This is a genomic window from Collinsella sp. AM24-1 (assembly GCF_003470325.1).
Taxonomy (GTDB): Bacteria; Actinomycetota; Coriobacteriia; order Coriobacteriales; family Coriobacteriaceae; genus Collinsella.
The window spans coordinates 115,343-173,013 of record NZ_QRHM01000002.1 but is presented as its reverse complement, the minus strand read 5'-3'; the positions used below and the strand labels follow the sequence as shown (position 1 = coordinate 173,013).

The 57,671-nt window shown below is 60.7% G+C and carries 47 protein-coding genes (2 of these 47 running past the window's edge); 19 read left to right on the top strand and 28 right to left on the bottom strand.

Annotated elements, in window-relative coordinates; translation table 11 throughout:
- Nucleotides 1-1,646: the 5' portion of a bifunctional (p)ppGpp synthetase/guanosine-3',5'-bis(diphosphate) 3'-pyrophosphohydrolase gene (locus DW661_RS01545; RefSeq protein WP_089573299.1), read on the bottom strand. Its footprint begins 715 nt before the window's first position; 1,646 of the gene's 2,361 nt are visible here — the first part of the coding sequence; it begins with the start codon at nucleotides 1,644-1,646; its stop codon lies beyond the left edge, outside the window.
- 15 nt (nucleotides 1,647-1,661) lie between these two features.
- Complete coding sequence (recJ, locus tag DW661_RS01540) at nucleotides 1,662-4,949, bottom strand: single-stranded-DNA-specific exonuclease RecJ (RefSeq protein ID WP_118934282.1); 3,288 nt, start codon at nucleotides 4,947-4,949, stop codon at nucleotides 1,662-1,664.
- A gap of 275 nt (nucleotides 4,950-5,224) precedes the next feature.
- Between recJ and DW661_RS01535 the strand changes: the two genes are divergently transcribed.
- Complete coding sequence (locus tag DW661_RS01535) at nucleotides 5,225-6,223, top strand: bile acid:sodium symporter family protein (protein WP_118934280.1); 999 nt, start codon at nucleotides 5,225-5,227, stop codon at nucleotides 6,221-6,223.
- A 30-nt stretch (nucleotides 6,224-6,253) separates the two neighbouring features.
- Here the strand turns inward: DW661_RS01535 and DW661_RS01530 are convergent, their stop codons facing one another.
- From DW661_RS01530 to DW661_RS01500, 7 genes are all read right to left on the bottom strand, one after another.
- Entirely contained in the window at nucleotides 6,254-7,051 is a 798-nt protein-coding gene (locus DW661_RS01530) for a DUF4931 domain-containing protein (RefSeq protein ID WP_118934279.1), read from the bottom strand.
- A gap of 3 nt (nucleotides 7,052-7,054) precedes the next feature.
- Nucleotides 7,055-7,732: a copper homeostasis protein CutC gene (locus DW661_RS01525; RefSeq protein WP_118934277.1), complete on the bottom strand. Its 678-nt coding sequence runs from the start codon at nucleotides 7,730-7,732 to the stop codon at nucleotides 7,055-7,057.
- 325 nt (nucleotides 7,733-8,057) lie between these two features.
- Nucleotides 8,058-8,759 carry an ABC transporter ATP-binding protein gene (locus DW661_RS01520; protein ID WP_035137222.1) on the bottom strand — a complete coding sequence of 234 codons (702 nt, stop codon included), beginning with the start codon at nucleotides 8,757-8,759 and terminating at the stop codon, nucleotides 8,058-8,060.
- 12 nt (nucleotides 8,760-8,771) lie between these two features.
- Entirely contained in the window at nucleotides 8,772-9,632 is an 861-nt protein-coding gene (locus tag DW661_RS01515; protein ID WP_089573307.1) for an ABC transporter ATP-binding protein, read from the bottom strand.
- The gene (locus tag DW661_RS01510) at nucleotides 9,622-10,701 is read right to left on the bottom strand and encodes a branched-chain amino acid ABC transporter permease (protein ID WP_117635469.1); all 1,080 of its coding nucleotides are present in this window, start codon (nucleotides 10,699-10,701) and stop codon (nucleotides 9,622-9,624) included. The genes DW661_RS01515 and DW661_RS01510 overlap by 11 nt, the downstream gene beginning before the upstream one ends.
- Nucleotides 10,702-10,710: 9 nt before the next feature.
- Nucleotides 10,711-11,592 carry a branched-chain amino acid ABC transporter permease gene (locus DW661_RS01505; protein ID WP_117635470.1) on the bottom strand — a complete coding sequence of 294 codons (882 nt, stop codon included), beginning with the start codon at nucleotides 11,590-11,592 and terminating at the stop codon, nucleotides 10,711-10,713.
- 139 nt (nucleotides 11,593-11,731) lie between these two features.
- The gene (locus tag DW661_RS01500) at nucleotides 11,732-12,919 is read right to left on the bottom strand and encodes an ABC transporter substrate-binding protein (RefSeq protein ID WP_117635471.1); all 1,188 of its coding nucleotides are present in this window, start codon (nucleotides 12,917-12,919) and stop codon (nucleotides 11,732-11,734) included.
- A 494-nt stretch (nucleotides 12,920-13,413) separates the two neighbouring features.
- Between DW661_RS01500 and DW661_RS01495 the strand changes: the two genes are divergently transcribed.
- Together DW661_RS01495 and DW661_RS01490 are read left to right on the top strand one after the other, a co-directional pair.
- Nucleotides 13,414-14,757, top strand: coding sequence for a homoserine dehydrogenase (locus DW661_RS01495; RefSeq protein WP_118934275.1), 1,344 nt, complete (start codon nucleotides 13,414-13,416; stop codon nucleotides 14,755-14,757).
- A gap of 220 nt (nucleotides 14,758-14,977) precedes the next feature.
- Nucleotides 14,978-15,727 (top strand): SDR family NAD(P)-dependent oxidoreductase, encoded by a 750-nt coding sequence (locus tag DW661_RS01490; protein ID WP_006234445.1) that lies wholly within the window; start codon nucleotides 14,978-14,980, stop codon nucleotides 15,725-15,727.
- 281 nt (nucleotides 15,728-16,008) lie between these two features.
- On the opposite strand, the gene DW661_RS01485 is transcribed toward DW661_RS01490, so the two are convergent.
- Nucleotides 16,009-17,571 carry a cation:proton antiporter gene (locus DW661_RS01485; RefSeq protein WP_118934273.1) on the bottom strand — a complete coding sequence of 521 codons (1,563 nt, stop codon included), beginning with the start codon at nucleotides 17,569-17,571 and terminating at the stop codon, nucleotides 16,009-16,011.
- A 184-nt stretch (nucleotides 17,572-17,755) separates the two neighbouring features.
- Between DW661_RS01485 and DW661_RS01480 the strand changes: the two genes are divergently transcribed.
- Together DW661_RS01480 and DW661_RS01475 are read left to right on the top strand one after the other, a co-directional pair.
- A complete protein-coding gene (locus DW661_RS01480; protein WP_118934271.1) occupies nucleotides 17,756-21,502 on the top strand; it encodes a phosphoribosylformylglycinamidine synthase in 3,747 nt (1,248 codons plus the stop codon).
- Nucleotides 21,503-21,601: 99 nt separating this feature from the next.
- The gene (locus DW661_RS01475) at nucleotides 21,602-22,537 is read left to right on the top strand and encodes a DMT family transporter (protein WP_118934269.1); all 936 of its coding nucleotides are present in this window, start codon (nucleotides 21,602-21,604) and stop codon (nucleotides 22,535-22,537) included.
- A 100-nt stretch (nucleotides 22,538-22,637) separates the two neighbouring features.
- On the opposite strand, the gene DW661_RS01470 is transcribed toward DW661_RS01475, so the two are convergent.
- The 4 genes from DW661_RS01470 to DW661_RS01455 form a co-directional block, all read right to left on the bottom strand.
- Nucleotides 22,638-23,780: a diguanylate cyclase gene (locus DW661_RS01470; protein ID WP_158568398.1), complete on the bottom strand. Its 1,143-nt coding sequence runs from the start codon at nucleotides 23,778-23,780 to the stop codon at nucleotides 22,638-22,640.
- A gap of 190 nt (nucleotides 23,781-23,970) precedes the next feature.
- Nucleotides 23,971-24,993 carry a 2-keto-3-deoxygluconate permease gene (locus DW661_RS01465; RefSeq protein WP_118934264.1) on the bottom strand — a complete coding sequence of 341 codons (1,023 nt, stop codon included), beginning with the start codon at nucleotides 24,991-24,993 and terminating at the stop codon, nucleotides 23,971-23,973.
- A 150-nt stretch (nucleotides 24,994-25,143) separates the two neighbouring features.
- On the bottom strand, nucleotides 25,144-25,467 hold the full coding sequence (locus DW661_RS01460; RefSeq protein ID WP_118934262.1) for an AzlD domain-containing protein: 324 nt from the start codon (nucleotides 25,465-25,467) through the stop codon (nucleotides 25,144-25,146).
- Nucleotides 25,457-26,113: an AzlC family ABC transporter permease gene (locus tag DW661_RS01455; protein ID WP_158565488.1), complete on the bottom strand. Its 657-nt coding sequence runs from the start codon at nucleotides 26,111-26,113 to the stop codon at nucleotides 25,457-25,459. Before DW661_RS01455 ends, DW661_RS01460 begins: the two co-directional genes overlap by 11 nt.
- Nucleotides 26,114-26,275: 162 nt before the next feature.
- Between DW661_RS01455 and DW661_RS01450 the strand changes: the two genes are divergently transcribed.
- Complete coding sequence (locus tag DW661_RS01450) at nucleotides 26,276-27,088, top strand: HD domain-containing protein (protein WP_117842910.1); 813 nt, start codon at nucleotides 26,276-26,278, stop codon at nucleotides 27,086-27,088.
- On the opposite strand, the gene DW661_RS01445 is transcribed toward DW661_RS01450, so the two are convergent.
- From DW661_RS01445 to DW661_RS01435, 3 genes are read right to left on the bottom strand one after another with little or no spacing between them, the layout of a single operon-like run.
- A complete protein-coding gene (locus tag DW661_RS01445; RefSeq protein WP_117803726.1) occupies nucleotides 27,085-28,290 on the bottom strand; it encodes an electron transfer flavoprotein subunit alpha in 1,206 nt (401 codons plus the stop codon). The genes DW661_RS01450 and DW661_RS01445 overlap by 4 nt on opposite strands.
- The gene (locus DW661_RS01440; protein ID WP_117803727.1) at nucleotides 28,291-29,106 is read right to left on the bottom strand and encodes an electron transfer flavoprotein subunit beta/FixA family protein; all 816 of its coding nucleotides are present in this window, start codon (nucleotides 29,104-29,106) and stop codon (nucleotides 28,291-28,293) included.
- 2 nt (nucleotides 29,107-29,108) lie between these two features.
- Nucleotides 29,109-30,710: an FAD-binding oxidoreductase gene (locus DW661_RS01435; protein ID WP_118934260.1), complete on the bottom strand. Its 1,602-nt coding sequence runs from the start codon at nucleotides 30,708-30,710 to the stop codon at nucleotides 29,109-29,111.
- Nucleotides 30,711-31,055: 345 nt separating this feature from the next.
- Between DW661_RS01435 and DW661_RS01425 the strand changes: the two genes are divergently transcribed.
- The 9 genes from DW661_RS01425 to DW661_RS01385 all read left to right on the top strand — a co-directional run bounded on the left by DW661_RS01425 (nucleotide 31,056) and on the right by DW661_RS01385 (nucleotide 40,794).
- Nucleotides 31,056-31,352 (top strand): hypothetical protein, encoded by a 297-nt coding sequence (locus DW661_RS01425; protein ID WP_089573322.1) that lies wholly within the window; start codon nucleotides 31,056-31,058, stop codon nucleotides 31,350-31,352.
- Nucleotides 31,349-31,858, top strand: a complete 510-nt coding sequence (locus DW661_RS01420; RefSeq protein WP_117629648.1) for a hypothetical protein — start codon at nucleotides 31,349-31,351, stop codon at nucleotides 31,856-31,858. Before DW661_RS01425 ends, DW661_RS01420 begins: the two co-directional genes overlap by 4 nt.
- A 90-nt stretch (nucleotides 31,859-31,948) precedes the next feature.
- On the top strand, nucleotides 31,949-32,548 hold the full coding sequence (locus tag DW661_RS01415) for a hypothetical protein (RefSeq protein WP_089573324.1): 600 nt from the start codon (nucleotides 31,949-31,951) through the stop codon (nucleotides 32,546-32,548).
- Nucleotides 32,549-32,594: 46 nt separating this feature from the next.
- A complete protein-coding gene (locus tag DW661_RS01410; protein WP_147325188.1) occupies nucleotides 32,595-32,810 on the top strand; it encodes a hypothetical protein in 216 nt (71 codons plus the stop codon).
- Nucleotides 32,811-32,828: 18 nt separating this feature from the next.
- The gene (locus tag DW661_RS01405) at nucleotides 32,829-34,259 is read left to right on the top strand and encodes a hypothetical protein (protein ID WP_117645731.1); all 1,431 of its coding nucleotides are present in this window, start codon (nucleotides 32,829-32,831) and stop codon (nucleotides 34,257-34,259) included.
- Between the two features lie 118 nt (nucleotides 34,260-34,377).
- Nucleotides 34,378-35,094, top strand: a complete 717-nt coding sequence (locus DW661_RS01400) for a DUF554 domain-containing protein (protein WP_187361837.1) — start codon at nucleotides 34,378-34,380, stop codon at nucleotides 35,092-35,094.
- An 87-nt stretch (nucleotides 35,095-35,181) separates the two neighbouring features.
- Complete coding sequence (locus tag DW661_RS01395; protein WP_233547430.1) at nucleotides 35,182-36,936, top strand: TerB N-terminal domain-containing protein; 1,755 nt, start codon at nucleotides 35,182-35,184, stop codon at nucleotides 36,934-36,936.
- Nucleotides 36,929-38,233, top strand: coding sequence for an ATP-binding protein (locus DW661_RS01390; RefSeq protein ID WP_118934258.1), 1,305 nt, complete (start codon nucleotides 36,929-36,931; stop codon nucleotides 38,231-38,233). The genes DW661_RS01395 and DW661_RS01390 overlap by 8 nt, the downstream gene beginning before the upstream one ends.
- 116 nt (nucleotides 38,234-38,349) lie before the next feature.
- A complete protein-coding gene (locus DW661_RS01385) occupies nucleotides 38,350-40,794 on the top strand; it encodes a DEAD/DEAH box helicase (protein WP_118934256.1) in 2,445 nt (814 codons plus the stop codon).
- Between the two features lie 27 nt (nucleotides 40,795-40,821).
- Here DW661_RS01385 and DW661_RS01380 read toward each other — a convergent pair whose 3' ends face one another.
- The 4 genes from DW661_RS01380 to DW661_RS01365 form a co-directional block, all read right to left on the bottom strand.
- Nucleotides 40,822-41,700 (bottom strand): spermidine synthase, encoded by an 879-nt coding sequence (locus tag DW661_RS01380; protein ID WP_118934254.1) that lies wholly within the window; start codon nucleotides 41,698-41,700, stop codon nucleotides 40,822-40,824.
- The gene (locus tag DW661_RS01375; protein ID WP_118934252.1) at nucleotides 41,701-43,608 is read right to left on the bottom strand and encodes an elongator complex protein 3; all 1,908 of its coding nucleotides are present in this window, start codon (nucleotides 43,606-43,608) and stop codon (nucleotides 41,701-41,703) included.
- 97 nt (nucleotides 43,609-43,705) lie between these two features.
- Entirely contained in the window at nucleotides 43,706-44,605 is a 900-nt protein-coding gene (locus DW661_RS01370; RefSeq protein ID WP_117647470.1) for a DUF4097 family beta strand repeat-containing protein, read from the bottom strand.
- Entirely contained in the window at nucleotides 44,602-45,315 is a 714-nt protein-coding gene (locus tag DW661_RS01365) for a helix-turn-helix domain-containing protein (protein WP_117640543.1), read from the bottom strand. Before DW661_RS01365 ends, DW661_RS01370 begins: the two co-directional genes overlap by 4 nt.
- A 267-nt stretch (nucleotides 45,316-45,582) precedes the next feature.
- On the opposite strand from DW661_RS01365, the gene DW661_RS01360 reads away from it, so the two are divergent.
- The 3 genes from DW661_RS01360 to DW661_RS01350 all read left to right on the top strand — a co-directional run bounded on the left by DW661_RS01360 (nucleotide 45,583) and on the right by DW661_RS01350 (nucleotide 50,405).
- A complete protein-coding gene (locus DW661_RS01360; RefSeq protein WP_118388411.1) occupies nucleotides 45,583-46,455 on the top strand; it encodes a hypothetical protein in 873 nt (290 codons plus the stop codon).
- Between the two features lie 119 nt (nucleotides 46,456-46,574).
- Nucleotides 46,575-47,414, top strand: coding sequence for a tRNA (guanosine(46)-N(7))-methyltransferase TrmB (locus DW661_RS01355; RefSeq protein WP_118094216.1), 840 nt, complete (start codon nucleotides 46,575-46,577; stop codon nucleotides 47,412-47,414).
- 309 nt (nucleotides 47,415-47,723) lie between these two features.
- Nucleotides 47,724-50,405, top strand: a complete 2,682-nt coding sequence (locus DW661_RS01350) for an RNA helicase (RefSeq protein ID WP_118934250.1) — start codon at nucleotides 47,724-47,726, stop codon at nucleotides 50,403-50,405.
- Nucleotides 50,406-50,484: 79 nt separating this feature from the next.
- On the opposite strand, the gene DW661_RS01345 is transcribed toward DW661_RS01350, so the two are convergent.
- The 6 genes from DW661_RS01345 to DW661_RS01320 form a co-directional block, all read right to left on the bottom strand.
- Nucleotides 50,485-52,242 carry a DUF2130 domain-containing protein gene (locus DW661_RS01345; protein WP_118934249.1) on the bottom strand — a complete coding sequence of 586 codons (1,758 nt, stop codon included), beginning with the start codon at nucleotides 52,240-52,242 and terminating at the stop codon, nucleotides 50,485-50,487.
- Between the two features lie 140 nt (nucleotides 52,243-52,382).
- Complete coding sequence (locus DW661_RS01340) at nucleotides 52,383-52,928, bottom strand: metallophosphoesterase (protein ID WP_233502598.1); 546 nt, start codon at nucleotides 52,926-52,928, stop codon at nucleotides 52,383-52,385.
- A 66-nt stretch (nucleotides 52,929-52,994) separates the two neighbouring features.
- Nucleotides 52,995-53,174: a hypothetical protein gene (locus tag DW661_RS01335; protein WP_117655200.1), complete on the bottom strand. Its 180-nt coding sequence runs from the start codon at nucleotides 53,172-53,174 to the stop codon at nucleotides 52,995-52,997.
- A gap of 18 nt (nucleotides 53,175-53,192) precedes the next feature.
- Nucleotides 53,193-53,519 carry an HIRAN domain-containing protein gene (locus tag DW661_RS01330; RefSeq protein ID WP_117776063.1) on the bottom strand — a complete coding sequence of 109 codons (327 nt, stop codon included), beginning with the start codon at nucleotides 53,517-53,519 and terminating at the stop codon, nucleotides 53,193-53,195.
- 422 nt (nucleotides 53,520-53,941) lie between these two features.
- Nucleotides 53,942-55,321: an aldehyde dehydrogenase gene (locus DW661_RS01325; protein WP_118094213.1), complete on the bottom strand. Its 1,380-nt coding sequence runs from the start codon at nucleotides 55,319-55,321 to the stop codon at nucleotides 53,942-53,944.
- An 8-nt stretch (nucleotides 55,322-55,329) separates the two neighbouring features.
- Complete coding sequence (locus DW661_RS01320) at nucleotides 55,330-56,550, bottom strand: iron-containing alcohol dehydrogenase (protein ID WP_118094212.1); 1,221 nt, start codon at nucleotides 56,548-56,550, stop codon at nucleotides 55,330-55,332.
- Nucleotides 56,551-56,804: 254 nt separating this feature from the next.
- Between DW661_RS01320 and DW661_RS01315 the strand changes: the two genes are divergently transcribed.
- Complete coding sequence (locus tag DW661_RS01315) at nucleotides 56,805-57,368, top strand: ferritin family protein (protein WP_070097113.1); 564 nt, start codon at nucleotides 56,805-56,807, stop codon at nucleotides 57,366-57,368.
- 242 nt (nucleotides 57,369-57,610) lie between these two features.
- Here DW661_RS01315 and DW661_RS01310 read toward each other — a convergent pair whose 3' ends face one another.
- Nucleotides 57,611-57,671, bottom strand: partial view of a hypothetical protein gene (locus DW661_RS01310; protein ID WP_117817290.1) — the 3' end only. Its footprint extends 821 nt past the window's final position; only the last 61 of its 882 coding nucleotides appear in the window; the start codon falls outside the window, past its right edge — the gene reads right to left on this strand; its stop codon occupies nucleotides 57,611-57,613.

Genomic DNA, 57,671 nt, shown 5'->3' with positions numbered 1-57,671 from the left:
GTCGAACGCGGCGTAGAAATGCCATAGCCACGCTTACGCAGGTCCTTAGCCAGCATATCGCGACCAGCAGCAGCGTCGTCGTCCTTGGTCGCAGCGGCAAAATAGCGGCGGATCTTTGACTTGGCGGAAGGTGTCTTAACGATCTTGAGCCAATCACGCGACGGCTTGGAACTCTTGTTAGTCAGAATCTCGACACGGTCACCCGTCTTAATCTCGTGCGTGAGCGGAGCCACCGCACCGTTGATTTTGGCGCCGACGCAATGGTTTCCCACCTCGGTGTGAACGGCGTAGGCAAAGTCGAGCGGCGTGGAGCCGGCACGAAGCGCCATGACCTCGCCCTTGGGCGTAAAGACAAAGATCTCCTGATCGAAGAGGTCGACCTTCAGCGAATGCAGGTATTCCTTGGCATCGGTGATCTCGTCGGAAGCCGCCCAATCGAGCGAATGCTTGAGCCAGTTGATCTGGTCGTCCAAACGTTGAGCGTCATTGGTCTTGGAAGCAGACGATCCGCCCGACTTCTTATATAGCCAGTGGGCGGCAATGCCGTACTCGGCCTGCTCGTGCATCTCGTAGGTACGAATCTGAATCTCGAGCGGGCGAGCCGTGGGGCCGATGACCGTCGTGTGGAGCGACTGGTAGTTATTGACCTTGGGCATGGCGATATAGTCTTTAAAGCGGCCGGGCATGGGGTGCCACAGCGTGTGCACCGCGCCGAGCGTGGAGTAGCAATCGCGCACCGAATGCGTGATGACGCGCAGTGCCACCAGGTCGTAGATCTCGGAGAATTCCTTGCCCTTGCGCTTCATCTTTTGGTAGATGGACCAATAGTGCTTGGAACGGCCGTTGATCTGGAAGTCTTCCAGGCCAATGCGGTTGAGCTCGTCGGTGAGCGTCTTGATGGTCTCGGCCAGATAGCGCTCACGGACCTCGCGCGACTCCGCCACCATGCGTGCGATGCGCTGGTAGGCATCGGGCTCCAGGTAGAAGAAGGACAGGTCCTCGAGCTCCCATTTAATGGAGCTCATGCCCAGACGGTCGGCCAGGGGCGCATACACGTCCATGGTCTCGCGAGCCTTAAACAGGCGACGGTCCTCACGCAGGGCTGCAAGGGTGCGCATGTTGTGCAGACGGTCGGCAAGCTTAACGATGATGACGCGGATGTCCTTGGACATGGCGAGGAACATCTTTCGCAGCGTGAGCGCCTGTTTCTCGTCCATACTGTCGACTTCGATGTTGGTGAGCTTGGTCACGCCATCGACGAGCTCGGCCACCGTATCGCCAAACAGGCCGGAAACATCGGCAAGCGAGGTCTCGGTATCCTCGACGGTATCGTGCAGCAGCGCGGCGCACACTACATCGCAGTCCATCTTGAGATCGGCCAAAATGATGGCCACCTCGACGGGATGGTTGATGTACATCTCACCCGAGCGGCGCTTTTGGTTGCAGTGCTTCTCGGCGGCAAAGCAGTAGGCTTGCTCCACCTTGGAGAAGTCGTCCTCATTCATATATTTGAGGCACAGGCGCTCCAACTTGTCGTAGCTGTCCGCCATAATCTCGGGCGGCAGCTCATCGGCATGCTTATAGTGCTCCATCTCCGAGAACGGTTGGAGGGTGGAATCATGGGCGGTACGGGCTGCGGCATCCATCGAGGTCCCCTTCCCCTAGGCCCGCGGTACGATCGGGCGGTTAACTTTGGCTAGCATATCAGAAGCGCACGAGTCGAGCGCCCAGCTCCGGAAAGCCGAGAACTCCATGCGCGAGCGCAAGCCCTCCAAATAGCGAATTGACCTGCTCAATTGCACGCGGCCGGGGTTTTCGGCCATCGCGATGCGACGGGTGTCGTCAAACCCCGAAACGCGACAGAAACCAAGCTCTTCGAAGATTCCCAGGCCACTTTCCACCGAGCGCTCGTCGACCGGCGTGCGAGCATCGATGGCAAGGCACATCTGCGCGATGTCGATATCGCTTGCGCAGAATGAATCATCCCCGGTCTTACCGCGGTTGGAGCGCCACATGGTCTGCAGCGCACGATAGAGTGTGACGAGTTCGTCGCGCTCGGGTGCGTAGCAGTCGAGCAGGCGCTCGTTGATGCGGGCGTCGCGCGACGAATAGAGCAGGTGGATCACGGCGGGCTGTCCATCGCGACCGGCACGCCCGCTCATCTGGTTGAACTCAATGGCGCCAAACGGCATGTGGTACAGCACGACATGGCGGATATCGGGCAGGTTCACGCCCTCGCCAAAGGCGGAGGTCGAAACGATGCAGCTGAGGCTTCCGTCTCGGAATGCTTCCTCCACGCGGCGGCGATCGGAGCGCGCAAGCCCCGCGTTATAGAACGCGATATGGGTTGCGCAATCGGGCACACGCTTGCGCAACGTCTTGGCGAGCGCCACGGACTGGTCGCGCGAATTGACGTAAATGACGGTCTTCTCCCCCGTCGCCACGATCGACACCAAACGGTTCTCGCGGCTCGCAAGGTCGCGGTCGTCCTCGAGCTGCAGGTTCTCGCGCACCGTCTCGTCGACCACCGTGCGAGTAATCGGCAGCATGCGGGCAAGCTCGGCCACGACCGGAGCCGTTGCGGTGGCAGTCGTGGCCAGAACGACCGGATCGCCCAGGGCCTTGAGGATATCGGGCATGTCGAGGTATGCGCTTCGGTCGCCGCCCTTGGCAAGACCGGCATGGTGCGCCTCGTCAATAACGACAAATCCGATACGCCCCGAGCGCGCAAAGCGGTCGCGGTGAATAGACAGGAACTCAGGCGTCGTGAGCACGATGCCGGTGCGGCCCGAAGCCAGGTCGGCAAACACGTCATCGCGCGCTGCTTCCACGGTCTCGCCGGTCAGCACGCCGACGCCAATGCCGAGCGCAGCCATCGTCGATGAAAGATGATAGGCCTGGTCGGCAACGAGTGCGCGCAGCGGATAGACAAAGATGCTCGCACGCCCTCGAAGGACCGCCTCGCGCGCGGCGTGCACATGGAAGATGAGCGACTTACCACGTCCCGTCCCCATAACGGCCAAAACGCTCTGGTGGTCGGCGAGCGCGTCGAGTGCCTCGACCTGCGCGCGATGTGGCTGGTTCGAGCCGATAAAGCTATGGATAAGCGAGCGCGTGAGCTCGGTATAGGAAAGCTGGGCGAGCGTTTGGCGCTTGCGGGACTCCAGACGAAGACCGGCGTCCGCAGGCTCCACGCCGCGGCGAAGCTCACATGCCGGGTCGCCAACGCTGGGCGCCGTGGTATCGCGGACCAAGACATCCTTGATCATGAGCTTTGGCTTTACGCGACCTTGCCAATGCTCGGCCACGGCCTCGAACACCAAGTCGACGGCGCTGTCGCAATTGATGAGCCTATCGATCTGCGGCACGCGAAACATGATGGCCGGCACACTCGCGGCGCCATCGGTCGCCACAAAGCGCATGTGCTCGCCGGTTTTGCCCACCACGGCGCGATCGCACATCGTCACGCCCTCGGCGGCCAGAAGCGGCACCTTATTGCCCTGGCCAAACGGCTCAAGACGAGAAATCTGCTCGATAGTCTCGATATTCAGCTCGGAGAGGTCGACGGTGGCGGCAACCTCGTCGGTGTCCTCAAAGTCCTCGGCGGGAAGCTCGGACAGCACGGCGGAAAGGCGACGACGGAACTCATCGAGCTTGGACGCCTCGATGGTCACGCCCACCGCACCGGCATGCCCGCCGCGGCGAATCAGCAGGTCGGAGCAACGCTCGACGGCGTCGAACAGGTTGACTTTGCCCACCGAGCGGCCCGATCCGCGTGCAATGCCGTCCTCAATCGAGAAGAGCAGCGCCGGCACGTGGTAGCGATTGGCCAGGCGGCTCGCCACGATGCCCTTGACGCCCTCGTGCCAGCCCTCACCGCCCACGACGATTGCGCGCCCGCCGTCATAAGTCTCCTCGACCTTCGCCATGGCATCGCGCGTAAGCTCGGCCTCGATCTCGCGGCGTTGGCGATTGATTTCCTCGAGCTCGGCGGCAAGAGCGCTCGCTTCGATGGGGTCGCGGGCAAGCAGCAGGTCGAGCGCCAGCTTGGGATCAGCCATGCGGCCGGCAGCATTCAGACGAGGGATGAGCGAAAACGACAGGCCGTCGGCCGTAATGGTAGAAAGGTCGGCCTTGGCAAGTGCGGCAAGCGCGATATAGCCGGGGCGGGCCGTCACGCGCATCTGCTGGATGCCCTCGGCGACCAGTGCGCGATTCTCGGGCGTGAGCGGCATCATGTCGGACACGGTGCCCAGCGCTGCGACCTCTATCAGCGAACGCCAATACGACGGCTTGCCCAAACGCTCGCCCAGGACCTGCACCAGCTTGAGCGCCACGCCGGCACCGGCAAGCTCGCGCGAGGGACCCTCGTCCTCGAGCTTGGGGTCGGTCAGGGGCACGCCCTGCGGCACCTGGTCGGAGGGCTCGTGATGGTCCGTGACCACCAAATCGATCCCCAGGCTCTCCAGATAGGAAACCTCTTCCTTGGCGGCAATACCGTTATCGACGGTCACAATCAGGTTGGGTTGGGCGAGCTCGTTGACGCGGTCGAGCGCCGCACGCGACAGGCCGTAGCCCTCGTCAAAGCGATGCGGAATAAACGGCGTGACATCGGCGCCAAACGTGCGCAATGCCTCGGTCAACAGGCAGGTCGACGTAATACCGTCAACATCAAAATCGCCAAAGACCGCAATGTGCTCGTGGCTGCGAATAGCGCGCTCAACGCGGTCGGCGACGACCGCCATGCCCGGAATAACGAGCGGGTCGGCCCAGTCGCGATCGAGCGAAGGCGTCAAAAACAGCTGGCCTTCTTCGATGGATGTAATGCCGCGCGCAACCATAATGCGCGCCACCAGCCCGGGTATGCCCAGGCCAGCCGAAAACTCCTTTTCGAGCTCGGGGTTTTGCCGAGCGACCGCCCAGCGATGCGTCGTCTTAAGCGATGACATAGGCGCCCACCCCCGATAGGGGCAGGTCGCCGCGATACCTCTCACGGTTCATAGCGATGAGTCCTCTGTGTATGCCCGCTTCGGCAGGCAGATCTGTTGAACGGATTTATTATACCGTGCGGCACGGACGCACAACGTCCAGCACGCCGCGGTTTCGATAAACGAGGGCGGTAATAGCCTCGAAATATTCGAGCGTTTCTGACGCACGGACGCATGCGAGCGTCTAGCATATCCATTCAAAACGGATTCACGAGCAAAGGGAGTCACAAGAGCATATGAAGCAATGGGTTGGACTGGGCAAGTTTCTCGCGGGGCACATGCAGGTCATCGTTCCGATTTGCGTGACGCTCGGCGTGCTCTTTCCCCAGCAGATCGGCGTGCTCAAGCCAATCGTTCCCGCCCTGTTTGCCTTTATGACGTTCCAAGGTGCGCTCAGCAACACCTTTCACCAGGTGGCCGAGGTGTTCCGCCGTCCCCTGCATCTGATTTTGGCGTTATTTGTCTCGGCCGTGCTCATCCCCATCGCGGCGTATGCCATGGGCTCACTGTTCTTTGGTTCCAACCCAAACCTTGTCTGCGGCATCGTGCTCGAGTACAGCGTACCCGTGGCAGTCACCGCCTTTATGTGGATCAGCATGTTCGGCGGCAACGGCCCGCTCGCGCTCACCATCATCCTGACGTCCTCGGTCATCTCGCCCGTCACGATTCCGCTCACGCTTAAGCTCCTGCTGGGTGCCACCGTTGCAATCGATGTTCCGGGCATGATGCAGAACATGGCCTTTATGATCGCCATCCCCGCCGTGCTCGGCATCGTGATCAACGAGTTCACGCGCGGATGGGGACACGAGAAACTCTCCCCCGCGCTTTCGCCCGCCTGCAAGTTCATGATGATGGGTGTCATCGCCTCCAACTCCACCGCCATGAGCGAGTACGTGCTGCACATGAATGCGGTGCGCCTGGAAGTCGCCCTCTTTATTTTGACCTTCGCCATCAGCGGCTTTGTCGTCGGCATTCTGGTCGCCCGCGCGTTGCACCTGCCGTATAGCGAGACGACCACCATGTGCTTTACCTGCGGCATGCGCAATATCTCTTCGGGCGCCGTCATCGCCACGCAGTATTTTCCCGGCGAGGTCGTGTTTCCCGTCATGTGCGGAACGCTGTTTCAGCAGGTACTTGCCTCGTTTATCGGGCATCTCTTTGAGCGTCTAACCGGCGAGGAGCGCGCCGCCCAGCGCAAGCGCGTCGAGGCCGGCCGCGACGCCATGGCACGCTAGGCAGCACACTTTTCGCAGGCGTTCGCCTCGCTATGCGAGCGTTTCCAGATGCGCACGCAGGCGCTCTGCATCGATATCGAGCGTGGTCTCGGCATTGACCTGGGCCAAACGATAACCGACAAAGTAGGGCGAAACCACCCAACGCGGCAACACCTTGGCAATGGTCCGGCCGTCCATGTGGTAGAAGAACAAGTTGTACGACTCCGCGCGGCCGCCGTGGTGCTCGTGCAGGATATAGCGCAGGGCCACCTGAATCGCGTCGGCAAACAGGTCCGCTTCGGCTTGGTCGCGGGCGTCGTCGCTGGCGGCGATTCCCTGTGGAGCCGAGACGTTAACCTCAAAGAATCCCATAATCGGTTCGGTTGAGATGTTGACCGAGATTCTCCCCTGTTGCCAAACATTGATGCCTTCGAAATTGGCGGAAGTCAGCGAAGCATAGCCGTCTTCCTGCTCCAAGCCCACAATCTGCATGTGTGGATGGACGAGACTGCCGCCCGAAAGCGGGCCTTTGTTCTTGTACATGAGCACACTGCGGTACTGTTGGGAATCGATCATCTGCTGCCAACAGCCCAGGGCAAACCGCATCACATGATGCAGCTCGTCTGGCGCATAGGTCACCAAGTCGGCATCGTGATCTGCCGATTCAATCAACACGGTTTGACGGGTGGCGCGCAGGGTTTTGAACTTGTTCTCGAGCCAAATGCAGTCACCATCGCGCTGGATGATGTTGGCGAGCCCCTCCGTGTCGCAAAAGGGACACGCGGTGCCCGGGCGACGATTATCGTCGGGCTTGCCGCTCGCCTGCTGAACGTCAAATACCAGTGCCACAGGTTACACCTCCAGCGGCACGATCTTGGTGCCATGGAGCTCGGAGACGCCCAGTGCCGCCGCCACGGTTTCGCGGTTGGCCGTGGTGATACCGCCGCCGGGAAGGATGGTCAACCGATCGCCCGCATACTCGATTAAACGAGCCAGGTGATCGAAATTATCCTCGATCGACGTACCGGCCGCGCCGCCATGCGTCAGGATGCGCGTAACGCCGCAGTCGGCAAGTGTATCAATCGCATCGAGCTGAGCCTCGGGCGAGAGCTGGTCAAATGCCATGTGGAAGGTGATGTCAAGGGACTCGCGCTTGCACTCCTCGGTCGCGCAGCCCGTAGCCATAACGAGGGCGCCGAGAGTGAGCTCGTCGAGCGCCCAGCCGCCGGCACAGGGCTTGCAGCAGCCAAAGACCAGGCCGTCAACGCCGGCGCTCACAGCAAGGCCCAGGTCCATCTCCATCATGCGCAGCTCATCCTGGTTGTAATGAAAGTCGCCACCACGCGGACGAATCATGCACATCACCCGCGCATCGTGCTCGTGAGCGTAGCTGACCGTAGCGCTGATAACGCCGGCGGAAGGTGTGGTGCCGCCAACGGCAAGGTTGTCGCACAGCTCAATACGACTCGCACCGGCCTTAATGGCCGCCGGCACCCGCTCAAAGTTCTCGGCACAAAACTCGTACAGCATAGATAGACCCCCGAAGACAGCAGATGTTTTCCGACGGGCATTGTCACACACCCCCATGAAGTTGCGGTGGAATAAGGACTCTTTTGGCCTCTGAGGCTCCCATTTAGTCCCTATTCCACCGCAACTTAAAGGGGTAGTCGTTGGCATCTGCCACAACGTCGATGTTTTGACAACGACAGCGAAAGCCCGCCAGAGCGAGCAAGGTGCCTTGAAACAAGGCGGCATTGACCTTCTGGTCATGCCGCCGAAGTTGAAAGGCAGATTGCCGCTCTGGCGGGCTTGCAGCGTCGAGCCGTTACGCGGTTTGGTAAAACCGCGTAACTAGTTAACCGCCCAGGTAGGCTTTGCGGACGTTATCGTCGTGCAGGAGCTCTTGGCCCGTGCCGGTCATGGTGATCTTGCCGGTCTCGAGCACGTAGCCGCGCGTGGCGATCGAGAGTGCCATCTGCGCGTTCTGCTCGACCAGAAGCACCGTGGTGCCGGCCTTGTGCAGGTCCTCGACAATCTGGAAGATCTGCTCAATCAGAATCGGCGCCAGACCCATGGAAGGTTCGTCGAGCATAAGCAGTTTGGGGTTACTCATAAGGGCGCGGCCCATAACGAGCATCTGCTGCTCGCCACCCGAAAGGGTGCCGGCGACCTGGCGACGGCGCTCCTTCAGGCGCGGGAACTGCTCGTAGACGCGCTCAAGGCCCGGAGCAACCGTGGACTTGGGCTGCGTGTAGGCGCCCATCTCCAGGTTCTCCTCGACCGTCATCTGCAAAAAGGCGCGACGGCCCTCGGGCACCTGGGCCAGGCCCTTACCAACCAGCTTATCGGCGGGCGTATGAGTAATGTCCTCGCCCATAAACTTGATGGAGCCGGTCTTGGAGCGCAGCAGGCCCGAGACGGTCTTGAGCGTTGTGGACTTGCCGGCACCGTTCGCACCGATCAGAGCCACGATCTCGCCCTCGTTGACGTTAAAGGAGATGTCCTTGATGGCGTGGATGGCACCGTACCAGACGTTGATGTTGTAGACGGAAAGCATCGGCTCTGCCATTTAGTTCTCCCCCTTATCCTGCTTGCCCAGATACGCCTCGATAACGGCGTCGTTGTTCTGGATTTCCTCGGCCGTGCCCTTGGCGATGACCTTACCAAAGTTGAGCACGCAGATGCCCTCACAGATGTTCATAACGAGCGACATGTCGTGCTCGATAAGCATGATGGCGATGCCGAAGGTGTCACGAATCTTGACGATGTTCTCCATGAGCTCGGCGGTCTCGGACGGGTTCATGCCGGCGGCAGGCTCGTCGAGCAGCAGCAGCTTGGGGTTGGTGGCAAGCGCACGGACGATCTCCAGACGACGCTGAGCGCCGTAAGGCAGCGAGCCGGCCTGCTCATTTGCCAGATGCTCCATATCAAAGATGGACAGCAGCTCCATGGCGCGCTCGTGGGCGGCCTTCTCGTGCTTCCAATACGTCGGCAGGCGCAGCACGCCCTCAAAGCCGGAGTAACGCTCCTGGTTATGCAGGCCGACCTTAACGTTATCCTCCACCGTCATGGTGTTAAACAGGCGGATGTTTTGGAAGGTGCGGGCAATACCCATGCGGTTGACCTGGTAGACCGACTTGCCCGAGGTGTCCTCACCGTCGAGCAGGATGGTGCCGTGCGTGGGCTGGTACACCTTGGTGAGCAGGTTGAAGACCGTGGTCTTACCAGCACCATTGGGGCCGATCAGGCCGGCGATCTCGGTCTTGCCGATAGTCAGGCTAAAGTCGTCGACCGCTTTGAGGCCGCCGAACTCAATGCCCAGGTGGATGCACTCGAGCGCCGGGCGCTGGCCCAGGTCGCGATCGGGAACGATGGCGCCAGAAGGATACGGGACCATCTTGCCCTTGTTGAACTCAAATTTACTGGGCATCGGCTGCCACCTCCTTCTTGGAAGCAAAACGGTCCTTGACGCGACCGAAGAACGCCTTGAGCTGCGGGTTGTTGGTAAAGATCATGACCAGGATCAGCACGATGGCGTAGATGAGCATGCGGTAGTCCGAGAACTGACGGAGCAGCTCAGGAAGCACCGTGAGCAACGCCGCCGCGATGACGGAGCCGCGCATGTTGCCCAGACCGCCCAGGACCACGAACACCAGGATGAGGATCGACGTGTTGAAGTCGAACTTGGTGGCGGAGAGCTGCGAGAAGTTACCGCCGAAGAGAGCTCCGGCAGCACCGGCGAGGGCAGCGGAAACCACGAAGGCGATCATGCGGTACTCGGTGACGGAGATGCCTACGGACTCGGCTGCAATCTTGTTATCGCGCACGGCCATGATGGCACGGCCGGTACGGCTGCGCACCAGGTTGAGTACAATCACGAGCGCGACCATGACCAGGATGGCACCGGCGAGGAAGGTCGAGTACGTCGACACGCCCGAGGCACCCTGGGCGCCCTTGATGATGGCGGTGCCGTCCTCGAGCAGGTGCAGGTCGTCGATCGTGGAGTTGCCCGTGATGTTAAAGATCACATGCAGGCCGCGGGAGTCGACACCCACAATGAGGCAGGTGACGATCTCTTTGATGATCTCGCCAAAAGCCAGGGTCACGATGGCCAGATAGTCGCCGCTCAGGCGCAGGACCGGGATACCGATCAAGAAGCCCAAGATGGCAGCGGCGATAGCGCCGACCACAATGCTGATGACAAGACGTATTGGATCGGAGGGGACGGCGCTCTCGAGGGCAACCGCGGTAACGATGCCCGTATAGGCGCCGACGCTCATAAAGCCCGCGTGGCCCAGCGACAAGTCGCCCGCGATGCCGACAACGAGGTTGAGCGAGATGGCCATAACGATGTAGGCCGTGATGGGAACCAACTGGCCGGCGATCATGCGCGGGATCATATGGTTGGACTGCATAAAGAACACGATGGCGAATGCCACGATGCACATGGCGTACGTGACAAAGTCGTGACGCGTCTGCTTGTCTTTAAGGAACTTCATAACGCTCACCTACACCTTCTCGGGGACGTACTTGCCCAAGAGGCCGGCAGGCTTGACGAGCAGGACGATGATCAAAACACCAAAGACGATGGAGTTGGCAAGGCTCGTGGAAATGTAAGCCTGCGCCATCGCTTCGATGATGCCGATGAGAATGCCACCGACAAAGGCACCGGGGATGGAGCCGATGCCGCCGAAGACGGCGGCGTCGAAGGCCTTAATGCCAGGCATGGCGCCCGTGGTGGGCTGCAGGACCGGCGAGTAGGAGCACAGGAGCACGCCGGCGATGGCGGCAAGGGCGGAGCCGATGGCAAAGGTCATCGAAATAGTGCGGTTGACGTTGATGCCCATGAGCTGAGCGGCGGACTTGTCCTCGGACACGGCGCGCATGGCCTTGCCCATCTTGGTCTTACCTGTAAAGAACATCAGACCGGCCATGATAACCAGGCAGGCGACGATGGTGACGAGCGAAACGGCGCTTACGTTGAACTTGGCCAAGAACTCCGGCACCGGGAAGGTGACGAGCGAAGTGAAGTTCTTGGGCGTGGCGCCCCACAGGAGCTGCGCGGCGTTCTGCAGGAAGTAGGACACGCCGATGGCCGTGATCAGAACGGCCAGCGGGCCCGCCTGACGCAGCGGCTTGTATGCCAGACCCTCGATGAGAACACCGAGAACCGTGCAGACCACACAAGAGAGAACTACAGATGCCCAGCCCGGGAGGCCGAGATACGACGTGGCGCAGAACGAGACATAGGCACCGACCATGATGACGTCGCCGTGAGCGAAGTTGAGCATCTTGGCGATACCGTAGACCATGGTGTAGCCCAACGCGATGATGGCGTAGACGCTGCCCATGGACAGGCCGTTGACCAGGTATTGGATAAAGACCGTCATGTTCCACATCCCCCTTTCGAATAGGTTTCCAGTTGATGTATGAAACAGGGACGTTACATCGTCCCTAGATACCAAGCAAGCAGGGAAGGCCAAAACCTCCCCTGCTTGGGATCAAAACCGCTCTATGTAAGGCGGCCTATTAGGCCTGTACGTACTTGCCGTCGGTAATGACGTACGCCGTCGGGTCCTTCTGGACCTGACCCTTGTCGTTCCAGGAGAGCTTGCCAGTCAGGCCGTCAACAGTAATCTTGAGCATAGCCTTAGGCAGCTTCTCGGCAACCTCGGTGGGGTCGGCGTCGACGCCCAGGCCGGCCTCCTTGAGAGCCTCGACCACAGCATGCACGCCGTCGTAGGCGTCGGCGGCAAACTGGTCGGGGGTATCACCGTACTTATCCTTGTAAGCGTTGACGAAGTCGGCGTTCTTCTCGTCGTCGGCGGAGAACGGGGTCATAAGCAGCAGGCCCTCGGCAAGAGAGGTGTCGAAGCCCTCAACGCCCAGGATGCCGTCCATGCCGTCGCAGCCCATCATCTTGACGTCGTAGCCCATGTCCTTGGCGTTCTTGAGCAGGACGGACGCCGGCGTGTAGTAGATCGGCGCAAAGATCATGGTGGCGCCTGCCTGCTTGGCCTTGGTCAGCTGGTTGGTAAAGCTCGTGGCGGAGTCGTCCTTAAAGGTCTCCTCGTCGACAATCTCAAGCTTAGACTTAGCGGCCTGGGCCTTAAAGGAATCTGCGATGCCCGAAGAATAGGCATCGCCGGAGTTATAGAACAGCACGAACTTCTCGTTCGCATACTTCTCTGCCAGGAACTTGGCAGCGTTGACACCTTGGTTGGGGTCGGTAAAGCAAACCTGGAAGACGCAATCCTTGCCCTTGGTAACGTCCTCGGAGGACGCAGACGGGGTGATCATGAACGTCTCGGGGTCGTTGCCGCACTCGGCGGCAACGGCGACCGACGCACCCGTGGTGGTCGGACCGACGAGGGCCTGCATGCCCCAGTCGAGCAGGGTGTTGAAGGCGTTGACGGCCTTCTCACCGTCAGCCTGGTCGTCCTCGGCCTTGCTGACAAGCGGCAGCTCCTTAGTCGAGAAATCCTTGCAGCCAAGCTCGACAGCCTGTGTAACGGACTTGCCGTAGGACGCGTTGGCGCCGGTCAGCGGGCCGATGGTGCCGATCTTAAACGAAGCGTCGCCCGACGCGGAACCGCTGTCGCCGCCGTTGGAGGAGCAGCCAGCTAGAATGGACATCGCCCCCAGACCTGCTGCGCTCGCGATAACGCTCCTGCGATTCATAACAGGGTTCAATGACTTACCGGTGAGGCTCGACATGCGGCTCTCCTCTCAAATCTCGTCGGGTTTCGGTTACCCGACAGGCCATCCTTCGCCGTGTTCGGCGTTCGCAAAATAGTAGACGCTTTAGTTAGGAAAAGTGGCGAATATTTCAACTTTTCTTTGGATTTGTTCATTTATCCATATTTCTGCGTATTTCTATTTTTTTATGCAGTAATGCCACTTTATTGTGTAAAAGTAATGTTTCCATTCTGTTACAAGCGTTCCCGCTCTTAATAAACATGGTGTCCCCCTTTTCGCTGGCCGCGGTGCGGCTGTTTTGCGGTACGGGGCAAACCTTATGGCGCAAACGTTGACAGTTTGTTACGGAAGTTCATTTGTAGCGAGCATGTTTCCAATGTTTCCGCAGCGTTTCGGGGGTGCCGTTTTGTGCGACTCCTGTTGCCTGGCGAGCATGCGCCCTCGGTTCACGCTAGAATGCACTCAACCTTTAAGCGGTTAATCCATCCATAAGATGCACGAAGGAGCTATCTATGAGCGAATCCCTGCGCACCGTGAACGTCGGTCTGATCGGTCTGGGGACCGTCGGCGGCGGCGTGGCCCGTCTGATCAAGAGCCACCACGATGAGTACCTGGCCGCCTACGGCATCGACCTTAAGCTGACCCGCGCCTGCGCGCTTGCCTGGGAGCAGGCCGAGGCAGCCGGTATTGAGCGCGAGGCCTTTACGAGTGACTGGCACGATGTCGTCACCGACCCCGCCGTCGACATCGTCGTCGAGCTGATCGGCGGCGAGCATCCCGCAACCGAGATCTTCACCACCGCCTTTGAGCACGGCAAGCATGTCGTCTCTGCCAACAAGGCTCTGCTGGGCCGTCACGTCGAGACGCTTGCCGAGAAGGCGCGCGCGTGTGGCGTGCAGATTAAGTGCGAGGCCAGCTGCGGCGGCGGCATCCCCATCGTGAGCACGCTTGAGCACGACCTGGTGGGCAACAAGATCCTGACCATCGCTGGCATTCTCAACGGCACCACCAACTACATCCTGTCGCGCATGGACGCCGAGGGCGCCGATTACGCTGACGTGCTCGCCGACGCCCAGGCAAAGGGCTATGCCGAGGCCGACCCGTCCGCCGACGTCGACGGCTTCGACGCCGCCAGCAAGACGGCCATCCTCGCTTCCATCGGCTTTGGCACCCGCGTGACCACCGACGATGTCTACCAGCAGGGTATCCGTACCATCGGCGCCGAGGACATTGCCCAGGCCCGCGAGCTCGGCTACACCATCAAGCTGCTGGGCATCGCACGCAACACCGACGCCGGCGTCGACGTCCGGGTGCATCCCACGCTGATCCCCGCCGACCACATGCTTGCCAAGGTCAACGGCGCCATGAACGCTGTCTACGTGGTGGGCGACGCCGTGGGCGAGACCATGTTCTACGGTGCCGGCGCAGGCTCCTTCCCCACCGCGAGCGCCGTCGTGGGCGATATCCTGTCGCTCTCCGAGCAGATCAGCCGCGGCGTGGCTCCGCTGCCCGAGATTGAGCCCTATGGCCACAACCTCGCCTTTAAGCCCATGGACGAGCTCCAGACCAAGTACTATGTGCGCCTGAAGGTCGCCGACCGCGTGGGCGCCCTGTCCGAGACGGTCGACATCTTTGCCAAGCACAACATCTCGATCTCGCTCATCAACCAGGTCGAGGACGGCAAGTCGGGCGTCAGCGATGCCTGCTCGGTCATCTTCCTGACGCACCGCGCACTCGAGAAGGACGTCCAGGCTGCCGCCGCCGAGCTTGCCAGCGTCGACTGCGTGGCCGAGGTCGCCAACGTCCTGCGCATCGAGGACGTCGAGGCCTGGACCGAAGGCGTCATGGCGAACTAGTCCAGTCCTTGGCACACAACATAGCACCTGAGGGGCTCCCGTCCGTTTGGATGGGAGCCCCTTTGTTTGAAACCGCCCATTGCGTTCATCAAGCAAAAGTTTGAACAACTTGGCCATTCGCTGACAACCGAGGGTGCCGTTTACCGATATGCGAACGAAGTTGATTTTGCGCGCCGTTATGCTGTGCTGCGTATGTCCACCCCCGAAGAATGGAGGCACCATGTTGCTCGAGGGTAAGAAAGCAATCATCACCGGAGGCACGCGCGGTATCGGCTATGCCATCGCCTGCCGTTTTATCGAGGAAGGCGCCGCCGTCACCGTCTTTGGTTCGCGTCAGGAAACCGCCGACGCGGCCGTTGAGAAGCTCGCCGCCGCCTATCCCGAGGCAAAGATCTGGGGGCGTTCGTGCAACCTCACCTCACTCGAGGCCGTAACCGAGGCCTTTACGCAGGCCGCAGCCGACATGGGCGGTCTCGACACGGTCGTCAACAATGCCGGTATCTCCCAGCGCTCGCCCCTTTTGGACTACACGGCCGAGGAGTTCGCCAAGGTCATGGACCTCAACGTCGTCGCCGTCTTTAATGGTCACCAGGCCGCTGCCAAGATCATGACCGAAGCCGGCCACGGTGGCACCATCACCACCACGAGCTCGATGGTCGCTAAGTACGGTCAGCCCTCCGGCGTTGGCTATCCCACGTCCAAGTTCGCCGTCAACGGCATGGTCCAGTCGCTCTCACGCGAGCTCGCCCCCGTGGGCATTCGCGTCAATGCCGTCGCCCCCGGCGTAACCAGGACCGACATGGTCGCCAACCTGCCCGAAGAAGTCATCAAGCCCATCATCGCTACCATCCCGCTCGGCCGCATGGGCGAGCCCGAGGATGTCGCCAACGCCTTTGTCTTCCTAGCGAGCGACATGGCCGCCTACGTTACGGGCGCTGTGCTCCCCGTCGACGGAGCTGCCCGCTCTTAAGGGACCACAAGCCTCAGCTCCCAGCCTCAACATTGCTCAACTAAAAGGCGCGCTTCCTGCATCAACTGCTGGCGGCGCGCCTTTGTTCTGTTTGTATGGGAAACTGCGTCCCGGTATTTCAGCTCAGAACGGGGCGCAGCTTCCCCCAGAGCCTTCTTTCGGAAACTATGTCCCATTCTGGGTCCGGATTCCGGGATGCGCTTTCCGCAACGGACTTCTCGTGGAAAGCGCATCCCACTCTAGACGCCAATTCCGGGATGCATTTTCCGCGGCGACGTTGGCTACCTGCCGTCGTCGTCCTGGGCCTCTTCGTGTGCGTAAAGCTCCAGCATGCGGCGGCGGTATTCGCGCACGGCGAGCTTGGCGCGCTCCAGGCGGCGGCGCTCACGCGGGGTGAGCTTGCCGGGGTCGATCTCGTCGCCGTAAGTCTTTTCGGCCAGCAAATGGGCGGCGTCCACGATACGGGCATCGATGTGCCCGCTTGCCGCCTCGGCCGAGAGGCGGTCGGCAATGGAATCAAGGGTAGGTATGCCGTCGAGCGTGCGACCGTGACCATGCGAGGTCAGCAGCTCGTGCTCGCGTGCGAGCAGGCTCGCCAAATCGTGATGGGCACGCAGGATGTCGAGCGCATCGGATGGATGCTCGGCAACCTCTGCCACGGCGGCAACCGGCGCGGCATCGACCACGCGGTAGAAGAGCTGCGCGAGCAGTGGCATCAGGAACACCGTGATGGCGCCGGCCGCCACCATAACCGAAGCGACGCCCTGTGATAATGCGCCGGCGTTGACAGCGACGCTCGTCACGGCGACGATAATCGGCAGCGCCGTGGTGCAGTACAGGGCCACGGTAATGCGGCCATACGCCGACACATCGCGCGTCGCAGGACAAATGCTCATAGAAATAAGAATGGGCACGGCGCGGATAACCAGCAACGCCACGATAAAGCCCACGAGCAGGCCAGGGCGCGATGCTACAGCCGTCAGGTCGATCTTGGCACCCGACACGGTAAAGAACACCGGGATTAAAAAGCCATAGGCAAGGCCATCGAGTTTAAGCTCGAGCGTATGGTTGCCCTCGGGGATGATATAGCGCAGGACAAAGCCCGCCGCAAAAGCGCCCAGCACGATATCGAGGCTAAATATGGCGGAAAACGCCACGAGCGTGACCAAGATGAGCACCGTAAGGCGCACGAACGTTTGGGAAGTCGTATCGGCGCGCTCCTGAATAAAGGCAAAGAAGCGGCTGCCGATACGCTTGGAGCGGCTGGGGACCACGGCAAGCAGCACACACACCACGGCGAACAGGCCCAAGATCAGCAACGTCTCGATACCCGCACGGGCAGACAGCAGCACCGACATGGCGAGCACGGGGCCAAGCTCACCCCACGTACCGTAGGCAAGAATCGAATCGCCGACGCGCGTCCCGGCAAGCGACCGCTCGCGCAAGATGGGCATGAGCGCCCCAAGCGCCGTCGAGGTCAACGCCAGCGTCACGGCGATGCCATCAAAATGACTGACCGAAAACCACGGGGTAAAGCGCACGGCAAGCCAGGCGATGCCAAACGTGACGACCCACGTCGCCATGCCGTAACGCCCCTCGATGCCCGTGATGTTCTTGGGATCGATCTCAAAGCCGGCAAGCAGGAACAAAAAGGCCAGGCCGAGCTCGGACACGAGCGAGACCTCGGCATCCACATGGATAATGCCGAGCATATGAGGTCCCAGCACCGCGCCAAACACGAGCAAAAAGACCGTCTCGGGAACGGGTTTTCCGGGAATCGCCGAGGCGATGAAGGGGCTTGCAAAGGCCACGAGTGCGATGATGGCGAGCGAAACAAATGCCATGTGATGCCTTTCTCTTGTTTGCGCTCCACTGTAGCACCCTCGCCGTCCTCAACGCGCCACGAGCTGTCGTATCATAGTGAGGTTTAAAAGTATGCGGCTCAAGGCGACCGCGAGGCTTGCCCCGCAAACCGACCGCTGCCGCATACCGCACCGTACGCCCAACCGATCAGGAAGGCAGGAACCAATGGTCTCTCGTATCTACGTGGAGAAGAAACCCGGGTTCGACGTCGAGGCTCAGCAGCTCAAGGGCGAGCTGACCGAGATTCTCGGCATCAAGGGCATCGAGGCCCTGAGGATTATCAACCGCTACGACGTCGAGGGCATCGATGAGGAGCTGTTCCGCTCCTGCGTGCCGACCGTCTTTAGCGAGCCCCAGGTCGATGTGACCTACAACGAGCTCCCCGCAAGCGACGGCGCCGTCTTTGCCGTCGAATTCCTGCCTGGCCAGTTTGACCAGCGCGCCGACTCCGCCAGCGAGTGTGTGCAGCTCATCAGCCAGGGCGAGCGCCCCGCCGTACGCTCCGCCAAGGTCTATATGATCTCGGGCGCCCTGGACGAGGCCGCCATCGAGGCCATCAAGCACTACGTGGTGAACCCCGTCGAGGCGCGCATCGCCTCGCTCGACCTGCCCGAGACGCTGCACATGGAGACCCCCGAGCCTGCGCCCGTCGAGGTGCTTGACGGCTTCCGCGAGCTCGACGAGGCCGGTCTTGCCGCCTTTATCTCCGATCGCGGTCTTGCCATGGACGAGGCGGACATCGCCTTCTGCCAGCAGTACTTCCGCGATGAAGATCGCGACCCCACCATCACCGAGATCCGCGTGATCGACACCTATTGGTCCGACCACTGCCGCCACACCACCTTCGGCACCGTCCTGGACGACGTGACGATCGACGACGCCGTGGTGCAGCAGGCCTTCGACCGCTACATGGAGATGCGCCACGAACTCGGTCGCGACACCAAGCCCGTCTGCCTCATGGACATGGGCACCATCGGCGCCAAGTACCTCAAGAAGACCGGCGTCATGACCGATGTCGACGAGTCCGAGGAGATTAACGCCTGCACCGTCAAGGTGAAGGTCGATGTCGACGGCGAGGACCAGGACTGGCTGTTCCTCTTTAAGAACGAGACCCACAACCACCCGACCGAGATCGAGCCCTTCGGCGGTGCCGCCACCTGCGTGGGCGGTGCCATCCGCGACCCGCTGTCGGGCCGCAGCTACGTGTACCAGGCCATGCGTGTCACCGGCGCCGGCGACCCCACCGTCCCCGTGTCCGAGACGCTCGAGGGCAAGCTGCCGCAGCGTAAGCTCGTGACCACTGCTGCCGCCGGCTACTCCAGCTACGGCAACCAGATCGGCCTTGCCACCGGTCAGGTCAACGAACTCTATCACCCCGGCTACGTCGCCAAGCGCATGGAGGTCGGCGCCGTCGTGGGCGCTACCCCGGCAAACCACGTGCGTCGCGAGTGCCCCGCCCCCACCGACAAGATCATCCTTTTGGGTGGCCGCACCGGCCGTGACGGCATCGGCGGTGCCACCGGCTCCTCCAAGACCCAGAACACCGAGTCCATCGAGACATCGGGCGCCGAGGTCCAGAAGGGCAACGCCCCGGTCGAGCGCAAGCTGCAGCGCCTGTTCCGCCGCGGCGATGCCTGCCGTCTGATCAAGCGCTGCAACGACTTTGGCGCTGGCGGTGTCTCGGTCGCCGTAGGCGAGCTTGCCGACGGCCTGTATGTCGACCTTGATACCGTGACCAAAAAGTACGACGGTCTTGACGGCACCGAGCTCGCCATCTCTGAATCCCAGGAGCGCATGGCCTGCGCCGTCGCCGACGGTGACGTCGAGGAGTTCATGGGCTACGCCGCCGAGGAGAACCTGGAGGCGACCGTTATCGCCGAGGTTACCGCCGAGCCGCGCATGCGCATGGCCTGGAACGGCGTCGCCATCGTCGATCTGTCCCGCGAGTTCCTCAACTCCAACGGTGCGCCCAAGCACCAGGTCGTCCACGTCTGCGTCCGCAGTGTGTGGCAGCCCAGCTGGGCCGGTACCACGCTCGCCGAGCGCATGACCTCGCTCGTCACCGACCTCAACGTCGCTTCTAACAAGGGCCTTTCCGAGCGCTTCGACTCCACCATCGGCGCCGCGACCGTGCTCATGCCCTTTGGCGGCAAGACGCAGCTCACCCCCAGCTCGGCCATGGTCGCCAAGTTCCCCGTGGACGGCGAGACCACCACGGCGAGTGCCATGGCATGGGGCTTCAACCCTTATCTGATGGAGGCCGACCAGTTTGCGGGCGCCTACCTGTCCGTGGTCGAGTCCATCGCCAAGCTCGTGGCTGCCGGCTTTGAGCACAAGCGCGCCTATCTCTCCTTCCAGGAGTACTTCGAGCGTCTGCGCACCGAGGCCGAGCGCTGGGGCAAGCCCACGGCAGCCGTCCTGGGCGCCCTCATGGCCCAAGTCGACCTGGGTGCCGGCGCCATCGGCGGCAAGGACTCCATGAGCGGCTCGTTTGAGGACGAGGCCGGCGAGCTCAACGTTCCGCCGACCCTGATCAGCTTCGCTGTCGCCGTGGGCAAGGCGGCCCGCGCTGTCTCCCCCGAGTTCAAGGGCCTCACACACCGCGTCGTCCGTATCGCCCCCGCCACCTATGGCGAGGACTACCGCCCCGATGCCCAGCAGCTGCTCGCCGCGTTTGACGCCGTCGAGGCGCTCACCGCTACCGGCGACGCCCTGGCCGTCTCCACGCCCGGCTACGGCTGCGGCGCCGAGAGCCTCTTTAAGATGTGCGTCGGTAACCAGATCGGTATCGAGCTTGCCGAGGACGTGGACGTGGAGAGCCTCTTCACCCCGCTCTACGGCAGCTTTATCGTCGAGCTCGCCGAGGACGCCGAGCTGCCCGAAGTCGCCGACGGCGTTGTCGTCGAGCCCCTGGGCACCACCGTCGAGGGCTATGTCATCGACACCGGCTCCGAGGTCATCGAGCTCGCCGAGCTCCAGGAGGCCTGGGAGAGCGACATCGAGGGCGTCTTCACCTACCGCAGCACCGGCGAGACCCCCGAGGTCGAGACCATCGACTTCCGCGCCAAGGATATCCACGTGTTCGGCGGCGCCAAGATCGCCCGCCCGCGCGTGATCATCCCCGTGTTCCCCGGCAACAACTGCGAGTACGACAGCGCCCGCGCCTTCCGTGCCGCCGGTGCCGAGGCCGACACCTTCGTGATCAACAACCTCACGCCCGAGGCCGTCGCCGAGAGCACCCACGAGCTTGCGCGCCGCATCCGTGCAAGCCAGATCGTTATGATCCCCGGCGGCTTCTCGGGCGGCGACGAGCCCGACGGCTCTGCCAAGTTCATCACGGCGTTCTTCCGCGCTCCCGAGGTCACCGAGGCAGTCCGCGACTTGCTCAAGGCCCGCGATGGCCTGATGCTGGGCATCTGCAACGGCTTCCAGGCCCTGATCAAGCTCGGCCTGGTGCCCTACGGCGACATCGTCGACGCCACGCCCGATGCGCCCACGCTGACGTTCAACACCATCGGTCGCCACCAGAGCCGTCTGGTGCGCACCCGTATCTCGTCCAACCTGTCCCCGTGGCTTTCGCAGTGCAGCCTGGACGACCCCTACACCGTCGCCATCAGCCACGGCGAGGGCCGCTTTGTCGCCAATGACGAGGTGCTCGCCCAGCTGATCGCCAACGGCCAGGTCGCCACGCAGTACGTGGGTGAAGACGGAAAGCCCAGCATGGATCTTTCCGTCAACCCCAACGGCTCCGCACTCGCCATCGAGGGCATCACGAGCCCCGACGGCCGCGTCCTGGGCAAGATGGGCCATGCCGAGCGTCGCGGCGACAACCTGTACCGCAACGTGCCCGAGCATGTCCCCGGCGATAAGTTCATGCCGATCTTTGAGAGCGGCGTGGCCTACTTCGCTTAAACCTTTCCCATCGGGTACAATCCCCTCGGGTAACAACACCCGCCACCGACACATCCGGTGGCGGGTTCTTTTTTGCTTCGCGCATGCAGGAAGGACATCATGGAAAGCCGCAAGCCGTATCTCGCCACCCTGCCCGGACTCATCCTGGGCTGTCTTGTTTGTTGCGCGCTCTGGGGATCGGCCTTTCCCTGCATCAAGATCGGCTACGCACTCTTTGGTATCCCGGCGCACGATAGCGCCTCGCAGCTGCTCTTTGCGGGCTTGCGCTTCACGCTTGCCGGCGCCCTGGTTATCGTTGGGATGAGTGCGGCCCAGCGCCGCCCCCTCATTCCGCAGGCTCGCGACATCAAGCCCATCTTTGTCTTGTCGCTCTTCCAGACTATCGGGCAGTACTTCTTTTTCTATCTGGGCCTCTCGCGCGCCAGCGCCATGTCGAGCTCCATCATCGAGGCCAGCGCCAACTTCCTCGCAATCCTCTTTGCCGCCCTGGCATTTCACACCGAGAAGCTCAATACGGCCAAGGTGCTTGGCTGTGCGCTGGGCTTTGCCGGCGTCGCGCTCGTCAACCTCTCGGGCGCAGATGGCACCTTTGGCTTCAGGCTCGATGGCGAGGGCTTTATCCTAGCCTCCACTGTCGCGGGTGCTCTTTCGACCTGCCTGATCGGCATCTTCTCGCGCAAGCATGACGGCGTCTTGCTCGCCGGCTGGCAGTTTTTAGTCGGAGGTTTGGTCCTTACCACCATCGGGTTTTTGATGGGCGGCGCGCTCTCCCCCACCGCGATCATCCCCGCCATCGCACTCATTATCTATATGGCACTCATTTCCGCCGTCGCGTACTCGCTATGGTCGCGTCTGCTTGCCGTCAACCCCGTCAGCCGTGTGTCGGTCTTTGGCTTTATGAATCCAGTCTTTGGCGTACTGTTGAGCGCTCTGCTGCTCGGCGAGGGCGCTGGCACGAGCCCTGTTACCGTACTTGTTGCCCTGCTGTTGGTCTGCGGCGGCATCATCATCGTCAACAGGCCCAAAAAGGTCTAACGAACTACCCCTATTTAGCAGAGGGGGTTCACATGCTTTAGCTTAATGGAGTACATCGGAGAGCCGAGGGCCGCCACGCCCGCCAGCGTGCGCCCTTTTTCTAGCGTATCTGGGCGCCGGCTTTCTTCTTCTCGCGCTTTACGCGGTAGAGCTCCGCGTCGGCAGCACGAAACAAGTCTTGCCAGGTATCGACGCCATCACCGACCCGTGCGTAGCCGATGGACATCCGCAACAGATACGGAACCTCGGCGCGCGCGAGCTCATCGTTGATTGTCGCGCACAGATGCATGATATCCTGTTCCGCCACTGCCTTTTGGAGCACCACGAACTCATCGCCACCATAACGTGCGATAAAGCCGCCAGACGCCGAGCAGACTTCTTTGAGCGCAGCGGATATGACCTGAAGAGCATGGTCGCCCTCCACATGCCCATAGCGATCGTTAATCTGCTTAAAGCCGTCGGCGTCCATCATAAGCAGATATACATCTTCGGCCTGATCCACATTTGAGAAGAGCGACAGCATATAGGTCTCAAAACGGTTGCGATTGTTAAGTCCAGTCAACGGGTCGGTCGAGATGAGCTGCTCCTGGTAGATGATGTAGAGCAGCAACATGCTAATCATTATGCCGACACAAAGGCCGGGCACCGAGTATACGACCTGAAAGGTACCGCCCACCAGGGCCGGAATGGCGAAAAATGCCAAGGTTCGATAGATGGCCTTCGTCTGCAGGCTCTCGACCCTGCGAGATTGCACAAATGCATGCAGGGACGTATGTATAACGTAACAGTAGCTGACGATGGGCTGGATCATATAGGCAAAGCCGCGACGATACACGCCCTGCGAATCGATATAGAACAGGGCGTGCGTCCAGTAACTGGTAAACGCCAGCACGACCACCAGAGCCGTAGGCAACGCTACAAGCACCACCCTATAGCGCGAGGTCAAAAGGCGAGAACCCTGCACCGTCTCGGAATAGATAAACCAAATGAGACACGCGATAGCAAAGAGCGAAAACGAAACCGCGTTGGAAATCCAGTTGGCAGCAATGCCCAACGTGCCGTCCACACCGTCCGAAAGCGTCCAGATCATATCGAATAATATGTACGCGGCAGAGGTGTAGCCAAGCATGCTAAACAATAGCTGCTGGGTGCTCGAGAACAAGGAGCGACGACTTCGCACGGCAAGCCCGATAAGAACAATCATGCATAGCACGAATATCTCAATCTTGAGTGCCTTAACCACTAGCGCCATCCCTTCAATACCCAAGTGGTCAGAATCGCCCAATTCGAATCAGGGCAATAAACACCCCTTTACTCCACAGGGGTAAAGGGGATAATAGCAGAGCGCCCGAACATCACTGCAAAACAGTTTCTGTTCGGGCGCCCATACGGCGCGAATTGCACACGCCGGCATCATTGATGGGTATCGATTGCTACTCGCCATCGATGTCAGTCGCGACGGCCTCCTCTATGGCCTCGACACCGACAGGCGACAGATCATCCTTGCCTTGGCAGAACTTCTTGTCGACCCAGCCAGTCAGAATCGGAGCCATGATCGCCGTGATGATAACGGCGGTGGCGATCTGAGCGTACGCGGTGGGCGCAAGCTCGGCGTAGCGCGGTGCGACCTCGGCGAGGGCAACCGGTGTGGTCATAGCCGTGCCGGCAATGGTGGAGCAAGCCACAGCGGCCTTGCCATTGCCGCCGCACAGACGCTCGAACGCAAAGGTGATGGGACCGACGACAAACAGCGTGACAAGGCCCAGCAAGATGCCGGAAATACCGCCGGTGATAAAGCTCGACAGGCTCATGGACGCACCGAGCTGAAATCCGATGACGGCAATCGCGGGATTGGCACCGGGAACCAGCAGGTTCTTGATAAACGGGAACAGGTTGCCCAGAACCATGCCAATAACGAGTGGCAAGATGGAGCCGATAATGGTGCCAATGGGAATGTTGGCGAGGCCGGAAACACCGAGGATGATCATCGTGACGGCGGGGCCGGCCGTAAAGAACAGGATACCGACGGCGCCCTGCTCAGACTCATCACCGAACTCGCCCATGATGCCCGTATAGAGCGCCATGTTGCAAAACGTGATGCCGCCGATGATAGACACGGAGCTCAGACCCAGGAAGTTGTCGTTAAAGAAATATGCCACGCCCAGGCCGAGAGCCGCTGCGACGACCAGCTTGGGAATCAGCACGACGATGCCGGTCTTGATAGCGCCCGGCGTGGACTTAAAGCTGATGCCGGCGCCCACAAACAGCAGGATCGCGGCGACGATGGTATTGGAGCCACCGCGGCAGGCAGCCGTAAAGAATCCGCCAATCTCAAAAACCTGCGGGCAGAAGGTGTTGAGCAAAAGACCGACGATCATCGGATAAATCATGATGTCGCCCGGGATGCGCGGGACCTTGAATTTCTTTTGCTCGTTGGCGGTTGCTTCCTGTGCCATGAAACCCCCATTTCCGCTGACGGGGTACAAAAGCCCACGTCACGCTTTGCTACAGTAAAGTTTGACCATGGTACCAGAAGAAATAGACCAGCTCGGTGAAAAACTCGACAAGTTGGGATGGAACGAGATTCGGCGCCCGCGACGCCACCCCTATATAAGGCTCAAGACGATATAGAGTACGATGCCCGAGACGCAGCACCACAGCATCGATTTTGTCTTGACCGCCACGACCACGACGCTGGCGGCCGCAATCCAGGGAACCAAGGCAGGCCAGAGCCCCGCGTCGAACGCGCCGGGACTCACCAAGTCGTTGGCGACCAGCGCGGCAAAGGCAGCGGGCGGGATATAGCCCAGGGCCTCGGTAATACGGGGCGACAGGGTCCGCCCGCACAAGGCGAACGCCGGCGCGATGCGAAAGAACGCGATAGCAGCCCACGACGACAGCCACAGAACCAAGAACTCGTTAACGGGCATCGCGGGCACCTCTTCCGTCAAATACAGCATCGCACGCCAGCGCAATGGTAATGCCGACCACGACGCTTGCCGGCACGGCAATATTCACGAGGCCCAAGAACTTGCATACGGCGACGGACACCGCGCCCGAAACCGCCGCGACAACGTTGCCGCGCGACAGCCGCTGCGAAAAGAGCAGGCAGATAAAGAGCGAGGTGCAGACAAAGGCTGCAATGGCGGTGGGAACATCGACAACGGCGCCGACGATGGCGCCCGTCGTACACGATACGCCCCATGTTGCGATAAGGATCACGTTGAGCACAAAGGACTCGCGCGGGCCCCAATCCTCCCCTTCAACCAACTTGGCAAGCGAGATGCCATATGCCTCCTCGGTAAGTGTCGCGGCAACAGCCAGCGTCTGACTCTTCGAGGCACCCGTCAGATGCGACGTGATCGATGCCGAGTAAAGCGCAAAGCGCGAGGAGATGGCAGCAACGCTCGCGACGATCGACGCCGCAGGCACACCTGCCAGCCACAGATTGCAGATCATAAACTGCCCGCTGCCCGTCACGAACGTGCTGCTCAGAGCAAAGACCATCCAGGGTTCCATTCCCGTCTGCCCCATGATCATTCCGCACGGCGCGCCTATTGCAACATAGGTAAGCATCACTGGCCAGACGGTTCTAACGATTTTGAGCACCATACGCTTCTCATCCTGACAAGGTCTCCGAGCCGCATGTAGCGACACGGCAGAATCATCATCCGACAGCAACCGAGTTCACCTACAATTGCCACCGGATCGAAAGACACAACTTTTTAGGAAGTCATTATGACAGCTATCGATCGAGACCGGGCGCGCGCGGCCTTCAAAAGCTACACCGATGCCTACGACGCCACTAACCCACGCATCGCGCTCAAATTCGAGCATACGTACCACGTGGCCGAGGCATGCGATGCCGTAGCACGCGAGCAGGGCTGGTCGTCAGAAGATATTGACCTGGCATGGCTTTGCGGCCTGCTACACGATATGGGCCGCTTTGAGCAGTTGCGGCGCTGGGACACCTTTAAGGACGCCGAGAGCATGAGCCATGCAGCGCTGGGCATCGAGGTCCTCTTTGGCGAGAATCCCGCCGATGCACCCGCCGTAACGAGCATCCGCGACTTTATCGATGACCCGGCAGAAGATGAGCTCATCCGAGCGAGCATTGCCTATCACAGCGATTTTCGTCTACCCGCGCAGCTCGACGAGCGTACGCGGAGCTTCTGCGATATCGTGCGCGATGGTGACAAGATCGACATTATGCGCACCATCGCCGACAGCACCGTCGAGACCATCCTCAAGGTGGATGAGGACGCATTTCTCGCCAGCCACTTCTCGGCACCGGCGCTTACCGCCTTTGACGAGCACCGCTGCGTCGCACGCGATGAGCGCGATGAGCCCGCAGACTACCTGGTGGGACTCATCTGCTTTATGTTTGAGCTCGTCTATCCAGCGAGCCGCGCGCTGGCGCGCGAACAGGGCGATATCCACCGCCTGCTCGATGCGCCCTTTGGCATTACGCGGCCCTTTACCAACCCCGCCACGCAGGCAACCTGGAGCCGCCTAAAGGACGAGATGCGCGACTGGCTGACGCGCGCTTAGCGCTCAAGCTGAGCCAGCAGCTCCTCAACGATCTCAACGGCATCGCCGACGACCTTATACTGGGCAGCACCGAAGATGGGGGCATCCGGGTCCTCATTGATGGCGACAATGCACTCCGCCCCACCGATGCCGGCGAGATGCTGGATAGCGCCCGAGACACCGATGCTCACGAGGAGCTTGGGCGAGACCGATACACCCGTCTGGCCAATTTGGTGGCGATACTCCAACCAGCCTGCCTCCACAATGGGACGCGTGCAACCAAGCTCGGCACCCAGGGCATCGGCGAGCTTTCGCATCAGGGGCAGATTCTTCTTGGAGCCGATGCCGCGGCCCACCACGACCAGACGCTCGGCATCGGCAATTGAGGCCTGCTGTCCCCACTCCTCGGCGGGAATCGAGATCTCGACGCGGGCCTTAACGTCATCCGCAAGCACTACCTGGGTAATCGTGCCGGAGCGGCTATAGTCAAACTCGGGCGCCTTAAAGATGCCGGGGCGCACCGTTACCATCTGAGGACGGTGGTTGGGGCAGATAATGGTGGCCATCAGGTTGCCGCCAAACGCCGGGCGTGTCTGCTGCAGCAGACCCGTCTCCGTATCCATAGAAAGCACCGTGCAATCGGCCGTAAGACCCGTCTGCAAGCGCACGGCCACACCGGGCGCCAGCTCGCGACCAAAGGCGGTCGCGCCGTACAGGATGGCCTCGGGCTTGCGCTCGGCTACCAAATCGCAGATCAAGCGGGCGTAGACCTCCGCGTCGTTCTGACGCAGGCGCTCGTCACGACAGACCAGAACTTCGTCCGCACCGGCGCAAGTCAGATGCTCCAGGTCCCCGAGTGAGCCCTCGGGGCTCATGCCGACCAGTGCCACCAGACGGCAGCCGCGGGCATCGGCAAGCTCGCGTCCCTTGCCCATGAGCTCGAAGGCCACGGATGCAACGGCATCGTGCTCGTCAGTCTGCACGAAGATCCAGATGTCTCGATATGCGTCAAGGTCTGCCGCGCCGGCGGCCTCGTCGCGCTCAATCGAGATGGCGTTGACGGGGCAGGCGTCGACGCACCCGCCGCACAGGATACAGCCGTCGGTTACGCGGGCACAGCGATTGGGGCGCTCGCCCTCCACCACAATGCCGCCCGAGGCGCAGGCGCGAACGCAGCGACCACAGCCGATGCAGGCTTCGCTATCGATAATCAGCCCGCTCATCTATGCCATCCCCTCGATAATCTTGGCAAGTTTTACCGCCTGCTCGGACGCCGTTCCCTCAACGGCCTCGCACGTTTGGTCACGGTCGGGCACAAACGAGTGCACGACCTGCGTCGGTGATCCGGCAAGGCCGCAACGCGAAGGATCGGCGTTTACGTCGGCAGCGCTGGCCACGCGCACGTCTGCATCCTCGGCCGCGCGAATACCGGCAATACTCGGCATGCGCAGCTGGCCAATCTCCTTGGCAGTCGTCATCGCACACGGCATCTCCAGGTACACCGTCTCCTCGCCGGCATCGCAGCCGTGAACGAGCGCCAGCGAGCCACACGTCGTAAATCCCGCGCTCTGCACACAGCTCACGTCGGTCACGCAGGGGACCCCAAAGGCGCCGGCCAGCTCGGAGCCGATCTGGGCCGTATCGCCGTCCACTGCCATCTTGCCGCAGATGATCAGGTCAAAGTCCTCATCGAGTGCCTCGATGCCGCATTTGAGGGCATAGGTGGTGGCTAGGGTATCGGCGCCCGCAAAGGCTCGGTCGGTCAGCAGCAGCGCGTCGTCGGCACCGCGGGCGATGCAGTCGCGCAGCAGCGATTCGGTCGCGGGGATGCCCATCGACACCACCGTCACACGCACGTCCATGCCAAAGCCGATAAAGTCGTCCTTCAGCGCTAGCGCACATTCGAGAGCACTTGCATCGAAGGGATTAATGACCGCCTGCTTGCCATCACGCACGATAGTATTGGTCTTGGGGTCCATCTTGACCTCGGTGCTTCCGGGCACCGCCTTGACGCACACCACCATATGGAAATCACTCATCTTCACGCGCCCCCTTTCTGGACGAGTTCATCCAAGAGCTTCTCCGTAAACAGGTTGCCGCGACCCAGCTGGCCGGCAGGATCAAGCTGGAGTTTGAGACGCGCCGACTCGACCATGGCCTCGTGGCCGTACATCGTCTCCAAGAAGCCCGCCTTGATCTTGCCGACGCCGTGTTCGGCAGAAACGGCACCGCCCATGGCCGTGACCTCGGAAGCCCACTGGGCAAAGAGCTCTCCACCACGACGGTAGTCTTGCGCATCGCGCGGCAGGATGTTCACATGCAGATGGTTGTTCCCGATGTGTCCCCAGGCAGCAGACTCAAGCCCGCTTTCGGCCAGCGTGCGGCGATAGAGGGCCACGACATCGGCAAGGCGTGCATTGGGCACCGACATATCCGATCCCAGCTTGGTAATGGTGGGGTCGGTGCGGCGACGCTCGTCAATGAGCATGTTGACGCTCTCGGGCACCGCGTGGCGGAAGAACCGCTGGCACTCGCGATCGACTTCGTTGCGGGCGACCCATGTCGCATCGTCGCGGCCGCCCGCAAGCTCCAGCACCCATCCCAAGTGGTACAGCTCCTCGGTCGCCTGCGCCTCGTCATCGCAATCGAGCTCCACGTAGACACATACCTTGGCCTCTTTGTCGAGCGCCGGCAGCGAGGCAAACGCTGTCGACTGCTCGCGCTGGCGACGCAGGATATCCAGGGCGCCAGCATCGAAATACTCAATAGCGGCGGCATGGGACAGCACGGGACGCACGGAATCGGTAAAGGACACGGCCTTGTCTTCGCTATCGAAAAAGCAACTCACACCCCATACGACCGAAGGTGCCGCCTGCAGGGCGATCTCGAGCTCGGTAATGACGCCGAGCGTGCCGCACGCACCGATAAAAAGATCGATGGCGTCCATATCGTCCGCAACAAAATACCCCGAGGCATTTTTGGTCTTGGGCATGGTGTAGTCAGGAAGAACAAGCTCGAATGTATGACCCTCTGCCGTCACGAGCGACAGGTGGCGGCCCTGGGCAAAAGCCTCGCCGCGCTGAAGCTCAAGCAAATCGCCATCAGCCAGCGCGACGTGGAGTCCCGTGATATGCGGGCGCATGGGGCCGTAAGCGTAGCTGCGGGCGCCGGAGGCGTTGCATGCCGCCATGCCGCCCAGACAGGCAGATGCCTCAGTGGGATCGGTGGGAAAGAACTGCTCGGGGGACTCTTGGAACTCCTCGTAGGCCTCAAGCGATGCCTGGTCCCAACCAGCGGTCGGCAGTACCTTCTTGCTCAGCTGCTTACGCAGCTCCGAGAGCACAACGCCCGGCTCCACGCGCAGCAGAAATTGGCCTTGTTCATCGCGGCGAAGGCCCAAGTAGCGATTCATACGGGAAGTATTGAGGATATGCCCACCGTGGGGCACGGCACCGGCGGCAAGGCCGGTTCGGGCGCCCTGAACCGTTACCGGGACACGCTCGGCATGGAGCGTTTCCAAAATGGCACGGACCTCGTCTTCCGTTGTCGGAAACGAGATGCTCGATGCTTCGCCCGATGCGCGAGATTCATCGCGGCCATACTCTTCGAACTCATCGGTGAAGGGTTTAATGGTTGCAGACACGCGAACTCCCCCTTTAGCTAACTACAGTGTTTGCAGGGAGATGTTACCGCATCGTTTCGTCGACGTGTTCGAGACCGTCTCCATAATTGGCGATTTTTACGTTTGTGCAATTCGGCGAACGGCAAGGCTTCCTCGGCAGACGATGCTTTTGACACATATCGCCCCGCCGTCGCCGACCGCTCGATTGTCGCTCGAAAAAAGTTGAAGTAATTTTTCCACCTTTTACCTGCGGAGATGTCAATCCGTCAAGCATTTGGTCAGAAATTGGTCAAGTAGCGGCTGATACGGTCGGCGTCGACAGCCAAAACCGATAGAAGTTTTGGCCCCAGAAGCAGGGAGGTTCCCATGGCATATTACTGGCCCCAGTACGGCGTCGCCATCGAGGTCGACGACGATCCCTATCTCCTGCCTTTCGACGAAGAGGCGTTCCCCGATACGGCGGTCTACCACGTCACCACCGATGTTATCTGCGACCCCGAGTCGTTCTCGGCGCTCGCCCACCACATCGCGCGTATCCACGACATCGAGCTCCCTCACGACTTTGACGAGCTCATCTACTCGCGCCGCCTGATGCTTCACATGCTCTTTGGAGCGGACCCGTCCACGTTCGCACGTGTCTACACCACCAAGGACGCCGCATGAGTGCGAAGAAGCCGCCCCGCCTCGCAGGACTGGGGCGTCGCAAGAAACTCGTCGTTGTCTGCCTGGCTATCGCCTGCGCCCTCATCGCCGTAGGGCTATACGCCTGGCAGTCGCAGCCCGTGCCCGAAGCGGGCGCCTCAGTCACGACGGCAGAGGGTAAATCGCGACAAGAAATCCAAGATGAGCTCGATGCCATCGTCCGCGACAACATGATGACGATTTCGGTCGCGCCGGTCGCTCAGCTACAGGAGGACGGCAAGCTGCGCGTCAACGTGCAAAACGTCCAAGACAATAAATTTCCCCAGCGATTCCGCGTCATCCAAAACGACGAGACCATGTACGAATCCGGTGTGGTCGAGACCGGCAAGACAATCGAGACGTGCCCCGCCGGCGACATCAAAGAAGGAGAGGCATACATCGAGATCCAGGCACTCGATGCCAAGACCCTCGACAGCCACGGCAATCCGACACGTGTCAAGGTACGGGTTGAGCAAGCCGAGAACTAGCTTTTTCGGCCGACGCGACACCGCACGCAATTCACCAGCATTCGTCCAATCATCGCGGGGACGGCCCGCGGCGAATAGAAAGGAACGACCATGGACATCACCAGGAACATGAACGGAGCCAGAGCGCTCGTCGTGGGCGCAGGGCTCGCGCTCGCGCTCGCAATGGGCGCCGCCCCGACGCCAGCTCTGGCAGCCGGGCGCGTTGGAACCACGAAAGTAATGGTCAGGACCGAGATCGACAACGTAGAGTTCAAAGTTCCGACGGTTATTCCCTTCGTCGCCAAGGCCGACGGCACGCTTCAGGGCCCCTCAGAAGACGCGACCACCATCGACAATCATTCGGCCTACGGCATCCATGTCACCAACATGAAGATCGACGCCATGAACACCTGGACCATTGCCGCCGACGCCAAGGCCGGAACCGCGCAGAATTCCATCGACTTTAAGGTCGGCCCCGACGGCGCACTCCAGAACGCCAGCGCCGCAATGCAGGAGACGGGCCTCGATCTTTCCAAGAATGCAGCCTTCGACATGGGCTACCAGGGCATTGCCGGCGGCACGGACAAAATTAAGCTCAAGACAAGCGGAAACGTCGCCCGCGTCACGCGCGACATCTTCCGCGTAACCGGCGAAGGCGATCAGGTTGCAACGATCACCTGGACGGTCGAGCCCGGTGCGCACACGGCATAAGGCCGTCGCCCTGGCCGCCGTCAGTATCCTAGCGTTTGGGCCAGCCATGGCCTTTGCCCAGCAAGAACAGGCGCAGGCCGCCACGCAAGTGACGGTCGACCTCTCGGAGCTCGACCGCGGCAACTGCAAGGAACCGTTGGCACAGACAGACGACAGACGATGGCTCTTGGCAGCAGGCGCCACGGCAGCAGGTGCGGGAACCGCCGGCCTCGGTCTGCACATCAAACGCAGCCAGAAACGAAACACGGACAGGCCGCACTAAATTAGCTAAGGAGACCCCATGGCATCGAAGAACCTTTTGCCCGTCGTCGCACTCTGCGGCGCGCTCGCAACCGGAACGCCTGTCGCCGCTTGGGCGACTCCCGTCATGGCAGACTCCTTACCAGCAGCCCTAAGCTCCGCACCAAATCCGTCGAGCGCCATTGCGTGCAAGCGTTTTTCGTTCGCACAGGCCGCAATCTCAACCTCGGGATGCCTTCGTCGTAATACGGACGGCTCGATAGTCGTGGATATCAATCGTTCGAACAAGGCAAACGGCTCCCAGGCGGGGTGCGCCGTCTGCACATGGCGCTCGATTGTGCTCGATGCAGATGGCGATCCGTGCGATTTGGGGTTGCGCATCGATATCGCTTCGGTCGATGACTCGGCGAACGGAGCGAAGGTCGCCTTCGACGGTGCGTTTTTCGAGAAAGGAGGCGGTATATGTCTGGGCTGCGCCGCCGCGAATGCAGACGATGTGCAGCCCACCCTCTCATTCACGGCATCGCTGCGGCTGACCAAGGCGGGCACCGATGCCATCGCGGCGGGAGAAGCATCCCTGCTGTTCTACGCCGTCAGCACCAAAGACACAGACGCTCATTTCGAGAAGTCAGCCGGATCACTCAGCCTTACACGAGGGATAGAGGCAGGCCCTATTGAAATCGATGCCCACGCGCAAAGCAGGCAACGCATTCTTGCCGACCCGGCGCTTCTCGAAATGGAGTGGAACGGATCCGGAGCCATCGGGATTGTCCCCTCCGCGCTTGACGCCAAGACGCTCCCCTCAAACGACGAACCCATCAACGCAACCATACAAGAAGAGAGCACGGACAAAGAAGCAGGTGCGGGCGACACGCCGTCGCCGACAAACAGCGTCCCAGCTTCTTTCGAAGCACCGAATGAGCCCGCTACCGGTCCAAACGATCCCGAGCTCGCGGACAGTCTGGGACTTGCTGATCCTCAGGAGATCGATGAAGGTAACTGCTGCGTGCTTGCCGCCCTCGACCACACAGAGGTCATCGATGCTGCAAACATCGAAGTTGCCGCCGCCAATCAGCCCGTCCGCAAGTCGGCCATCATCGCATTTCCCGAATCCATCGAAGTCGTCTTTTTGCCATCAGGCGAGGTCGTGGCCCCAACACTGCTCACCTTGTTGGGCGCCAAGAATACTCGAAACGAAATTAAAAAGGTCACGGTTGTCGACCCTGCAACCACCGCTAAACTGCGTTTATACGCCGTTGCCCCAGACGGAGGCAAGACCTTGGAATTCGATGGCGACACACTTCTAGCCTGGCGACGTCTGGACATTATGCAAGACGTCTCGTATCAGATCGAACTCGAAGGGTTTGATCGTGCCCGCGATGCCAATATCATCGCCGCGGCTATTGAATCCCCACAGCGGCTTATGACACTGCGCTTTGACTACTATCCCTATGTCCCGACAACCACCTGAGGCTTAAATGCTGCGCATCATTCCTAATACCACTTATATAACGTATTAGATGAGTCGCGATGTGCCTCGCATTTCGTTCTGCTACGATTGCCACGTTGGCATCAATACAGGAGGGCTCATGCCGGGCTTGGGAACAATCATCAACGTTGCGCTTTTAGTTGCGGGCGGTCTTTTGGGATTAGCGGGCGGCCGCTTCATTACACCGCGCATCCAAGACACGCTCATGAAAGCATCGGGGCTGTGCGTCCTGTTTATCGGCCTGGGCGGCACCATGCAAAAGATGCTCATCATCGATGGAAAGGCGCTAGCGACCACCGGTACCACCATGCTCATCGTCTCATTTGCGCTCGGTTCGCTCATCGGCGAGGCCATCAACTTGGAGGCCTCCATCGAGAACCTTGGCGAATGGCTCAAGCGCAAGACTGGCAGTGAGGGCGATAACGAGTTCACCAACGCTTTTGTCTCGACTTCACTCACCGTGTGCATCGGCGCCATGGCCATTGTGGGATCGATCCAGGACGGCCTGCTCGGCGACTGGTCAACGCTTGCCCTCAAGGGCGCACTGGACTGCATCATCGTCTGCACCATGACGGCCTCGCTTGGCCGCGGCTGCATCTTCTCCGCCCTGCCCGTCGCCGTGTTCCAGGGGACGATCACGTTGTTTGCCGGCGCGCTCTCCCCCATCATGACCACAGCAGCCCTCAACAGCCTTTCGCTCGTAGGCTCCATGCTCATCTTCTGCGTCGGCGTCAACCTCATCCGTCCTCAGACCTTCCGCACGGCCAATATGCTTCCCTCCGTCGTCATCGCCGTCATATACGCCCTCCTGTTCTAAATCTATCAACGCAGCGGTATCTCGAACATCTGTTTGATGCTGTGCTATGATATGAGGTCACCGTAGCTGCGTTCGAGAGGAGGAGCGGTGGCCGACCAGGACATCAAGATGCTCATCGAGCGCATTATGGCCGAGGCCCGGACCCATCAGTCCGCCCGCTTCTCAAACGAAACCTACGCAGACGAGCCGATTCTCAAAACCGGCCGACAGATGCAGAATTTCCTCCCCGACCAGTACCGTAAAATGCGCGAGATATCGCGCTGGCAGGATGACCCCAAGGGCGGTGCGGGCCGCTGGCTTTCGGAAGCCGAGCTTTTTTACCGCCAGGGCCTGCTGATGGCCGACTTTGAGGACGACTGTCCCTACAACGGCACCTTTAAGTCGTACTTTCCCACCTACAACGCCATGAGCGACCGGCAACTGCGCGGCTACTTTACCTGGCGTGCCCAAGTGCGCCGCGGAACCGTCGAGGAAACGTCTACGTCCTTTGCCTTTCTGTATCTCTATGAGCTGATCTGCGGCATTGGCGTAGATAATCCACTCGATGGTTTTAACAAGATCAAGGCTTTTTGGGATGTCTATCGCGCCTTCGAGCCCGGCATCGACCGGTTTGCGCGCGTGTGGCTGCAAGATTACGCCGTGTTCCACGGGCTCGACCCCAAGCTGCTTCGCGACTCTAAAACCGTCATGTTCGATAACGCCCTTATCGAACTGCGGCGCGCGGCACGAGACCTTGTACCGGCACCGTCCGGCCAGACCCCTAAGCGTCGCAAAACCTCCGAGCCCACGCTCCCCCTTCCGCCCGATGAGGTGCGCGAGGAGCGACTCATGGCCGCCATCAACGCCCTCTCCACGTACAACCTAAGTAGCTCGCGGCTCGACCGCAGCCACCACCGCGATCTGCGCCACGTGGCGTGCGCCGTGTATGTCCGCATGGCGCGCTACTATGACACGCACCGAAAGACCGGCATCGTGGCAAGTTTATTTGGGGAGGAGACGGCCATGCCCTACACCATGTTTGCCTCGGCCGTATTCTTTGCGCCCGAGCGCCACGAGGACTGCGAATACCGCCTGGATCCTATCCATATCTACCGTTGCCAAAACGGCTTTTGGGAATGCATGCGCATCCATGGTAGTAGGCAAAAGAGCAGCAAGCTCGGTGAAATGATGCGCGCCTGCGACCAACGCCTGCGCCTGGCCCTGGACCCTGCCCACCCCCTTAAGGAAGAAAAGGTCCCCAAATATCTGGCCAAGATTATCGATGACGAGATTGTGGCATGGCTTTCGTGGGACGCCGCACACCAGCCCGTCAAAATCGATATCGATCTGAGCCAGCTGGGGCACATTCGGAACGCCGCTGCGCAAACGCGCGAAGCGCTTTTGATCGATGAGGAACGCGAGGATGGCGCGTCCGCAGAAGCCGAGGCAACGGACTCAGGGCAACCGGAAGCCGAGCCCGTAGCCGACGCGATTGTCGAACCAGTCGCGGCACCCATTCGGCAGGACGAGGCCGACGAGCCGACCATATCCGCCGAACAGTTTGGTGTCGTGGCACCGCTTCTCGCGCCGACGCCCGCGTTCGCAGCTGCTGCGCCCGCTGACGCCACGAACGAACTCGCGCTCGCCGCAGACGCCTATCTCCGCGCGCTGCTCGAGCACAACGCAGTACAGGCGGAATCGGCGGTAGTGCAATCGGAGCAGAGCGAGGACATGCTCGTCGATACCATCAACGAGGCGCTCTTTGACCTGGTGGGCGACACCGTAATTGAATTTAGCGCGGCAGGGCCGCAGATTATCGAGGACTACGAAGCAGACGTGAGAGGATACCTAGACCATGAGTGATACCGCATCCGCAGCACCCCGCGTGCCCAAGCGCGTCGCTGCCGTCATTCTCAACTCGCTCAAGGGCGGCGTGGTCCCGCGCATCGGCCTTCCCTACATTACCGTAGGGCGCGAGGTCGAGATCCGCGCCCTGCTCACCGATCTGAGTCTCATCGCCGACGGTGGGGCGAGCTTCCGCTTCCTGGTCGGTCGCTACGGCGCCGGCAAGAGCTTTTTGCTCCAAACCATCCGAACGCATGCCATGGGCGAGGGATTCGTCGTCGCCGATGCAGACTTATCCCCCGAGCGCCGTCTGCAGGGCGGGCAGGGGCAGGGCCTTGCCACCTACCGCGAGCTCATACGCAATATATCGACCAAGACGCGCCCCGAAGGCGGTGCGCTCAACCTTATTCTTGATCGCTGGGTCGCCTCGTGCGCCGACGTCGACGAGTCGGTCGTCAATGCCCAACTGGCCCCGCTCGAGGAAATGGTCCACGGCTTCGACTTCACCCGCATGCTCCGCCGCTATCGCATGGCCGCATCCGGGGGCGACGAAGAGACCATGAGCCGCGTGACCAAATGGATTCGCGGCGAATACCGCACCAAGAGCGAGGCACGCGCCGAGCTGGGCTCCTCGACCATCATCAGCGATGACGACTGGTACGACTACGTCAAACTCATCGCGCGTTTTTTGGTTTGCAGCGGCTACAAGGGCATGCTGGTGCTCATCGACGAGCTCGTGAATCTGTATAAGATTCCCAACGCCATCACGCGCCAATACAACTACGAGAAGATCCTGACCATGTACAACGACACGCTCCAGGGCAAGGCGCAGTACCTGGGCATGATCATGGGTGGCACGCCAACCTCCATCGAAGACCGCCGCCGCGGCGTGTTCTCCTACGAGGCCCTGCGCAGCCGACTCGCTCAGGGCCGCTTTGCGCGCGAAGACCTTAAGGACATGCTCGCGCCCATCATCCGCCTGCAGCCACTCACCTACGAGGAGCTACTGGTGCTCATCGAAAAACTCATGCAGATCCATGCCGGCTACTTTGGCTGGACGCCCACGCTTGCCGAAAACGACTTGGTGGACTTTCTCAAGATTGAGTTCGGCCGCGTGGGAGCCGATACGCACTTGACGCCGCGTGAGGTCATCCGTGACTTTATCGAGCTGCTCGATATCCTGTGTCAGAACCCCGATGCAAATGTGGCCGAGCTGCTGCAAAGCGTCGGCGGCGACGCGCTGGCGCCGGCAGCCGCAACAGGCGACACCGGCACCGCAGGCGGCGACCGCAACTTCGCCGAGTTCACCATCTAACCTACCAAAAAGGGACAGGTTTATTTTGGCAGGTTTTATCTGGGCAAACGTTGAAGCAGTAATGCAGCAAGCCGTTGCCAGCCGCGTTGAGAGATTCGTTGTTGAAAGGAGGCCCCGTGAACGCCTTTGACCGCTACGCCCCGTTTATCCAAGACTTCATCTACTCCCACGATTGGGAGAGCCTACGCTCTATCCAGGTTGCAGCAGCTGATGCCATCTTTAACACGCAAGATAATGTGCTCCTGACGGCATCCACGGCTTCCGGCAAAACCGAGGCAGCCTTCTTTCCCATCCTGACCGAGTTTTGGGAGAACCCGCCCGCAAGCGTGGGCGCCCTCTACATTGGCCCCCTCAAGGCGCTCATCAACGACCAATTCGTCCGCCTCAACGACCTGTGCGAAGAAGCCGATATCCCCGTCTGGCACTGGCATGGCGATGTCTCGCAATCACACAAGGCCAAACTCATCAAAAAACCGAGCGGCATCCTACAGATTACGCCCGAGTCGCTCGAGGCGCTCCTGATCCATAAGCACATGGCGATCCCGCGCATGTTTTGCGACCTGCGCTATGTGGTTATCGACGAAGTCCATTCGCTCATGCGCGGCGACCGCGGCGGGCAGACGCTCTGTCTTATCGAGCGCCTCTCGCGCATGGCAGGCGTGCAGCCCCGCCGCATTGGCCTTTCGGCCACCATCGGCGACCCCGAGCGCACGGGCGCCTTTCTCTCGCAGGGAACGGGGCGCGACTGCGTTATCCCCCGCTTTGAGGAACCGCGCCGCGTGTGGCGCATCTCCATGGAGCACTTCTACAACTCGGGCCCCCAGGCTCAGCAACGAGGATTCGTAGGCACAGGTCCACAAGAAGCCGAGGTGCTTGCTTGCGAGCGTATTGAGACGGCGGCGCCCGCGGCGCTGCCCGCATCCGGACAAGACATGTGCCACAGCGGACAGCTTACACAGGAAGAACACCGTCAACGTCGTGAGCAGGCGCGGGACAAGGCCGCTCCCAAAGACCGTCGCACTTCCTCGGCCCCCGAGGGCGAAGTCGACATCCCACGAGCGACCGAGCAGGCGCTTCTCAACCCCACCGACACGGCGCCCGACAACGCCGACCCCGGCATGGGCTATATCTTTGAGCATACGCGCGGCCGCAAATGCCTGGTCTTTGCCAACTCGCGCGAGGAGGCAGAGGCCGTGTGCTCCATGCTGCGCAGCTACTGCGAGAGCCGGCACGAGCCCGACCGTTTTCTCATCCATCACGGCAATCTTTCGGCATCGCTACGCGAGACGGCCGAGGAGCTCATGCGCGACGAGGAGCAGACGCAGACAACCGTCACCACCTCTACGTTGGAGCTCGGTATCGATATCGGCCGCCTGGAGCGCGCCTTCCAGATTGACGCGCCGTTTACCGTCAGCTCCTTTTTGCAGCGCATGGGGCGCACAGGCCGTCGCGATCTTCCGCCCGAGATGTGGTTTGTCATGCGCGAGGAAGAGCCCGAGCCGCGCACGATGATGCCCGAAACCATTCCCTGGAAGCTCCTGCAGGGTATCGCGCTCGTACAACTCTATTGCGAGGAAAAGTGGGTCGAGCCACCCGAGCTCGATCGTCTCCCCTACAGCCTGCTCTATCACCAGACTATGTCGACCCTCGCCAGCACCGGCGAGCTCACGCCGGCCGAACTTGCCCAGCGCGTGCTCACGCTCAGCTATTTCCACCGTGTCTCGGCAGACGATTACCGTGTGCTGCTACGTCACCTCATTAAGATCGACCATATCCAGGTCACCGAAGGTGGCGGGCTCATCGTGGGTCTCGCGGGCGAGCGCATCATCAACAACTTTAAGTTCTACGCCGTGTTCCAGGAAAACGAGGAGTTTACCGTCCGGAGCGAATCGGCTGAGCTGGGCACGATCGTTAATCCGCCCCCGCCCGGTGAGCGCATCGCCATCGCCGGACACTGCTGGATTGTCGAGGAAGTGGACTGGAAGCGCCACACTGTCTTTGCCACGCAGGTCAAGGGCCGGGTGCCGGCCTACTTTGGCGACTGCCCCGGCGACATTAACACGCATGTGCTCGAGCGCATGCGCCAAGCGCTCACTGAGCACGCAGTATATCCGTACCTTATGGGTAACGCACGGGCTCGCTTGGCGCAGGCTCGTCATACCGCCGAGATTTCGGGCGCGGGAACTAAGCCGCTCATCAACCTGGGTGGCGACACCTGGGTGCTCTTCCCCTGGTTGGGCAGCTACGCCTTCCTAGCACTCGAGCGCATGCTTAAAATCAAATGCGCCGCTGAGCTGGGCCTTCGCGGACTCGACCCGTCACGCCCGTACTTTATGCAGTTTAAGATGAAGGCCGACGAGGAGACGTTCTTTGAGGTGCTCGCCGCCGAGGCCGAAAAGGACTTCGATCCAATCGAGCTCGTCTATCCTGGCGAGGTGCCTTACTTTGACCGCTACGACGAGTTTGTTCCCGAAGAGCTCGTGCGCAAGGGCTTTGCCGAAGGCGTGCTCGACATCGAGGGCATGAAGCAGCGCGTTCACGGCTGGCGCGACCACGCCTAAGACCAGTCTTTTTTGGGACGGGGAGACTTACTTGTCGTGAAGGACGGTGCCGAGGAAGTCGGTGTCGAAGGGCACGGCTTCGGCAAAGGCGTAGTCGCCGTCGCTGGCGATGAGCAGGTAGTTTTCCTCGCCGCTGAACTTCGCATCGCCACATGGGACCACCCAGGCGTGGACGAATACCTCGAGTGCCGTGGCAGCGCAGTCGCGAAGGAACGTCACATCGCTCCCCTCGTTTGCGCTCACGATATTGGCCACGTAGATACCCCCGGGGTTCAGGCTGCCCCGCACCAGGCACAGCGCCTCAACGGTCGCCAGCTCGCGCACGGGCTCGGCACCGCCAAAGCAATCGCTCACGACCACGTCGTAGCGACGATGGCCCACGCTCGTCACACCCAGATACGAGCGAGCCTCAGCGGTAATCACCCGCAGGCGATCGCCCACCGCGTGCTCCAGTTCATCCAGATAGAACCAACGGCGCGCCAAGCGCGTTATCTCTCCGTCATACTCGATGACGTCCATGCGCAGGCCCTCGTGCGACATCAGCGCAAACTTGGGATAGGCAAACCCGCCGCCGCCCAGCATGAGCATACGGTCGATACCATGCCCGTAAGCATCACGCATTGCGTCCTCAGCCTCAAACACATCGTCAAATGCACGATAGTACGCAAAGACTGGCTCCGCCCAACGATCGCCAACATAGCTCGCGCTTTGGTAGACGCCGCCCTGTACGAGCACGCGGACCTCGTCACCGCTCTCGTCGTGCACACGCTTCACACGTGCCAACCCGTTGCGGGTCCTCGCGACCTGCAGACAGGCAGCACGAACAGCGACAGCGGCCACACCAAGCGCCGCGGCTCCCAGAGCAACGCCGGCAACGACGCCGGCAGAAACACTCGGCTTGTTCATCTAGAGCTCCTTTTGCAGATAAAGGCCATGGTCATAAAATCCAAGATGGCGATAGTACTCGCGCGTACCGATCGCGCTGATCACGTTGATGTACGTATAGCCAGCGTCCCGAGCTATCTGGCACGCACGCTCCACGAGCAAACGTCCCAATCCATGGTGCTGCGCTGCCTGGCCCTGATCGCCCACGCGCGCCGCCATGCCATACACGTGCACCTCACGAATCATCGCCTCGTCCGGCATCGTCGGCAGCTCGTCCGCATGTGCGGCAACAAAAGCGCGATCGGGCAGCGACAACCGCAAAAAGCCCGCGATCTTGCCCCGCGGCGTCACCCACTGCAAAAAGCGCTCGTAAGTCACCGACGTCTCGTACGCTACTTCCTCATCAAGAGATAGCTCATCCAAGTCGGCACCCGCCGTGCTGATCTCGCGATAGCGAATCTCACGCACCGTCGCGCCCTCGCCACGGGCCGCCAAACGATTCTCGACGAGCTGGCGCAAGTTAGGTTTCTTGTTGCCCACCATGATATCGTCGGAGCTAAAGTCGCGAATCATACGGCTGATGCGGCAGAACGCCGGCGTCACCACGATGTCGTCGGCCAGCACATCGAGCAGCTCTTCCTCGGTATAGGGGCGCCACTCGCCGCGCTCGTAGCAGCCCACCAGACGCGAGCCCTCGATGAGCGCACACGGGTAAACCTTGACCTCGTCGGGCATAAAGGCCCCTTCGGTCATAAAGCGCTCGTAGTCGCGCTTGTCCCCCTCGGGCGTGGCGCCCAGCAAGTTGAGCATAAAATGCGCGTGGATCTTAAAGCCAAACAGGCGCGCAAGCGAAAACGCCCGCTCGATCTGCGCCACCGAAATGCGACGCTCGTTGATATCGAGCAGATGCTGGTCGAGGCTCTGGATGCCCATCTGGATCTTGGTACAGCCCAGACGACGGATGAGCGTGAGCGCCTGCGGCGTTACAGCATCGGGGCGCGTCTCGATAACGAGTCCCACCACGCGATGCTTCGCCGTCTCGTTGATGCGTTGCTGCTGCTCAAGCTCCTCCATCGTTGCCGCCTGCCACTCGGCGACCTCGCCCCACGGCGTGCCGGGGCCGTACAGACAACGCACCGCGCGGTTATAGCCGCCCACGGCAGCATCCACACGCCCCTGCTCGTCGGCAACGCCGGCAGCGAGCTTGGCCTCGTCTGTCGCAATGCCGGCAGCCCGATAGCGCTCGCGGCGCTCTGTTACCACCGGCGGCAGGGCATCGGCGGGAGCGTCATCGAGCAGGCGCCCCGCCTCGGCACGGCTGATGCCCGGACGCGCCAACATGGGGTTTGCCGCCACGCCCGCCACCGCATCATCATTGAGCGCACGGAAGAGCTCCGACATAAACCATGCCTGATACCCTTGCGAATAGTCGCTCCAGGTACCGCCGAGCACGATGAGCTCGATCTTGTCGGTCGCATGCCCCATCTGCGAAAGCGCCGTCAAACGGGCGCTCACCTGCAGATACGGATCGAAGCAGTTTTGCTCCGCACGGGCGCACGCCGGCTCGGCGTGCAGGTAGCTTTTGGGCATGCGCAGATCGTTGGGGCAAAACAGGCAATCGCCCGAGCATGGCCAGGGCTTGGTGATGACGGTAATGGTCGCCACGCCCGAGGCCGTTCGGCGCGGCTTCATACGCAGCACCTGCAGCAGTTGGCGTTCCAGATCGGCATCGACATTCCATCCAGCCCAACGAGCCGGCTCCTCGCGCTTCACCCGCTGGTAAAACGGCAGCAGGCGGCGCTTGGCCAAATCGCGTTTGTCGGCGCCCTCACGGCGCGCCTCGGCATGTATCAGCTTGACGAGTGCCTTGTCGTCCACGGTCTCGCCGCGACGCAGAGCCTCGAGTATGTTCAAAATAATCTGTTCCATGCCCCCATTGTAAAGGCAAAGGCGCCGGAGCCAGTCACGGCCCCGGCGCCTCCATCAAAGAGCATGCCTATATGCACCGATCTCCGAAAACCGCATGTCACACCGATTCGAACGACATGTCGCCCGAACCGACCTTAAAACGATACGTTGCAGACTTGTCACCGTTGTCGAATTCAGCATTCAATATGGTCTCGCCATCGTAGCCAAGCGGAAGGAAATCGCTCTCAAAGTCACCGCTGCCCACGGTGAGGCTCGCCTTAAAGCCCGTAGAGTTCGGAACCGATATCTCCACATCGCCCGAGCCCACGCTTACGTCCATCGACTTCGCGGGGGCCTGGTAGAGCTCGAACGCCACATCGCCCGAACCGACCTCGGCATCCAAGGTGTCGGTTACGGTGCCCGCAAACTCGATGTCTCCCGAGTCCAAAGTCAAGTTGAGGTCATGACACGCAATGTCCGTGACCGTCAGATCGCCCGATCCTACATTCGCTGTAATGCCCACCATGTTATCGGCAACTTCGCGCGGCAGTTCGACGGTAACCGTGCGGTCAATGGCGCGCTCGTCATCGCAATCGAACTGGCGAATCTTGAGCGCAGAACCCTTAACCTCGGCCAGATTCTGAGTGGCAGCATCGTAGGTAGCTACCCCCTTTGCAACACGACCGCTCTCGATGACACGCACCTGCCCGCCGGAAACGCACTTGATCTCAACCTCACCCGATGTCACATCCAGGTCAAGGGACTGGAATGAGTCGGCATCAAACGTTTCGCTCGAAAGCTGCCGAGACTGAGCGGAATAGTTACCGCCATCCAAAGAATCGTCCCCGTCAACCACATCGTCCATACCGGACAAACCGGATGCAATATCGCCGAGATCCCACGGGCCATCAAAATGAAACAATATCCGCGAAGTGCCAAAGATAAGCCCGATGATGAGCACGAACGCTCCGATACCGACGCCCAGGCGGACCTTGGACTCATGCGAGAGCTTCATCATTCATCACCTTCTTTGGCGCTCGGCTCAGCGGCGGTCGAGGAAGCCACGTCAGTATCAACCGCAGCGGAAACATCCTGAGCCTTAGCCGCCTCCGGCGCCGGACCAACCTGAATATCCCCGCGTGCCCAATCGCCATCGAGCGCACGCGCCACCCAGTGATAGATGGGGATTGTAAAGAAGATCAGCGCGGCAAAGGAGCCACCAAACAGGAACATCAGCAAAAAGAACAGCAGCCAGCACACGGCCCAATACGGAAACGACTGGAACGGACCTTTCACCGGAGTCGAGCCAGCTGCGCCGCCACTCGTCACCTGCGCCGTAGCGGCATTGGCGGCCTGCGCGCTCCAGCTTGCCGCTTGCGCCGCCTTGGCGGCGGCATCACTCGCCTGTGTTGCCGCCTCGGTAGCACGTGCCGCTGCCTCATGGGTACGGGCGCGCTCCGCTGCCTCGGCCTCGCGCTGACGGGCGCGGTCCTCGTTCTCAAACTCGATATCGTCCTCGATCTCATCGCTCGGATTAAGGAGCTCATCCAAACTCACGCCATAGAGTTTTGCGAGCGAGATCAGGTTCTCGGTATCGGGCGAGCTCTCCGCACGCTCCCATTTACTGACCGCCTGGCGCGACAGCCCCAGCTTTCGCGCCAGCCCTTCTTGGCTAAAACCCTTGCTGCGACGAAGGTCGGCGAGCCGCTGCGCAGTTTCTACATTCATGGTTCCTCCTATGCGATGCCAGCCGTGCCGCCGGACCGTTTTTGTTCTTAAGGCGCCTTGCACAGTTAAAAATCTATCCGCCACCGCCAAAAGCATGCCACCTATTCTAGTGAGATTTTTGACAACCGGCGGTTGCGGGCATATATGAGCTGCGGAAATGTGTCCAAACAAAGCAATGACCCACAGCTCGGTTGTCCCCGTTGCGGCGTTAACGGTAGTATGGTCGTACTGTTTATTCCGCACCGCCATCGGAGGGAGTTCCGCGCCGTGAACCGCGATTTCGCCTCATCGCTCATCCAGCTCAACAACACGTTCTATCGCGAACACTCCGCCTCCTTTTCCGATACGCGGCAGGCCCCGTGGCCCGGCTGGGTGCGCACCATGGACATCGCGCTCGGGCAGCTCGAAGTCGCCACGATCGAGCATCCCGTCCGCGTCTTCGATCTTGCCTGCGGCAATATGCGATTCGAGAACTTTGCCGCCGGCGGCGCACTTGCCGCCAAGGGCGTCGATGGCGCAAACCCCTCGGCAGACGCCAGCTGCCCGTTTGAGTTCTATGGTGTTGACTCGTGTCAGGATTTGGCTATCGATGCGCACGGTCACGCCCTGCGCATTCCCAACCTGCACTTCCAGGAACTCGACGTGCTCGATGCCCTTATGAAGCTCAACCCCGCCGAGACACCCGACGTGCTTTTCGACGCCCCGCTCGCCGACATCTCGGTCTGCTTTGGATTTATGCACCACGTGCCGTCGTGCGAGTACCGCGTACGCGTGCTCGACGCTCTGGTGCGCCAGACGCGCCCAGGCGGCATCATCGCCATCAGCTTTTGGGAGTTTATGAACGACGAGCGCATGGCGCGCAAAGCCGTTCGCGCCGAGGCCCGCGCCGAGCTCACCCCGCCGTTTGAGGGTTACGATTCCGCGCAGTTTGAAGCCGGTGACCACCTCATTGGCTGGCAAAACGACCGCCACGCCTACCGCTATTGCCATCACTTTGACGATCAGCAGATCACCGACCTGGTGCGCGGTGTCCGCACGTTCTACAAGAGCGGCGAGGTCCCCGTGCGCGAGCTTGAGCGTTTCCATGCCGACGGTCGCAGCGGCGAGCTCAACCGCTATGTGATTCTCAAGCGCCTGTAGGTATCGGCGACTCGCCGCCGAGCCGCACCGCATCTTTCGGGCAAACCATGCCCACCCTTTTTCAACCCATTGACGGAACGCGCCTGCAATGTGTTCCATACGTATGACCAAGGAGCCTCATGGGAGCCGTCCACGTTCGCACACCTAAGAACTTTGTGCTCGAGGAGCGCCTGGAGCGCTACGCCAATGCGATTGAGACGAACCCCGAGTCTTATGCCGGGAATTGGCGCGAAGCCTGCGCGCCAGCCGGCGGCGCACCCTTCACCCGCCTTCATCTGGATCTGGGCTGCGGCAAAGGCACCTATCTGGTTGAGCAAGCTCGCCGCGAGCCAAACACGCTCTTTATCGGCATGGACCAGGAGCCCATCTGCATCGCCTATGCCGCACAGAAAATCTGCGAGCAGGGGCTGTCCAACGCACTCGTCCTGCCCCGAGGTGCCGCATCGCTGCCGCAGCTATTTGCCGCAGGCGAGCTCGATGCCATCACCATCAACTTTCCCACGCCGCAGCCCAAGGCCAAGTACGCCAAAAAGCGACTCGTCCATGTCGACCACCTAATGCTGTACCGTCCGCTCTTTTCAGCCGGTGCCACCGTCACACTGCGAACCGACAGTAAGCCATTGCGCGACTACGCCTTGGGGCAGTTTGCCGCGGCCGGCTACGATACACTTTGGGTAAGTGACGACGTTCGCCGCGACCATCCCGAGCATCCCGAGACCGAGTACGAGTGCCGCACGCGCGAAATGGGTGCCGTCGTCTATGGCATTTGCGCCACACCCGGCGCGCAGCCCACCGACGAACAGCTCACAGCGGGTCGCATGCAGGAGCAAAGTCTTGCCTGCTACCTGCCCGATAACCTCGATGAGCTCACCTATGTGCCTCTGGGCATGGAAGAAGCCGTCGAGAACTTTAGAAACCGCGCCCGCAAGGGCAAGAAGCGCTTACCGCAGGAGTCCTAGGGGCTTCTGATGGTCGCGGCATCGGCAGACAAGCGCAAATAAGCGCCAGCGAACGATCCTCAGACCTAAGTGAGTAGACTTTTTAGCAATAGCCAAGCACAACCCGCATAGCGAAAACTAAAACCGCAGGTAGAGCCCTTGCGCAAAAGCCATGTGCTCGCGATATTGCAAAAAGTCTACTCACTTAGCTGGCAACTGCACCAAACGGCTGGGCAGAACGCCCATTTCCTGCATTTTCTCGCGCGCTGGCACCCCGCGCCGCCGCTACGCCATAATAGTTGGCGGACAATCGCGAGAGAAAGCAAACACATGGCACAGACCACGACAGATACCGCCGCCAGCACCGTCTCCGGCGCCGGCGCCGCCAGCTCATTCTCGGGCGGCACGGGAACCGAGGCAGAGTTCGGTTCGCTCGGCGCGCTCTCCCCCACCTGGTGGGAGCCCGAGGACGGCAGCGAGCCCGAACCATGGCTCACGCCCGATCAAGCCTTCGAACGCTTCTTTGAATGGACGAGCAATCGCGGCATTGAGCTGTGGGATCACCAGGAAGAAGCCCTCATGGATCTGGCTGCCGGCGATCACGTCATTTTAGGCACACCGACCGGATCGGGTAAATCTCTCGTCGCGCTGGGCATGCTCTTTATGGGCATGGCGCAGGGCAAACGTTGCTATTACACGGCCCCCATCAAGGCCCTGGTCAGCGAAAAGTTTTTCGACCTGGTGCAGGTGCTCGGCCGCGATAACGTAGGCATGATCACCGGCGACACGCATATCAACACCAAGGCGTCCGTCATCTGCTGCACGGCAGAGATCCTTGCCAACGATGCACTGCGTGAGGGCGAGGACGCCGACGTGGGCTGCGTGGCCATGGACGAGTTCCACTACTTTGCCGACCCCGATCGCGGCTGGGCCTGGCAGGTGCCGCTGCTCACCCTGCCCCACACGCAATTCATGCTCATGAGCGCCACGCTCGGCGATGTCACCGCGATCGCCGCCTCGCTCGAGGAACACACCGGCGCTACCTGCGACTTGGTCGTCGATGCCCCACGCCCCGTGCCGCTGAGCTACGACTACGTGACGACCTCGCTTGAGGGCACCGTCGAGCTCGCAATGCGCCGCGGCGAGGCCCCGCTCTACATCGTGCACTTTAGCCAGGACGCCGCACTTGCGACGGCGCAATCCCTCGCCAACTTTGGTATTGCCAGCAAGGAGCAGCGCGAGGCCATCAAGGAGGCGGCCAAGGGCACGAGCTTCTCGACGGCCTTTGGCAAGATTCTTAAGCGCTTGCTCGGATGCGGCGTCGGCGTGCACCATGCTGGCATGTTGCCGCGCTATCGCCTGCTGGTCGAGCGCTTGGCGCAGCAGGGCCTGCTGCCCGTCATCTGCGGTACCGATACGCTCGGCGTCGGCATCAACGTACCCATCCATACCGTGGTGCTCACCGCGCTCACCAAGTTCGACGGCTACAAGATGCGTCGTCTGCGCGCCCGCGAGTTTCATCAGATTGCCGGTCGCGCCGGCCGCTCGGGCTTCGATACCGAGGGCATGGTGATTGCCGAGGCACCCGAGCACGAGATCGAGAACGCCAAGCTCATGGCCAAGGCGGGCGACGACCCCAAGAAGCTCCGCAAGATTAAAAAGAAGAAGGCCCCCGAGGGCTTTGTCACCTGGAACAAGCAGACCTTTGAGCGCCTGATCGAGACGCAGCCCGAAACGCTCAAGCCGCGCCTTCGCATCACACACTCCATGGTGATTAGCGTGGTCGAGCAGGGCGGCGACGCCCGCGCCCGCGTACACGACCTCATCGAGACGAGCCTGCAGACTCCCGAAGAAAAGGCTAAGCTCGAGGTTCGCGCCGACGAAATCTTCGCCACGCTCATCGACTCCGGCGTCGTCGTGCGCACCGAGGTACCGCCCGCACCCGACGCTCCGGCTGATGCCGCGCCGGACATCGACTACGCGCTGACGGTCGACCTGCCCGAGGACTTTGCGCTCGACCAGCCGCTCTCACCGTTTTTGCTTGCCGCGCTGGAGCTGCTCGATCCCGAGAGCGAGACCTATACCATGGATCTGATCTCGATGGTCGAGGCCACGCTCGAGGACCCCAAACAGGTGCTGCGCGCACAGGAGCGTGCCGCGCGCGATCGCGCTATGGCCGAGATGAAGGCCGACGGCATCGAGTATGAGGAGCGCCTGGAGCGTATTCAGGACGTCACGTACGAAAAGCCGCTTGAGGACCTGCTCGACGCCGCCTTTGACAAGTACTGCCAGGAAGTACCCTGGGCAAACGACTACCAACTCTCTCCCAAGAGCGTTCTGCGCGATATGCTGGAGAGCGCGAGCGATTTTAAGGGCTACATTCAAAAGCTCGGCATCGCCCGCTCCGAGGGCATTTTGCTGCGCTACCTGGCAGAGGCTTACCGTTCGCTCGACCGCACCGTACCCATCGAGAAGCGCGACGAGCGCCTGCGCGACATTATCTCGTGGCTGGGCTTTGTGGTGCGCTCGGTCGACTCGAGCTTGGTAGACGAGTGGGAGAACGCTGGCAACCCGGCAGCCCTCGACGCCACGCCGCCGCAGGGCATCGACGAGGTCGTGGCGGACCGTCGCGGCTGCACGCTGTTGGTGCGCAACGCGCTCTTCCGCCGCGTGACTCTTGCCGCCCGCGAGCATGTGCGCGACCTGGGCGAACTCGACGACGACTGGGGCATGAGCGAGATCCGCTGGCAAAAAGCACTCGACGCTTACCACGAGCAGCACGAGGAGATTCTCACCGACGGCGACGCGCGCTCCTCTGCTATGTTCTCGATCGATGAGTCCGACGAGAAGGCGCTCCACGTGTGGCACGTGCACCAGATTTTTGCCGACGAGGACGGCGACCACGACTTTGGCATCATGGGCGATGTCGATCTGGACGCCACGCAAGACGGTGGCGAGGTCATCTTCAAGAACTACCGCGTCGGTTTTATCGAGGATTTGCTCGAGGATTAGCCAAGCATATTGGGACGAAACGAAGCGGGGCTGTTGGCAACATCGCCAGCAGCCCCGCTTTTTCACTATCCGCTATGCCTTACTCGGCATCCTCGACCTCATACGAATCCGCCTCGGCTGGCTCCTCGTTTGTCTCTGGCGCAGCCTCGCGCGCCTCGTCAAACGCTGCCTTCATGGTCTTGTTGCCCCATGTGAGCTTGCGAATGGTAAGCTCATCGGCCTTGTTGTGGGCCAAGCGTAGGTTCTCGGTGCTGCGGCGCAAGTCGTCCTTGGTCTTCTCGAGCTGCTTAATGGCGGCATCGATCTCCTTGATTGCCGACTCGAATTGCTTGCTCGCCAGGTTGTAGTTGCGCGAGAAGCCATCCTTGAACTTCTCCATCTTGGCTTCGAAGTTCGTGACATCGATATTCTGCTGTTTGTACTCCGCCAGTTCCTGCTTATAGCGAAGCGAACCCATAGCGGCGTTGCGAAGGAGCGTAATCATGGGGATGAAGAACTGCGGGCGGATCACGTACATCTTCTCATAGCGGTAACTCACGTCGACGATACCCGCGTTATAGAGGTCACTCTCGGGCTCCAGCAGGGTGCAGAGCACCGCATACTCGCAGCCTTTCTGGCGGCGATCGTGATCGAGTTTCTTAAAGAAATCCTCGTTCTTGTGTTTGGTCGCGGTCTCGTCGTTCTCGTTTTTCATCTCGAACATGATCGAAATGATCTCGTTGCCGCTCGCGTCGCACTCGCGGAAGATAAAGTCGCCCTTGGTGCCCTCGGACGCATCGTTATCTTTCTCGAAGTACGCGTTGGGAAACGCCGTCATGCGCAGACGATTAAACTCGGTCTCGCAGTGCTGCTCGAGCGACTCGCCCACCATCTTGGTGGACAGGCGGACCTTCATGTCCTTAAGGCGCTCAATCTCTTCATCCTTGTAGCGAATCAGTTCCTCGTTCGCGCGCTTGGTCTGCGCAAGTTCGAGCTCGTGTGCCGCCTTGGCCTGCTCCTCGCGTGAATCGCGCACCGCCAGCTCACTCGTGAGCTTGGCGCGGGCCTCGTCACGCTCACGCTCCGCCGCGGCGACCGCCTCCGATAGGTTCATCTTGGCCGTCAGTTCCTGTTCGCGCAGCTGAGCACGCAGACCCTCGGCCTCCTGCTCGGACTGAGCCTTTGCGACGGAAAACTTCTCCTGAACCTTCGCGCGATAGTCAGCAAGCGTACGTTCGGCCTCGCTGCGAGCGGCCTCGAGCTCACGCTGCGATTCGGCCGCAGCAGCAGCAAGCGCCATCTCCTGGGCCTTGTCCGCCGCGGCGAGCCTGGCTTGCAGCTCGGCAATCTGGGCATCACGTGCGGACAGGTCGTTTTGAGCAGCATTGCGTGCCGCTGCCTCGGCAAGCTTGGCTTCATCATCTTTGCGCCCCAACTGCGCACGCAGGTTGTCGATCTCGCGCTGCAGTTCGGCATTCTCCTTTTGAGCATCGGCGCGGGCCTCAACCGCCGCGCGCTGGCTTGCACTCTCGCGCTCTGCAGTAGCGCCTTCGAGCTTGGCGCGCAGCTCGGCAAGCTCGGCATCGCGCTTGGCGACTTCTTGCGCCAGCTGCTGAGCCGCAGCGTTCTTCTGCTCTACGAGCTCAGCGTCGCGCTGAGACTCTGCCTTTTGCAAGGCAGCCGTCGAACGCGAACGCTCAAGCTCCAGCGCCTGCTCGCCCTCGCGCTGGACCGCCTTCACACGCTCATCAAGATCGCGCGAGAACTCGGCATCGCGCACCTGTTTGACGATATCTGCATAGCCGGACGCATCGACCTTAAAAACTTCTCCGCAATGCGGGCACTTGATCTCGTTCATGGCAGCTCCTCGATGGACGCAAATTTCAACCGCCTACACTCTACCGCGCCGCACGGACAAAAAAGACGCCGCCGCCATAATGGCAACGGCGCCAGAACCACCACAAAGGTGCCTGCCCCCTTTGTGGTGGCTCTGGCGCCCTATAACCCAAAGAAGCTAAGAATCTGGTCACGGCTTACGGGCTTGTACTCGTTGGCATCGAGACCGACATCGTAGCGAAAGATAGGGCGCTCGCGATCGCGGTTGCGTGCATTGGTACGGTCTCCCCTGCTGTGGATGTGCCCGTGCAGCATGATGGCGCCGCGCGCCTTGCCATTCCAGCTGAGCATGGGGTAATGGCTCAACACCAGGCGATGGCCCTTGGCATAGCCGGGAGCAATCTCCAGGTAATCGCGCACGTCTTCCCAAATCTGCGGTACGTCGGGATCTTCCCAGTCGCCGTCATGGTTACCACGGATGAGCGTCACGTTCTGACATTCGATACGCTCGCGCAGGCGCATCGCCTCCGCCAGGGGCAAACGATAGGTAAAGTCTCCCAAGATATAGAGACGGTCGTCCGCCGCCACGCACTCATTGACGGCATCGATGACCTTGCGGTTCATCTCCTCGACCGAATCAAACGGCCGATCCATATCGTGCAAGATATTCGTATCGCCCAGGTGCAGGTCGGCGGTAAACCACATCATCGTCTCTGTCCTCATTTCGCAACGTGTTCAACTCGTGCTAAGTATACAGACGCAGCGATGCAGCGGTTATCCAAAGAGCCCGCCGAACAGTCCGCGGCGGCGCTTGTCTTGCTTTTTCGAAGCGTCGCCCTGGGCGTTCTTGTCCTGCCGCTTCTTCCGGTCCTGCTCCAGCTCATCATCGTCGATCAGCATATCCCACTCAAACGGGTCGTCCGTCAGATCGAACAGGTCATCGTCATCAAACATGACCGCCTCCATTGCCGATTAGCGAGCATCCACCACATAGAGACCAACGCGCACCTGATGCCACGGGCTGCGCTCGGGAGCAACCTGTTGCACGCGAGCCTCAAATACGTCCTCGTGGCCGTAATACATCATCAAGGACAGCGGGCCGACCTCGTTTCCCGGAACATACCCAAGCTTGGTGTTGCCGTAGTAGATCGCAACCGCCTCGGGATCATGGGGGTTATCGCGCTCGGCACACAGCGTCAGTTTAACGCCCGCTTTAAGATCGCCCAAGACCAAGGCGCCATCGGCATACTGAAATCCTGCAATATGAAACGACAAAAGAACACGTGAAGGCTCGTACATGGCAACTCCTCTAACGACCGAATAAACCGGCACTTAACCTTACTGAGAAGCTTACGGGCCCGTGCGGACAAAATTTCACCCGCTCGCACCTTTCGCCCATTTGCCGCAACGCTTGCGAGACAGAGCGCTTGCAGATAAGATAGAGGCACGGATGGCACCCGTTGCAGCGGGTCTTGCCAACTCCAGTGCACGTTTACATCGTGAGAAGTGGCCGTCTTCGCTTACGCGGGGGCGGCTATTTCATTCGGCCGATAAACAGGCCGAGTTCGATAGCCGCGATTAACAACGCCAGTAACGAAATAACATCGCTTACGTTCATACCAATTCCCTTCTAAAGGGAGTTGGCCCATCCGTACCCCATAGCAGTAGTCTAACGTAAATGGCAGGTAATAGGAACATTTGTTCGTATTACCTGCCATTTTCTAATGCACGAATATGCGCACGAACTTGTGCTTCCAGCTCTCATAAGGGGCGTAGCGGAACGGCACGTCCAGCCACGTTGCCTTGTTCACGATGCTCTTCTTGTGGCTAAACGTATCGAAGCTCTCGCGGCCATGGTACTGGCCCATACCGCTCGCACCCATGCCGCCGAAGCCCATATGACTCGTAGCCAAGTGCATGATCGTGTCGTTAACGCAGCCGCCGCCAAAGGGCACGTAGCGCACAAAGCGCTCCTGAACTGCGCGATCCTGGCTAAAGATATACAGGGCCAGCGGCGTCGGACGATCTGCAATAAACGCCTCGGCCTCATCCAGGCTCTCAAACGTCAGCACCGGCAAGATGGGACCGAAAATCTCTTCCTGCATCACGGCGTCCTCAGGCGCCACGCCGTCTAGGATCGTCGGCTCAATCTTGAGCGACGACTCGCGCGCCGTGCCTCCCAGCACAACCTTGTCGGGGTCGATCAGCCCGCGCACGCGCGCAAAATGCTTGGCGTTGACGATATGACCGTAATCCTCGTTGTCGAGCGGATGCTCGCCAAACATGCGACGGGTCTCCTCCCTGATGAGGCCCAACAGCTCATCGTGTACGCGCGTATCGACCAGCAGGTAGTCGGGCGCCACGCAGGTCTGCCCCACGTTGAGCCATTTACCAAAGGCGATGCGCCGTGCCGCGACTTTTAAGTTTGCCGTGGCATCCACAATGCAGGGGCTCTTTCCGCCCAGCTCAAGCGTCACGGGCGTCAGGTTTTTACTTGCGCGCTCCATGACGAACTTGCCGACCGGAACGCTACCGGTAAAGAAAATCTTGTCCCAGCTCTCGTCGAGCAGCGCCTCATTCTCGGCGCGGCCGCCTTCGACGACCGTCACCAGGCGCGGATCAAATGCTTCCTCGCAAATCTGCCTGAGCACCGCGCTCGATGCCGGAGCATAGGCACTCGGCTTGATGACCACGGTATTGCCCGCGGCAAGGGCGCCGGCAAGCGGCTCGAGCGTTAGCAAAAACGGGTAGTTCCAGGGCGCCATAATGAGCGTGACGCCATAGGGCACGGCTTGCGTTTTGCACACACTCACGGCGTTGGCGAGGTCACACGGACGCAGGCGCGGACGGCTCCATCGAGCCACATGCGCAATCTGATGACGAATCTCGGAAAGCGAGGTGCCGATCTCACACATATAGACCTCGTCATGCGACTTTCCCAAATCGGTCTTGAGCGCATGGGCAATATCGGTCTCGTGTGCCCGCACCGCCTCGCGCAGGCGCACGAGGGCGCGACGTCGAGCATCGACATCAAACGTGGCGCGCGTCTTAAAGTAGGCGCGCTGTTCGCCGACAATGCGCGCGATTTCCTCGGTGTTCATGGGCCCTCCTAGTTCTCATCCTCAAACATACCACCCGCGACGACCTCGTACATACGCTCGAGCTCCAAACGGTCCATCAAAAGTGGAACGGGGTATAGCGGATTGGCCTCGGCATCGGCATGGGCCGCCATTTGCGGAATATCGGAGCGGCGAATGCCCGTCACATATTTGGGAATGCCCAAGGCGGCATTCATGCGGTCGACCCAATCGATAAAGGCCTCGGCCGCAAGACTGTCCTGCGCGTTAGCCGGCGCGATACCGGCCATGCGAGCAAGATCGGCAAGCTTGGGGGCGGCGGCGTCACCATAAGCGCGAAGCATGTGCGGCAGGATGATCGCGTTGGCCAAACCGTGCGGAATTCCGTATCGGCCGCCCAGACTGTGCGCGATGGCATGCACGTATCCGACATAGGAGCGGGTAAATGCAACACCCGCTTTATACGCCGCCGAAAGCATATTGCGACGAGCGCGCATGTCGTCGCCATGCTCATAAGCCTCGGGCAAATTGTCGTGGATGAGCTGGACCGCCTGACGCGCCATCTTGCGCGTGTAGGGCGTGGTGCTACGGCCGATAAAGGCCTCGACGGCATGCGTCAGGGCATCCATGCCCGTCTGCCCCGTAATGGAGGCGGGCAGGCCGCGTGTAAACTCGGGGTCGTGCACCGCAAAGCGCGGGATAAGCACAAAGTCGTTAATGGGGTACTTGTAGTGCGTCTCGTCATCGGTGATAACCGCCGCGAGTGTGACTTCGCTTCCCGTACCGGCGGTAGTGGGAACCGCAATAAGCAGCGGCAGGAGACGGTGGACGCGCAACAGGCCACGCATCTTGTTGATGGGCTTATTTGGCTGTGCGATGCGTGCGCCCACACCCTTGGCGCAGTCCATGGCCGAACCGCCACCAAAGCCGATAATGGCCTGGCAGGCGCTCTCGCGATACAGGGACGCCGCTTCCTCCACGTTTGAGACCGTGGGATTCGCACGCGTTTCGGCATAGACCGTAACGCCAATCCCCTGAGCCGTAAGCGCACGCTCGAGTGATGCCGTGAGTCCCAAACGAGCAATACCAGGGTCTGTCACGATAAGGACCTTCTGGATCGAGCGCTTTTGAAGCACTGCGGGCACATCCTCGGCATGCTCCAAAATGCGCGGCTCGGTATAGGGCAGGATCGGCAATGCGATGCGAAAAACCGTCTGATATGTTCGGCACCAGGCGCGGCGGGCTAGATGCATAAAGGAAACTCCTTCATTTGTTGATAGGTCAACATTTGTTCGACCGATTGTACTCATCGGCGTCCGCATATGGCTTGCAAATCGTTAATCAATCAACATCTTCACATGCCGAAAATTGTTTTATTAAAAATCATTCCTAATAGGCTTCACATTCGGTCGCATTTATGGATAATAGAACTCGTCAAGACGCACGTCCGGAGAGGGCCCTTACGGGACCGGACGAGCGCACCATCGCCATCGATCGAAAGGATCGAATTATGAAGTTTGTTTGCCCCGTTTGCGGTTATGTGGAAGAGTTCGACGGCGACCAGCTGCCCGAGGATTTCAAGTGCCCCCAGTGCGGCGTTCCCGGCTCTCGCTTCCTGAAGCAGGAGGAGGGTCAGCTCGAGTGGGCTGCCGAGCACGTCGTGGGCGTCGCCAAGATGGAGGGCGTCTCCGAGGACATCGTTGCTGACCTGCGCGCCAACTTTGAGGGCGAGTGCTCTGAGGTCGGTATGTACCTGGCCATGGCTCGCGTCGCTCATCGCGAGGGCTATCCCGAGATCGGCCTGTACTGGGAGAAGGCTGCCCACGAGGAGGCCGAGCACGCCGCCAAGTTCGCCGAGCTCCTGGGCGAGGTCGTGACCGACTCCACCAAGAAGAACCTCGAGATGCGCGTTGAGGCCGAGAACGGCGCCACCGCCGGCAAGACCGATCTCGCCAAGCGCGCCAAGGCCGCTGGTCTCGATGCCATCCACGACACCGTGCACGAGATGGCTCGCGACGAGGCTCGCCACGGCAAGGCTTTCGCCGGCCTGCTAAAGCGCTACTTCGGCTAAGCCAAACGCCTGAGAGACATTCTCTAGCTTTATAAGGCCCGGACCGCATGGTTCGGGCCTTTTTCGTGTCTTGCAAACCAGTTAACGTCCCAAAAATAGGACCACCTTTGACATCGGCTTCGCGTCAAAAACTAAGTGAGTAGCCTTTTGGGAACTTGTCGAGCAGACCACCCGTATTGCTTTATAAAACCGCAGGTAGATAGCTTGCCGCAAAACAATCTGGTCGCCATCACGCTAAAAGTCTACTCACTTAGATTTGCAACCGTCCATGATCGGGCCTTTTTGTGTCTAACGGGCATCTTT

Excerpts from the sequence above, each read along its gene's own strand:
- DW661_RS01475 (WP_118934269.1), top strand. The coding sequence starts at position 21,602 with ATGGAAAGCCGCAAGCCGTATCTCGCCACCCTGCCCGGACTCATCCTG.
- DW661_RS01465 (WP_118934264.1), bottom strand. The coding sequence starts at position 24,993 with ATGGCACAGGAAGCAACCGCCAACGAGCAAAAGAAATTCAAGGTCCCG.
- DW661_RS01525 (WP_118934277.1), bottom strand. The coding sequence starts at position 7,732 with ATGCTGTACGAGTTTTGTGCCGAGAACTTTGAGCGGGTGCCGGCGGCC.
- DW661_RS01515 (WP_089573307.1), bottom strand. The coding sequence starts at position 9,632 with ATGCCCAGTAAATTTGAGTTCAACAAGGGCAAGATGGTCCCGTATCCT.
- DW661_RS01480 (WP_118934271.1), top strand. The coding sequence starts at position 17,756 with ATGGTCTCTCGTATCTACGTGGAGAAGAAACCCGGGTTCGACGTCGAG.
- recJ (WP_118934282.1), bottom strand. The coding sequence starts at position 4,949 with ATGTCATCGCTTAAGACGACGCATCGCTGGGCGGTCGCTCGGCAAAAC.
- DW661_RS01400 (WP_187361837.1), top strand. The coding sequence starts at position 34,378 with ATGCCGGGCTTGGGAACAATCATCAACGTTGCGCTTTTAGTTGCGGGC.
- DW661_RS01500 (WP_117635471.1), bottom strand. The coding sequence starts at position 12,919 with ATGTCGAGCCTCACCGGTAAGTCATTGAACCCTGTTATGAATCGCAGG.
- DW661_RS01405 (WP_117645731.1), top strand. The coding sequence starts at position 32,829 with ATGGCATCGAAGAACCTTTTGCCCGTCGTCGCACTCTGCGGCGCGCTC.
- DW661_RS01420 (WP_117629648.1), top strand. The coding sequence starts at position 31,349 with ATGAGTGCGAAGAAGCCGCCCCGCCTCGCAGGACTGGGGCGTCGCAAG.
- DW661_RS01380 (WP_118934254.1), bottom strand. The coding sequence starts at position 41,700 with ATGAACAAGCCGAGTGTTTCTGCCGGCGTCGTTGCCGGCGTTGCTCTG.
- DW661_RS01355 (WP_118094216.1), top strand. The coding sequence starts at position 46,575 with ATGGGAGCCGTCCACGTTCGCACACCTAAGAACTTTGTGCTCGAGGAG.
- DW661_RS01340 (WP_233502598.1), bottom strand. The coding sequence starts at position 52,928 with ATGATGTGGTTTACCGCCGACCTGCACCTGGGCGATACGAATATCTTG.
- DW661_RS01440 (WP_117803727.1), bottom strand. The coding sequence starts at position 29,106 with ATGAGTGATTTCCATATGGTGGTGTGCGTCAAGGCGGTGCCCGGAAGC.
- DW661_RS01390 (WP_118934258.1), top strand. The coding sequence starts at position 36,929 with ATGAGTGATACCGCATCCGCAGCACCCCGCGTGCCCAAGCGCGTCGCT.
- DW661_RS01415 (WP_089573324.1), top strand. The coding sequence starts at position 31,949 with ATGGACATCACCAGGAACATGAACGGAGCCAGAGCGCTCGTCGTGGGC.
- DW661_RS01345 (WP_118934249.1), bottom strand. The coding sequence starts at position 52,242 with ATGAACGAGATCAAGTGCCCGCATTGCGGAGAAGTTTTTAAGGTCGAT.
- DW661_RS01370 (WP_117647470.1), bottom strand. The coding sequence starts at position 44,605 with ATGATGAAGCTCTCGCATGAGTCCAAGGTCCGCCTGGGCGTCGGTATC.
- DW661_RS01445 (WP_117803726.1), bottom strand. The coding sequence starts at position 28,290 with ATGAGCGGGCTGATTATCGATAGCGAAGCCTGCATCGGCTGTGGTCGC.
- DW661_RS01535 (WP_118934280.1), top strand. The coding sequence starts at position 5,225 with ATGAAGCAATGGGTTGGACTGGGCAAGTTTCTCGCGGGGCACATGCAG.
- DW661_RS01455 (WP_158565488.1), bottom strand. The coding sequence starts at position 26,113 with ATGCTTACCTATGTTGCAATAGGCGCGCCGTGCGGAATGATCATGGGG.
- DW661_RS01320 (WP_118094212.1), bottom strand. The coding sequence starts at position 56,550 with ATGCATCTAGCCCGCCGCGCCTGGTGCCGAACATATCAGACGGTTTTT.
- DW661_RS01335 (WP_117655200.1), bottom strand. The coding sequence starts at position 53,174 with ATGTTTGATGACGATGACCTGTTCGATCTGACGGACGACCCGTTTGAG.
- DW661_RS01505 (WP_117635470.1), bottom strand. The coding sequence starts at position 11,592 with ATGACGGTCTTTATCCAATACCTGGTCAACGGCCTGTCCATGGGCAGC.
- DW661_RS01350 (WP_118934250.1), top strand. The coding sequence starts at position 47,724 with ATGGCACAGACCACGACAGATACCGCCGCCAGCACCGTCTCCGGCGCC.
- DW661_RS01450 (WP_117842910.1), top strand. The coding sequence starts at position 26,276 with ATGACAGCTATCGATCGAGACCGGGCGCGCGCGGCCTTCAAAAGCTAC.
- DW661_RS01365 (WP_117640543.1), bottom strand. The coding sequence starts at position 45,315 with ATGAATGTAGAAACTGCGCAGCGGCTCGCCGACCTTCGTCGCAGCAAG.
- DW661_RS01495 (WP_118934275.1), top strand. The coding sequence starts at position 13,414 with ATGAGCGAATCCCTGCGCACCGTGAACGTCGGTCTGATCGGTCTGGGG.
- DW661_RS01520 (WP_035137222.1), bottom strand. The coding sequence starts at position 8,759 with ATGCTTTCCGTCTACAACATCAACGTCTGGTACGGTGCCATCCACGCC.
- DW661_RS01510 (WP_117635469.1), bottom strand. The coding sequence starts at position 10,701 with ATGAAGTTCCTTAAAGACAAGCAGACGCGTCACGACTTTGTCACGTAC.
- DW661_RS01330 (WP_117776063.1), bottom strand. The coding sequence starts at position 53,519 with ATGTACGAGCCTTCACGTGTTCTTTTGTCGTTTCATATTGCAGGATTT.
- DW661_RS01425 (WP_089573322.1), top strand. The coding sequence starts at position 31,056 with ATGGCATATTACTGGCCCCAGTACGGCGTCGCCATCGAGGTCGACGAC.
- DW661_RS01410 (WP_147325188.1), top strand. The coding sequence starts at position 32,595 with ATGGCCTTTGCCCAGCAAGAACAGGCGCAGGCCGCCACGCAAGTGACG.
- DW661_RS01325 (WP_118094213.1), bottom strand. The coding sequence starts at position 55,321 with ATGAACACCGAGGAAATCGCGCGCATTGTCGGCGAACAGCGCGCCTAC.
- DW661_RS01375 (WP_118934252.1), bottom strand. The coding sequence starts at position 43,608 with ATGGAACAGATTATTTTGAACATACTCGAGGCTCTGCGTCGCGGCGAG.
- DW661_RS01490 (WP_006234445.1), top strand. The coding sequence starts at position 14,978 with ATGTTGCTCGAGGGTAAGAAAGCAATCATCACCGGAGGCACGCGCGGT.
- DW661_RS01485 (WP_118934273.1), bottom strand. The coding sequence starts at position 17,571 with ATGGCATTTGTTTCGCTCGCCATCATCGCACTCGTGGCCTTTGCAAGC.
- DW661_RS01460 (WP_118934262.1), bottom strand. The coding sequence starts at position 25,467 with ATGCCCGTTAACGAGTTCTTGGTTCTGTGGCTGTCGTCGTGGGCTGCT.